A 57671-nucleotide genomic window follows, 5' to 3' on the forward strand; every position below is an offset into this window, starting at 1 on the left:
GCGCAGCACGCGCAGGGCGCCGGAGGCCATGACGTCGGAGGCGGCGAAGACCGCGTCCAGGTCGGGGCGGCGCCGCAGGAGTTCGGCCATCGCGCGGGCGCCGCCCTCGGGGGTGAAATCGCCTTCGGCGATCAGGGCGGGGTCGGTCTCCGGCAGCACGTCACGGAATCCGTCGAGCCGGTCCACCGAGGCCAGTTGGTCCAGCGGGCCGGTGATGTGGGCGATCGTGCGGCGGCCGATCGACAGCAGATGACGTACGGCGTCGCGGGCGCCCCCGCGATTGTCGCAGTCCACGTACAGCGTGCGGCGGCCCGGGTCCTGCTCCGGCCAGGTGGGGCGCCCGCCGATCACGATCGGCACATCACCGGTACGGGAGAGCACCGGCAGCGAGTCGTCGGTGTGCAGCGAGAAGATCAGCGCGCCGTCCACATGGCCACCCGCCAGATACCGCCCGACCCGCTCGTAGTCCGCCGTCCCCTCGGTGAGCAGCAGCACCAACTGATTGTCGTGTGCGGTGAGTTCCTTGCTGATCCCGCGCACCTGCTGGGCGAAGAACGGATCGGTGAAGAACCGCGTCTCCGGCTCCGCCACCACCACCGCGATCGCGTCATTACGCCGCGTCACCAGCGTACGAGCGGCCTGATTCGGCACGTACCCCAGCTCGTCGACCGCCTGACGGACCCGCTCCACCAGCGGTCCCCGGACACCCACTCCCCCGTTCACCACGCGCGAGGCGGTGGCACGCGACACCCCGGCCCGCGCGGCGACGGCCTCCAACGTGGGACGCGGCGCGAAGCTCGGGTCGGACAAGGGGGGCTCCTCGGTGCGGGGCGGGCCGGAAGAGACACGAGGGGGCGGCGGGGCGCGGACAGGCACAGCGTAACGGGTTACACCGCCGGATGAGAGCGCTCTCCCGACCGGGCGGTGAAAGCTTCCCGAATCGGTGAGTTTGGCGGGCCGGGCCCCGGGCAGCCGCCCTCTTGAGGCACCCCCCCCCCGCCTCACAGAGCCGATACGGCCGGCGGCATCCCCCCCGTCGTCCGGCCGTATCGGCTGGCGCGCGCCCGGCCTCCGGCCCGGGGCGCCGCATCGCGAGCCCCGCGCTCGGCGGGCATTCCCCGGGAGCGTGCCGGGGCGCCGGCTCCCGGCAGGCCGCAGCGGTCGGCGGACGTTACGGTGGACGAAGGCCGCCCTGTCGGGACCGCGACCATCGCCGCAGGTCACACACGTACGCGCCGATGGGTCACCCGATCGCGGGGCCGCACCGACCAGCCGACTCACGATCAAGGAAGTCGCGCACATGTCCCCTGTGCCCAACGTCATCCTCAACAATGGCGTCACCATCCCGCAGCTCGGCTTCGGGACGTATCAGATCGAGCCGAAGGACACCCGGGAAGCGGTCCGCACCGCCCTGGAGATCGGTTACCGCCATATCGACACGGCCCAGATGTACGGCAACGAGAAGGAAGTCGGCCAGGCCGTCGCCGACGCAGGCCTGCCCCGCGAGGAGGTCTTCCTCACCAGCAAGCTCAACAACGACTCGCACGCGTACGGCGACGCCCTCACCGCCTTCGCGCGCTCGCTCGACGAGCTGGACGTGGAGTATCTGGACCTGTTCCTGATCCACTGGCCGCTGGCCATGGTCGGTGACTTCACCGAGACCTGGCAGGCCCTGGAGGAGGTCTACGCGTCCGGCCGCGCCAAGGCGATCGGGGTGTCCAACTTCCAGCCGGCGCACCTCAGCAGGCTGCTGCAGAAGGGCACGGTCGTGCCCGCGGTCAACCAGATCGAGGTGCACCCGTATCTCGTGCAGGACGACGTCCGCGCCTTCGGCGCCGAGCACGAGATCGCGACCGAGGCGTGGTCGCCGATCGCTCAGGGCAAGGTGCTCTCCGATCCGGTGCTGGTCGCGATCGCCGAGCGGCTCGGCCGCAGCACCGCGCAGGTGACCTTGCGCTGGCACCTCCAGCGCGGCGACATCATCTTCCCGAAGTCGGTGACGCGGGCCCGGGTGGAGGAGAATTTCCGGCTCTTCGACTTCGAGCTGACCGAGGCCGACATGGCCGACATCACCGCGCTCGACCGCGGCGAGCGCACCGGACCCGACCCGGACGTCTTCGACTACGTGCCCTGATTCGGCTCCGCGCCCCGACCCGGAGTCGGGGAGCCGGCCGCAGGGCCGGTCAGAGGGCGAGGGCCACCGGCGCGGCCGGGACGCCGTCGGCGATCAGGGCCGCCAGCGGTGCGGCCAGGTCGCGCGGCGAGAACAGTTCGGGGCCGCGGTGGGCCGCGATGTCCGCGGGCCGCCACCAGCGGAAGCTCTCGATGTTCTCCGCGGCCAGCTCGTCGTCCGGCAGCGAGCCGCGCGGGACGAAGGACGCGGTGCGGACGAGGAAGTAGTCGTTGACCACGCCGTCGCGCCCCGGGACGAGACCGGCGGCGACGACTTCCTGGTGCCATACGTGCGGCGGGTCGCCGCCGAGCGTGAGACCGGTCTCCTCCGCGAGTTCCCTGCGCAGCGCCGCGAGCGGGGTCTCGCCCGTCTCGACGCCCCCGCCCGGGGCGGCCCAGACCGTGACCGCCGCCCCTTCGGGCTCCGCGATGACGTGCCGGCAGAGCAGGATGCGGTCCTCCTCGTCGAGGACGACCGCGCGGACCGACCGCCGCAGATGAGGGACGGGCACGCGGTCACGTTATCCGGACCGGCGCCCCAGCGCCTTGCTCAGCTCCGACTTGGTCATCGAGGACCGGCCTTCGATGCCGCGCTGCCTGGCCTCGTTGTAGAGCTGCTCCTTGGTCGGACCCTGCGCTCCGGAGTGCGAGCGACGGCCGCCGCGGTGGCCGGACGACTGGTCGTGGGTGGACGACCGGCTGGCCGTACGGGACTCGCCCGCGCGGGCCCGCTCCTTGTTGACGGTGCGCGCGGCGATCTCCTCGGCGCGCTTGCCGGACTCGCCGCGCTTCTTGGCGCTCTCCTTGATGTGCTCGTACTGGCGCTCGCGCTTGGCGCTCGATCCGCTGGGCATGAGCGGCACCTTTCGTCATGGCCGGGGGGACGGGGACCGGGGCCGGTGTCCGTGCCGCTGCCCGTACCGGACGGCGGCCTTCCGTGCCCCGCGCCCGCGTCCCATCGTCGCCCGTACGCCTGCCCGCCGCATGCGGACCCACACTCTGGACTCCACAGTCCAGAGTCGTGTTACGGTTTTTCTGAACCACACGGTCCAATCTGAAGAGCAGGGCGGAGAGCGGCATGACGGCACGGCTGCGGGACAAGACGGCACTCGTCACCGGATCGACGAGCAATATCGGGCGGGCCATCGCGGTGGCGTTCGCGGCCGAGGGGGCGCATGTCGTGGTCTCCGGGCGGAGCGCGGAGCGCGGCGCCGAGGTGGTGGCGGGGATCCGCGCGGCCGGCGGGCGGGCCGACTTCGTGGCGGCCGACCTCGACGGCAGCGCGGCGGCCAGTACGGCCCTGGCCGACGAGGCCGCGCGGGTGCTGGGCGGCCGGATCGACGTCCTGGTCAACAACGCGGGCATCTACCCGGGCTCGGTCACACCGGCCACCGACGAGGCCACCTTCGACCGGGTCTACGCGGTGAACGTCAAGGCGCCGTATTTCCTCACCGCGGTGGTCGCGCCCCGGATGGCGGACCAGGGCGGCGGCGCGATCATCAATCTCGGCTCGTGGATCGCCCGGCTCGGCGTCCCGGTCGGCGCGCTCTACAGCTCGACCAAGGGCGCGATGGAGACGCTGACCAGGGCATGGGCCAGCGAATTCGGCCCGTCGGGCGTCCGGGTGAACGCGATCTCGCCCGGCGTGGTCCGGGAGTCGGTGCCCGGTGAGAGCGGGCCGCGGCCGGGCGACTCGATGATGATCGGCACCCCCGCGGGGTCCTTCGGCGCGCCCGAGGCGATCGCGCACGCCGCGGTCTATCTGGCGGCGGACGAGTCCGCCTTCACGCACGGCGCGGTGATCGACGTGGACGGCGGGCGGACGGGCGTCGCGGTGATCGCGGCCTGAGGGCGCACCGACCGGGAGGCGGGGAACGTACGGCCGCGGCGGCGCCCTTCTGACGGCCGCCGTGGCCGTATCCTTGGCCTTCAGGAGAATCCTGGACCGCCGGGTCCAGTCGGAGAGGTCGGAGAGTGGCGACGTGCCGCAGGGGCTGACGAGCAAGGGTGCCGCCACCCGGGACCGCATCATCGAGGGCGCGGCCGTCCTGATGCGGCAGTCGGGCGCGGGGGTGTCGCTGGACGAGATCCGCGAGGCGACCAGGACGAGCAAGAGCCAGCTCTTCCACTACTTCCCGCAGGGCCGCGAGCAACTGCTGCTCGCGGTCGCCCGGCACGAGGCCGATCAGATCCTCGCCGACCAGCAGCCGCATCTGGACGACCTCACCAGCTGGCGGTCCTGGCACGCCTGGCGCAACACCGTCGTGGCCCGCTACCGCCGCCAGGGCAGGCACTGCCCGCTCAGCGTGCTGCTCGGTCAGCTCGCGCCGGACGACGAGGGTGCCCGTACGGTCACCGTCGACCTGCTGGAGCGCTGGCAGGCGAAGCTGGCCGCCGGGGTGCGGCACATGCAGGACCACGATCTGATGACCCGCGGCATCGACGCGGAGCGCGCCGCAGAGGCGCTGCTGGTCTCGGTGGAGGGCGGCGCCCTCATCCTGATCTCCACCGGCAGCGTCAGCCCGCTGGAGACCTCGCTCGACCTGACGCTGGACCAGTTGCGCGTCCGGCCGTGAGACCCGCCCGCGAGCGGGACCGGTCACCCGCCCGCCCGGCTGGGCATGCGCGCGGCGCCCCGGGCTGCGAGATTCAGGGGCATGACGCACCAACCGATGTGGGCGCGGCCCGAGCCGACCGGGCCGGTGGAGTGGCTGCCGGAACTGGACATGCCGGATCCCGGCCGGCAGCGGCGGCTGACCGTACTGCTGCGCTGGCTGCTGCTGATCCCGCAGTTCATCGCCGTGTTCGTGCTCGGGGTCGGCGCGTTCTTCACGGTGATCGTCGGCTGGTTCGCCGCGCTCTTCACCGGCCGGCTGCCCGCCGGGGTGGCCCGCTACCTCGGCGCCTTCGTGGCGTACGAGACGCGGGTGCACGCCTCCTCGATGCTGCTGGTGGACCGCTATCCGCCGTTCGCGCTGCGGCCGGCCGAGCCGTATCCGGTGCGGATCGAACTGCGGCCGGGGCCGCTCAACCGGCTCGCGGTGTTCTTCCGCATCATCCTGATGATCCCGGCGGCGATCGTGCAGGGCCTGGTCACCTCGGGCTGGTACGCCCTCGGCTTCTTCTTCTGGCTGATCACGCTGGTGCTGGGCCGGATGCCGCGCCCGCTGTTCGAGGCGAGCGCGGCGACGCTGCGCTACAGCATGCGGTTCAGCGCGTACACCTTCATGCTCACCTCGGCGTATCCGAAGCGGCTGTTCGGCGACGGCGACGCACCGCAGCTCCCGTACCGGGAGCCCGTCCCGGGCGGCGCGGCGCCGGTCTCGGCCACCAGGCCGCTGCTGCTGAGCACCGGGGCCAAGGTGCTGGTCGTGGTCTTCCTGCTGGTGGGCCTCGCCGGTGACGTCGTCGGCAACACGGCGCGCGACTGGGACGGCGACCACGACGACAACGCCGCGGCGGCGCCGGCCGCCGCGGCTGTCGTCCCCCGTTCCGCCGGGTAGCGCGGCCGTCAGCGGCCGTCAGTCGAACGGGTCGAGGGTGACCGACGCCTCCTGCGGGTTGTCGTCGTGCACCAGCGACTCGTGGTTGCCGACGTCGTCGAAGGCGAAGGCGTACGCGTTGCCGTCCGCCATCTGCTCGTGCACCGCCTTCGCGTACTGGTTGGTCGTCGCGTCCTGGTAGAAGCCGGACGCGTCGGCGTCGGGCTGGTCGGAGTTGGTGAGCAGCGTCGTGCGGTTGTAACCGGCGCACAGCGTACGGGAGATGGGGCCGCGCACCTGGTCGTTGGGCGCGTCCAGCAGCTTGTAGCAGCCGAAGACGCTGTCGGCGTCGGGCTTGGTGAAGGACGTGACGACGGCGCCGGAGCTGTCGGTGAAGTTCATGACGTCGCCGGAGACCTTGCCGAAGTACTTGGTGTCCGGCTGGTCGCCGAAGGGCGTGACCGTCAGGGTCGAGGAACTGTACTTGTCCCAGACCCGGTTGATGTAGTCGTCCATCACCGAGGCGGGCAGCGCACCGGCCTCGATGCCGTGGCCGGGGGCGAGCGCACGCAGCACACTGCCGTCGGGCGCGGTCTGCACCAGACCGCCCCAGCCGCCGGACTGCGCCTTCAGCTCGTCGAAGAAGCCCTTGTAGCCGCCGGGCTTGAGGTGTCCCGTGGTCTTCGTCGTCCCGTCGCCGCCCTTCACCCCGACCGCGTACGGGGCGGAGAACATGTCCACCTGCGTGCTGTTGATCCACAGGCCCGAGTCGTTGAGCGTGTATTCGCTCCAGTTGAACAGGGTGTTGTGGTTCGGGTCGTCCGGATTCTGCACGGCGGGCTGCACCAGCCCGTCCGGGGTCAGCTTGAAGACCAGCTTCTGGCCGTAGGAGAAATACACCCGGCCGGAGAACTTGGGGAGCTTCACGGTCAGCGACTGGCCGTCCGCGGGGCCCGCGATGGACGCGTCCGGGGCCTCGGTGGGGGGATTGCCGCCGGCCGGCCAGGGGTGGAAGGTGCCGTCGGCGTCCGCCCAGCCCTGCTTTCCGGAGGCGAGGTCGGTGCCGATGTCGTAGACGTAGACCTGGTCGCCGCGGCCGGAGTTGTTGGTGAAGGTGAGCGGAATGGTGTCCGGCACCGAGGCCGAGGCGGTGGACGCGAGGCCGGCGGCGGTCAGACCGCCGCCGATCAACGTGGCCGCGGCCAGCGGTACGAACAGTTTCCGTCGTGTGGTGATGTACACGCGCTGTACTCCTCATCAGTTGGGGCACCGCGGAGGACAGACGTCGCCGACATCGCGGAATCACGTCCTCCGCAGCGGTTCTGAGAGCGCTCTCACCCTGGTGGGGATTGATCGATGTGTCAATGTCCCGGCCGCGGATTTCCGCTGCCGACGGTAATCACCGCTGGTGGCCGGGGTGTTCGGTGGTGGTCTCTGCACGGAATTCACCGGAACCGCGCACAAGCAGACGGGTCAGCAGCACCACCGAGCGGGGCGCGGAGCGGTCGCCGCCGATCCGGGCGAAGAGCAGATTGGCGGCCGTGCCGCCGATCGCCACCGGGTCCTGGCTGACCACGGTCAGCGGCGGGCTCAGCCGTTCGGCCAGCGGCAGGTCGTCGAAGCCGACGATCGCCACCGGCGCCGGGTGGTCGAGACCGTCGAGCACGCCGAGGGTGATCAGGTCGTTGCTGGTGAACAGCGCGGTCGGCGGCCGGTCCAGGGCGCGCAGCCCGGCCAGCGCGGCGCGCGCCTCGCGGTGCGAGCGCAGACCGTGCCGGACCAGGTCGGGGTCCTCGGGCAGGCCGTGGGCGGCGAGCGCGTCCAGGTAGCCGAGGTGGCGCTCGCGCTGGGTCCAGATGTCGTAGCGGTCGCCGAGGTAGGCGATCCGGGTGTGGCCGTGGCCGAGCAGATGGGCGACGGCCCGTTCGGCGCCCGCGCGGTTGTCGACGGTGACGGTGTCCACGGCCAGCCCCTTGGCGGGCCGGTCGACGCAGACCACCTGGGTGCCGCCCTCCATGGGCTGCTTGAGGAAGCCGTGGCCGCCCTTGGTGGGCACGATGATCAGGCCGTCCACCTGGCGTGCGGTGAAGGCGGCGATCACCTCGCGCTCGCGGCGCGGTTCGTCGTTGGTGCTGCCGACGAGCACCACATAGCCGCGGCGGTGCGCCTCGTCCTCGACCGAGCGGGCCATCAGCGCGTAGAAGGGGTTGGCGAGGTCGTCCACGACCAGCGCGATGGTGGAGGTGCCAAGGTTCTTCTGCCGCAGATTGCGGGCGTTGTCGTTGCGCTGGTAGCCGAGCTTCCTGACGGCCTGCTCGACCCGCGCGGCGGTCCCCGGGGAGACACCCGGCTCGCCCGAGACGACGCGGGAGACCGTCATCGGGCTCACCCCCGCGACGCGGGCCACGTCCTTCATCGTCGGGCGCCTCACGGTCCTCCTCCTCGCGCGCCGCCGCACTCCGCCGGCTCCCGGCGCAGCAGGGTGACTTGGTAACGTTCCCAGCCCATCCACCGCGTGGACAAGGGATATCCGGGGCCGGTTCACACTCTTGACAGCACGTCAGGGACACCTCAAGAATGCGGTCCTGCTTGGTAACGTTCACATGCACTTCGCGCAGCCCCCCGTGCCCCGAGGCGGCCCGCAAGGACGACGGCGTGCCGCCTCCGCGAGAAGGTGGTTCCCTCCGTGCCCCCCACTTCGTTCCGCAAGAGAACCGTCGGCGCCGCGAGCGCCCTGTTACTGGCCGCCTTCGGTGTCGGCGGACTGGCCGCGGTCCCCGCGCACGCCGCGACGCAGGCCCTGACGCAGTACGCCGACCCCTTCGTCGGCACCGACGACAGCTCGGCCCCCAACCCCGTGCCGGGCGGCGCGGGCGGCAGTACGTATCCGGGCGCCGTGGTGCCCTTCGGCGGTGTGCAGTTCAGCCCGGACACCCCGACGGCCTCGCCGTCGGGCTACCGCTACTCCGACACCTCGATCGAGGACTTCAGCCTCACGCACTTCGACGGCGCGGGCTGCCCCAACAACGAGGACCTGCCGCTGCTGCCGGTGACGGGCTCGCTCGGCACCTCGCCGGGCAGCAACTGGACGAGTTACGCGTCCGGTTACACCAAGTCCAACGAGTCGGCGGCGCCCGGCTACTACAAGAACCGGCTCGACAAGTACTCCACCAATGTCGAGCTGACCGCCACCACCCGTACCGGCATGGGCAAGCTGACGTATCCGTCGTCCACGTCGTCACGGCTGCTGATCAACACCAGCCGCAGCGCGACCGGCAACCGCAACGGCACGGTCAACGTCAACGGCTCCGAGGTCACCGGCAGCGTCACCGCGGGCGGCTTCTGCGGCTCCTCCAAGACCTTCCAGATCTACTTCGACATCCGCTTCGACCGCGCCCCCAGCGGCCACGGCACCTGGTCCGGCGGCTCGGTCAGCGACGGCTCGTCGAGCGCGAGCGGCACCAACACCGGCGCGTACGTCACCTTCGACACCACCAGCAACGCCACCGTGCAGTTCAAGGTCGGGCTGAGCTATGTGAGCGTGGCGAACGCGCAGGCCAATGTGACCGCGGAGAACAACGGCTGGGACTTCGGGGCGGTGCGCACCGCCGCCGACACCTCGTGGAACCAGATACTCAACCGGGCGCAGGTCACCGGCGGCGCCACCGCGGATCTGAAGAAGTTCTACACCGCGCTCTACCACGTCTTCCAGAGCCCCAATGTCGCCAGCGACGTCAACGGCGACTACCGGGGCTTCGACGGCGCGGTGCACAATTCGTCCCGGCCGGTCTACCAGAACTACTCGGGCTGGGACATCTACCGCTCCTGGGCGGCGCTGGTGGCACTGATCGCGCCGACCGAGGCGAGCGACATCGCCAAGTCGATGGTGCTGGACGGCCAGCAGGGCGGTCTGCTGCCCAAGTGGTCGCAGCAGACCAACGAGGACTTCGTGATGACCGGCGACCCGGGCCCGATCATCGTCAGCAGCCTCTACGCCTTCGGGGCCCGGGACTTCGACACCGCCACCGCGCTGTCGCTGATGGAGAAGGCGTCCAACGGCGGCACGATGCAGGGCTCGCCGATCCGCGGCAACCAGGGCACGTACACCAATCTGCACTATCTGCCCGGCGCGCCCTCGGACTCGCTCGAATACTCCGCCTCGGACTTCGCGGTCGCGCAGTTCGCCAAGGCGCTCGGCAACACCTCCAGCTACAGCACCCACATGACGCGCGCCCAGTGGTGGCGGAACACGTACAGCACGGAGTCCGGCTACACCCAGCCGCGCAACTCCGACGGGAGCTGGTCGTGGCCGCTCAATCCGGCCAGCCAGACCAACTTCACCGAGGGCAACGCGGCGCAGTACACCTGGATGGTGCCGTACGACTTCGCCGACCTGATCAACGACATGGGCGGCCGGCAGACCGCGGTGCAGCGGCTCGACCACCACTTCACACAGGTCAACGCCGGCCAGAGCCTGCCGTACTACTACATCGGCAATGAGCCGGAGCACGGCGTGCCGTGGGCGTACAACTACGCGCGCGACCCCGCGGGTGCCTCGGACGCGGTGCGCAAGGTGATGACGGAGTCGTACACGACGGGTCCCGGCGGGCTGCCGGGCAATGACGACCTGGGCGCGACCTCGGCCTGGTACGTGTGGGCGGCGCTGGGGATGTACCCGGCGACGCCGGGCGCGGACACCCTGGCCGTGCACGGACCGCAGTTCCCGTCGGTGCTGCTCCAGCGGCCCGGCGGCAACATCACCATCAACAGCTCGGGCAGCGGCAATTACGTCCAGGCGCTGAGCGTCAACGGCGCGTCCACCAGCCACAATTACCTGCGCTACCCGGACGTGGCGGGCGGTGCGACGCTGAACTTCACCATGGGCGGCTCGCCGAGCGCGAGCTGGGGCACGGGCGCGAACGACGTCCCGCCGTCCTTCACCGACGGTGCCACCCCGGTGCCGGCCGCGCCCGAACTGGGCACCAACCTCGCCCAGGGCAAGCCGGTGACGGCCTCGGCGGCGTGCGCGACCGCGGAGTCCGCCGACAAGGCGGTGGACGGGTCGCTGAAGAACAACAGCAAGTGGTGCTCCACGGCCGCCAATCCGTCGCTCCAGGTGGATCTGGGCTCGACGCAGACCGTCTCGTCCTTCGTGCTCAAGCACGCCGGGCTCGGCGGCGAGAACACCGGCTGGAACACCAAGGACTTCACGATCCAGACCAGCACCGACGGCAGCAACTGGAGCACGGCCGTCACCGTGACCGGCTCCCGCTCCAGCCGTACCTACCACCCGATCGCGCCGCGCCAGGCCCGCTACGTCAAGGTCGCCATCACCTCCCCCGTCAACGACGCGGGCGGCGCGACCGTGACGGCGGCCCGGCTGTACGAGCTGGAGGTGTACGGCGGCGGCCAGGCCGATCTGGCCATCGGCCGCACCGCGACCGGCTCCGACGCCTGCGCCACCACCGAGGGCCCGGACAAGGCCGTCAACGGCAGCTACACCGGCGGCAACAGCGACAAGTGGTGCTCGAAGGCGTCCGGCACCAAGACCCTCCAGGTCGACCTGGGCGCGGCGCACGCGCTGACCTCGCTGACCGTCCGGCACGCCGGGGCGGGCGGCGAGGACGCGAGCTGGAACACCAAGGACTTCGACCTGGCCGTCTCCACTGACGGCAGCACCTGGTCCACGGTCGCCCAGGTCCGCGGCAACACCGCGAACTCCACCACCAACGCGGTGAGCACGACCGCGCGTTACGTCCGGCTCAGTGTGATCACACCGACGCAGAACACCGATCCGGCCGCGCGCATCTACGAGTTGGAGGTCTACGGCAGCTGACGGGCCGGCCGCACGACAGCGGCGGCCGTCCCCCGCACCATCGGGGGACGGGCCGCCGCCCTCTTGCCGCTCGCGCGGCTCAGAGCACCAATTGCGCCTTGCCCAGGGCGATCACGCCCGCCGCCGACACGGTGTACAGCTCCCGGTCGCGGTCCGGGTTGACGCCGATGGTGGCGCCCGGCGGCACATCGACGTTCTTGTCCAGCACCGCGCCCCTGACGATGGCGCCGCGCCCGACCCGTACGTTGTCGTGCAGGACGGACCCCTGGACGACGGCGCCCGCGTCCACGATCACCCCGGGCGAGAGCACCGAGCGGGTGACCTGGCCGCGGATCACGCACCCGGGGCTGATCACCGACTCCCCCACGATGCCGCCGGCCGCGATCTTGGCGGGCGGCAGCTGGCCGGAGTGGGTGTAGATCGGCCAGCTGCGGTTGAACAGGCTGAAGGCGGGCTGGTCGGAGATCAGGTCCATGTGCGCGTCGTAATAGGCGTCAAGAGTGCCGACGTCCCGCCAGTAGCCGTGGTCGCGGGCGGTCTCGCCCGGCACGTGGTTGGCGTCGAAGTCGTAGACCTGGGCGACGCCCTGGGCGGTGAGCCGCGGCAGGATGCTGCCGCCCATGTCGTGCACGGACTGCGGGTCCTCGGCGTCCTCGTGCAGCGCGTCGATCAGCGTCTTGGTGCTGAACAGGTAGTTGCCCATCGAGGCGAACACATGCTGCGGGTCGCCCGGCAGCCCCGGCGGGTCGGTCGGCTTTTCGAGGAAACGTTCCACCTGGATGCCGTCGGCCGCGGGCGTGATCACCCCGAAGCCGGCCGCCTCCGACTTGGGCACCTTGATGCCCGCCACGGTGACGCCCGCGCCGTGCTCGACGTGCTGCGCCAGCATCTGCCGCGGGTCCATCCGGTAGACGTGGTCCGCGCCGAACACCGCGATGTAGTCCGGCTGTTCGTCGTGCACCAGATTGAGCGACTGGAGGATCGCGTCGGCGCTGCCCAGGAACCAGCGCGGGCCGAGCCGCTGCTGGGCGGGGACCGGCGTCACATAGTTGCCCAGCAGACTGGACATCCGCCAGGTGGTGCTGACGTGCCGGTCGAGGGAGTGCGACTTGTACTGGGTCAGCACGCAGACCCGCAGGATGCCCCCGTTCACCAGGTTCGACAGCACGAAGTCGACCAATCGGTACGTACCTCCGAAGGTCACCGCAGGCTTGGCCCGGTCGGCGGTGAGCGGCATGAGCCGCTTTCCCGCACCGCCGGCCAGCACTATGCCGAGTACCGAAGGTCCACCGCGCATCGAGACCCCCCTTGTCGTTTCAGCCGCTCGTGTCCATTCCCGTGCCTGTCTTCGTGCCCCGTGATCATGAGGTACGAACGCGGTGATCGGAACTCCCTCGACCGGGTTTCGTCAGCGGGGCGACCCGAGGACGGTCTCATAGAGGCCGACCGTGCGGCGGGCGACGGTGTCCCAGCCGAATTCGCGCACGGCGCGGTCGCGTCCCGCGGCGCCCATCCGTTCGGCCTCGGCGCGGTCGCCGAGCACCCGGTTGAGCGCCTGGGCGAGACCGGCCTCGAAGGCGGCCGGGTCCTGCTCGTCGTAGGGGACGAGCAGGCCGGTGACGCCGTCCTCGACGACCTCGGGGATGCCGCCGACGGCGGAGGCGACCACGGGGGTGCCGCAGCCCATCGCCTCCAGATTGACGATGCCCAGCGGCTCGTAGACCGACGGGCAGGCGAAGACGGCCGCGTGGGTGAGCAGTTGGACGACCGCCGGGCGGGGCAGCATCGCCGGGATCCAGTGCACCCCGTCCCGTACGGCGTTCAACTCGTCGAACAGTGCGCGGAACTCGCGGTCGAGCGCGGGGGTGTCGGGGGCACCGGCACACAGCACGAGCTGGGCGTCCGGGTCAAGGTCGCGGGCGGCCCGCAGCAGATGGGGGACGCCCTTCTGGCGGGTGATCCGGCCGACGAAGAGCACATACGGCCGCTGCGGGTCGATGCCGATCCGGCTGAGGACGTCGGTGCGCGGGTCGGGGCGGTAGGTGGCGGTGTCGATGCCGTTGCGGATGACGTGCACCCGGTCCGGGTCGAGTGCCGGGTAACAGCCGAGGATGTCGGCGCGCATGCCGTCGGAGACCGCGACGACCGCGTCGGCCGACTCCATCGCGGTGCGCTCGGCCCAGCTGGACAGGGCGTAGCCGCCGCCGAGCTGCTCGGCCTTCCAGGGGCGCAGGGGTTCCAGCGAGTGGGCGGTCAGCACGTGGGGTATGCCGTACAGCAGCTTGCCGAGATGGCCCGCGAGGTTGGCGTACCAGGTGTGCGAGTGCGCCAGGTCCCGGCCCTGGAGCGCGGCGGCCATCGCCAGGTCGACGGCGAAGGTGCGCAGCGCGTCGTTGGCGTCCTTCAGGGCCGCCGGTGCCTGGTGCCGGGTCACCCCCGCGTCCGGGGCGTCCGCCCCCTCGCCCCAGCAGTGCACCGCGACGTCCACCAGGGAGCGCAGTTCGCGGGCGAGGAATTCGACGTGGACCCCGGCACCGCCGTAGACATCCGGCGGATACTCCCGGGTCAGCAGCCCCACCTTCACCGAGACCTCCCTGTCGTGGACAATCGTGTGCCCCCTTGCCTTCCCCGGTTGGGCGCGGCCTATCGCACGCGGGCGCGACGTAATTCGGCGCGCCGCAACCGGGGCGGGGGCACGCCGTCAGCGGCGGGTGAGGGCGATCACCGGGATGACCCGGCTGGTCTTCTTCTCGTACTCGGCGAAGCCCGGGTAGAGGGTGGCCTGCTTCGCGTACTTCTCGTCCCGCTCGGCGCCCTTCAGCTCCTCGGCGTGCACCGCGAACCGCTCGTCGCCGATCTCCACCTCGATGTCGGGGTGGGCGACGATGTTGCGGTACCACGCCGGGTGCTCGTCGGCGCCGCCCTTGGAGGCGAAGATCAGATAGCGGTCGCCGTCGGGCAGGTACATCAGGGGGTTGACGCGCTCGGCACCGGTCCTGGCGCCGATGGTGTGCAGCAGCACCATCGGGGCGCCCTCGAAGTTGCCGCCCACCTTTCCCGCGTTGGCACGGAACTCCGCGATGACTCGCGCGTTCATGTCGTCGAACTCACTCATTGACCCGCTCCAGACTGACGTGTTCGGCACGTGTTCTGCACGTGATCGACCGGAAAGCCGCCTCACGGTAACGACACGGACGACCCCGTTCCGTACCCGATCTGTGATGCCTATTGGGTATCAGAGGCGATCCCACCGGCCGGGGACCGACACGGGTGCCCCGGCAGGTCCCCGGCCGGGCGCCGGGCCGGTTGTGGGGCCGGTTGTGGGGCCGGTTGTGGGCCGGGGGACACGGCGCCGGGAAATCGTCTCGATCGCACTGGACCACGGGTCACACCGGTCACCCGTACCGCGTTCGGCACAGCAGCACTGGCAGGCGGGCCCCTTCGGCAAGGGTGCAGCGCTTTCCCGCCAAATCCGGCGGACGTCCCCGCGGGCCCCGGCCGGCGGCCGCCGGGCCGCTCGGGGGTACCGCGCGCATGCACACGGGCGACGGCCCGGTGGCCAATACGACGGATCTGCCCAGGTGACGCGGAAAGTGGAATGACGCTTTACGGACGGCTGCCCCGAGCCGGACCGGGCACACGGAGGAGAGACCGCACGTGATGACCAACAGCCGCTCCACCGGACCCGTGCCGCTCCGCAGCGGGACACGGTTGGCACTGGCGCTGGCGAGGGAAGAGATGATGCAGGACTACCACCGGTGGGAGACGGACCCGGCGACCGTCGTCGGATTCGGGGCCCGCTGGCCCGTGTCCTGGGAAGTCTTCCAGAGCCGCTTCCGTACCAGTCACACCTCCACCCACTACCAACTCTTCGAAGTGATCACCGCGGAGGGCGGTACCCCGGTCGGGACCACCGCGCTGAGCGTCGACCAGTCGGCCAACAGTGCCGAGTTCACCCTCGTCATCGCCCCGGAGCACCGCGGCCGGGGCTACGCCACCGAAGCCACCGCACTCACCCTCGACTGGGCGTTCTCGATCGCGTCGCTGAGCGCCGTGTGGCTGGAGGTGCTCGCCCCCCACACCGCGGCGGTGCACGCCTACCGCAAGGCCGGATTCCGTGACGCAGGTCGGCTCCGCGGCGCCGCCCTGTGGCACGGCAGGCGCGTCGACAAACTCCTGCTGGACTGCCTCCCCGGGGACCTGCCGGGGACAGAGCCGGAGGAGAGGAGGTGATCCACGATGTCTTGCCCCGACGTGAACTGCCGTAAAGGCGGATGCACCACCGACCCGGAGGGTGCCGGCAGCGGCAACGGCCAGAAGCGCTCATGAGCGGTGATCGAGCGGGCGCCGCGGACCACGATCCGCCGCGGCGCCCGACACCGGAAAAACCCTTCGTGAGAAAGTGTGCATACGTCGTCCGGGAGCGGGCAATCGGGTGATGGACAGTCTTACTGATGCGAGGCGATGACGTGACCACACAGGTTCAGCAGTCGGAGAACGCGTACGAGACGGCGGCCACCGAGGTGCTGCCCCGATCGCAGGGCGGCATGATTGGTGAACTCCCGTGGATCGACGACGCGACCAACGTCGCGCCGAAGGACGCACGGGCGTTGTCGAAGCTCTTCTTCGACCGGCTCCAGACCGTCGAGGAGGGCACCCGCGAGTACCAGTACGCGCGGAACACCCTGATCGAGATGAATCTCTCCCTGGTGCACTTCGCGGCCGGGCGGTACCGCAACCGGCCCGCCACCGACATGGAGGAGATCGTCCAGGTCGGCACGATCGGCCTGATCAAGGCGATCGACCGGTTCGACCTGTCGCGGGAGAACGAGTTCACCACCTTCGCGATCCCCTACATCGTCGGCGAGATGAAGCGTTTCTTCCGTGACACCTCCTGGGCGGTGCACGTGCCGCGCCGGCTCCAGGAGCTGCGGGTGGAGCTGAGCAAGGCCAAGGAGGCGCTGGCGCTGCTGCTGGACCGCGACCCGACGGTGCCGGAGCTGGCCGCGCATCTGGAGCTGACCGAGGACGAGGTCGTCGAGGGCCTGGTGGCCGCCAACGGCTACACCGCGGGCTCGCTGGACACGCCGTACACCGACGGCGAGAGCGGCGGCGACGGCGAGGGCCGTACGCTGGCCGACACCTTCGGCGAGTGCGACCACGCGATGGATCTCGTGGAGGACTTCCACAGCCTGGCGCCGATGATCGCCAAGCTCCCCGAGCGGGACCGGCAGATCCTGCAGATGCGCTTCGGCGAGGAGATGACGCAGGCGCAGATCGGTGAGGCGCTCGGCTACTCGCAGATGCATGTGTCGCGGCTGCTGAGCCGCACCCTGAACGGCCTGCGCGCCGGGCTGCTCAGCCAGAAGTAACGCGAAGCGGCGTACGAGGGGCCTCCCGGCCGGCCGGGAGGCCCCTCGCCATGTCTGCCGACTGCCGGCCGTGCGACCCGCCGGACCGGCTGTCGGTGGGCGCCGAACGGGTCGGTGGCGTCGTAGAAGGCGACGCTGGCCCGTGGTTCGAGCGTCGGGGCCAGGAGCGTGCTCGCGGGCGGTGGTTCCTCGCCCCGGATCCGCCGGGCCAGGCTGCGTACCGCCGCGCGAGACCGCGCATCCCATGCCGGCCAGCCGCTCCATCACCAGCGGCAGCACGCGTTCGTTGTAGACGATCAGCGCGGTCAGGCCCGGCTCCCTGGCGTGCACCGCGTAGGCGATGTCACGGCCGAACGCCTCGGGCGCCTGCCCGAGGTCACCGTCATGACCGACTCCGACTTCCCTGCCTGCCGAACTGCCTGTCCCACTGCCTTGCCGAACCGGCGTCGAACGTGTCGAACCGATTCGATTGGCCGTGAACGTGGCACGGCTGCCGGGCAGCGACAAGGGTTCGGCCGCGCGGGAGTGGATCAGCCGGACATCGGGACCGGGCCGTGCGGGGCCCGGCCCCGGCGGGGTCAGCCGGTCGTGGCAGCCTCGGACCGTGCCGCCGACAGCGGTTCCGCGATGTCCTCCAGGGAGCGCCCCTCGGCCTTGACCGCGAGCAGCGCCGCCACCAGGCCCGCGGCGCACATCAGGGACGCGCCGATCACGAATGCCTCGACGGTGTCGCCGACAACGCCCGACTTGGTGAGGTCGGAGAAGACCAGCGGGCCGCTGATGCCGCCGGCCGCGGTGCCGATCGCGTAGAAGAAGGCGATCGCCATCGCCCGGGTCTCCATCGGGAAGATCTCCGAGACGGTCAGATACGCGCTGCTCGCGCCGGCCGAGGCGAAGAACAGCACCACGCACCAGCACGCGGTCATCGTCGTGGCGTCCAGCGAGCCGCGGTTGAACAGCCAGGCGGTGCCGAACAGCAGCAGACCGGACAGGATGTACGTGGAGGAGATCATGATCCGCCGGCCGACGGTGTCGAAGAGCTTGCCGAGCAGCAGCGGGCCGAGGAAATTGCCCGCCGCGATGACGGCGAAGTAGTAACCGGTCTTGCCGGTCGAGACGTCGAAGAACGTGGTGAGGATGTTGCCGAAGCCGAACGTGATGGCGTTGTAGAGGAACGCCTGGCCGATGAAGAGCGACAGGCCGAGCACCGCGCGCTTGGGATATTTGCGGAAGACGGTCTTGGCGATGATGCCGAAGCCGATGCTCTTGCGCTGGTGGATCGTGATCTCGCCCTTGGCGCGCGGGAGTTCGTGTCCCTTTTCCTGTTCGATCTCGCGCTCGACGTCGCCGACCAGTTGCTTCGCCTCGTCGCCGTGGCCATGGATGAACTGCCAGCGCGGGCTCTCCGGGACATGCCGCCTGACCACCAGGATCACCAGGCCGAGGACGACGCCGAGCGCGAAGGTGAGCCGCCAGCCGACATCCTTGGGAAAGATGTTCGTGTTGAGCGCGACGATCGACAGCAGGGAGCCGCCGACGGCGCCCAGCCAGTAACTGCCGTTGATGATCAGGTCGACCCGGCCGCGGTATTTCGACGGGATCAGCTCGTCGATCGCCGAATTGATCGCCGCGTATTCGCCGCCGATGCCGAAGCCGGTCAGGAAGCGGAAGAGCAGGAACCACCAGAGCTGGAAGGACAGCGCGGTCATCGCCGTCGCGGTCAGATAGACCGCGAGGGTGACCATGAAGAGCTTCTTGCGGCCGAAGCGGTCGGTGAGCCAGCCGAAGAACAGCGCGCCGGCGCAGGAGCCGGCCACGTAGAGCGCGGCGGTGATGCCGGTGATCTGGGCGGCGGTGATGGACAGGCCACTGCCGTCCTCGGACAGCCGTCCGGCGATGTTGCCGACGGTCGTCACCTCGAGACCGTCGAGGATCCATACGGTGCCGAGTCCGATCACGATCATCCAGTGCCAGCGCGACCACGGCAGCCGGTCGAGCCGCGCGGGCACATCGGTGGTGATCGTGTCGCTGGACGCGGCGTCCGGCGCGGACGCGGCCATGGTGCCCTCCTTCGTGAGCCGGAGCTGCGGCTCGACACTTGCGCGGGTGCCCCCTCGACGGGCCGTCATGCCACGTCCGCGGCGGCGCCATTCATGATCGGCCCGCCGTGCGGGCCAGTCTCACACCGGCGCGGCGCGCAGCGGCGGCGACAGCCCGGCCGCCCCTCGGATGCCGTCTTCTTATGACCGGCTTATGACCGGTCCCGGCTGACCGGCTTATGACCGGTCCCGGCGGAAGGTCCCGCGCGCGGCGGGTGCGGGACGCGACGATGGGGCGTCAGGCACGCACGATCGGAGGACGGCCGCTGTGAACCCCACGCTCCGCGAGGCCCGTGACACCCTCGTACCCGACCTGGCGGGACGGCACGGGCCGCTGCCGCCGCTGCTGCTCGCGCTGACCGTCGTCACCGGTCTGGTCGACGCCTTCAGCTATCTGGCGCTGGGCCGGGTCTTCGTCGCGAACATGACGGGAAACGTGGTCTTCATGGCGTTCTCGCTCGCCGGGTCGAGCGGCTTCTCGCTGACCGCGTCCGTCCTGTCGCTGCTGTCCTTCGCGGTCGGCGCGCTGGCCGCCGGTCGGCTCGCGAACCGGGTACCGCTGCACCGGGCGCGGCTGCTGCTGGGGGTGACGGCGGCGCAGGCGCTGCTGGTGCTGGTCTGTTACGCGGTCGGCCTTGCGGTGGACCTGCCGGCGTCCGGGTGGAGCCGGTGGTGCCTGGTGGTCGTGCTCGGCTTCGCCATGGGCGGGCAGAACGCCGTGGTGCGCAAGCTGGCCGTGCCGGACCTCACCACCACGGTGCTGACCCTGACCATCACCGGGGTCGCCGCCGACAGCAGGCTCGCGGGCGGGGCGACCGGCAAGGCGGGGCGCCGCCTGCTGTCGGCCGCCGCGATGTTCCTCGGCGCGCTGCTCGGGGCGGTCCTGGTCGGCCATGGGCATCCGGCGGTCGTGCTGCTCATCGCGGGGGCGGCGCTGGTCGCGGTCGCGGGGGCGCTGCTCCCGCACCGCCGTTCGGCGCTCGGCTGGACGGCGGTCTGAGACCCGTCGGTCCGGTCGCCGGACTTTTTTTCCGCCGCGATGTAGTTCCCGCCCGATCCCGATCGTCGTAGGGGTGACAGCGCGGGAAGACCGCGCGGGATCGACTCGATCAACTCGATCAAGGAGACCGACATGAAGTATCTGCTGCTGATCTGCGGCGAGGGCGACGGCTTCGGCGACGCGACCCCGGAGGAGCTGGACGCCACGGCGTGGGTGGAGGAGACCACCCGCAGGGGCGTACGACTGCTGGGCAACAGGATCCACCCGGCCGAGGACGCCACCACCGTCCGGGTCAAGGACGGCGCGCCGCTGATCACCGACGGCCCGTACGCGGAGACGAAGGAACAGATCTGCGGCTTCGACGTCATCGACTGCGCCGATCTGGACGAGGCGATCGAGATCGCCGCGAAGCACCCCGTGGCGCGCTTCGGGATGGTCGAGGTGCGGCCGTTCTGGACCGAGGAGTGAGCGGGCCGGGCGAAGGCTCCGCGACGAGCGGGGCCCGGGGGCCGGGTGCCGGGGCGGAACGTCCCGCCCCGGCACCCGGGGCCGGGGGTGCCGCAGTCCCGGCGTCGAGTGTCGGGGACGCCGTCGCTGCGGCCTGGTCCCGGGAGTGGGGCCGGGTCGTGGCGGCGGTGATCGCGCTGACCGGTGACTGGGACCTGGCGGAGGAGTGCGCGCAGGACGCCTTCGCGCGGGCGCTGGAGCGCTGGCCCGCCGACGGTGTGCCGCGCTCCCCCGGCGCCTGGCTGACCACGACGGCCCGCAACCGGGCCCTGGACCGGGTGCGCCGCGCGGCCAACGAACGGCGCAAGCTGCGGGAAGTGGCCGTGCTCGCCCCGGTGGAGGCGCCGACTGAGCCGCCCGACGACGGCGCGGTGCCGGACGACCGGCTGCGGCTGATCTTCACCTGCTGCCATCCGGCGCTGCCGCTGCCGTCCCGGGTCGCCCTGACCCTGCGCACGCTGACCGGCCTGAGCACCGCACAGATCGCGCGCGCCTTCCTGGTGCCCGAGGGCACCATGGGCCAGCGGCTCACCCGGGCCAAGAGCAAGATCCGGCACGCGGGCATCCCCTTCCGGGTGCCGCCGCGTGACCAACTGCCGGAGCGAACCTCGGCCGTGCTCGCCGTGCTGTATCTGCTGTTCAACGCCGGATACGCGCCCACGGCGACGGAGCGGCCCGAAGCGGCCGAGCAGGACCCCACGAGCCCGGGCGGCCAAGCCCGAACGGGCCCGATCACGCCGCACGCCACACCCCCCGCATCCGGGCCGGACGCCCCGACCGGCCCGAACCCGACCGCGCCGGCCGGTCCGCGCACCCACGACCGGACCGACGGGACCTACGGCACTAACGGCACCGACGCCGACAGCGGCCGGGAGCAGCGGCGGGTCGCCGCGGAGGCGATCCGGCTGGCCCGGCTGCTGGTCGCGCTGCTGCCGGACGAGCCGGAGGCGCGCGGGCTGCTCGCGCTCATGCTGCTGCACGAGGCGCGGGCCGCGGCCCGTACGGACGCCGCGGGCGACCTGGTGCCGCTGGACGAGCAGGACCGTACGGCCTGGGACCGTGACCTGATCGCCGAGGGGCTGTCCATGGTCGAGGACGCCCTGCTGGCCCGCCGCCCGGGCCCGTACCAGATACAGGCCGCCATCGCGGCCTGCCACGCGGGCGCGGCCACCGCGGACGCCACCGACTGGCGGCAGATCGCGCTGCTGTACCGGGAGTTGGCGCGGATGGCGCCGAGCCCGGTGGTGGAGCTGAACCGGGCGGTCGCGGTCTCCATGGCCGAAGGCCCGGCCGCCGCGTTGCCGCTCGTGGACGCGCTGGCGGCCGGCGGCGAGTTGGCCGGCTACCACCTGCTGCCCGCCACGCGCGCGGATCTGCTGCGCCGGCTGGGCGACCGTACGGGCGCCGCCGCCGCGTACCGGGAGGCGATCGCGCTGGCGCCGACGCCCGCCGAGCGGCGCTTCCTCGGCCGCCGCCTCGCGGAGGTCGGCGGGACGGCGGCCGGCCGCGACCGCTGACCGCCCCGGCCGATGCCGCCGGTCCTGTGACACCGGACCGGCGGCGTCGTTGCTCAGGTGACACCCGGCCCGGGACACCCGACCGGCGGCATCGCCTCGCCCGTCACGTGGGATTCGCCACGCCCCACGCGACATCGGGCGTCCCATGGGTAAGGGTGGTGAAGGAACGGTTCAGCACGATCGAAGATCGTTTACCGTGAAAGCGCTGTTCACTGCGATGAGGTGCGAGGTCTCTCCGTGCGTCTGCCCACTCCCTCCGCTGCCAGCCGACCGTCCGTCGCGCGCCGTCGCGGGGCCGGGCTCGCGCTGGGGCTGATGGTCACGCTCGCCGCCTGTTCCAGCGGTGGCGGTGGCGACAGCTCCGCGTCGGTGGCACCGAGCAGCGCCACCGCCTCGCCGAGCCCGAGCCCGACCACCACCAGCCCGTCCGCGCGGCCCTCCCCCACCCCCACGCGCCCCACCACGACCAAGCCGCCGGTGGCGCCGCCCGCGCCGACCACGACCAAGGCGCAGGCGAGCTGCGTGGACCGTACGGCGGACGCGATGACGACCGCGCAGCGCGTGGGACAGCTGTTCATGGCCGCGGTGACCTCGACCGGGATGACCGGCACCGAGTCGGCCGCGGTCTCGCAGGGCCGGGTCGGCGCGGTGTTCCTGATGGGCCACACCACCGCGGGCACCGCCGCGGTCAAGTCGGTCACCGACCGGGTGCGTACGCTCGCCACGTCGGTCAAGGGCGCGCACCTGGGGCTGCTGATCGCCACCGACCAGGAGGGCGGCCAGGTCCAGGTGCTGGGCGGGCCGGGCTTCTCCGCCATCCCGGACGCCGTCACGCAGGGCCAGTGGCCGGCCTCGCGGCTCCAGCAGGAGGCGACGGGCTGGGCGAAGCAGCTCAGGGCGGCCGGGGTGAACATGAATCTGGCGCCGGTCGCCGACACCGTCCCGCCCGACCTGGTGAAGGTCAACGGGCCGATCGGTGAGCTGAACCGGGAGTACGGAAACGATCCCGCGACCGTGGCCACGCACAGCGACGCCTTTCTGCGCGGCATGCGCGCGGCCGGCGTCGTCCCCACCGTCAAGCACTTCCCCGGGCTCGGCCGGGTGCGCGGCAACACCGACTTCACCGCCGGTGTCACGGACACGGTGACCACCACCACCGACCCGTACCTCCAGCCCTTCCGCAGCGCGGTCCAGGCGGGCACGCCCTTCGTGATGGTGTCCTCGGCGACCTATTCGCGGATCGACGGCAGCCGTCAGGCGGTGTTCTCGCCGGTGGTGCTGCGCGATCTGCTGCGCGGCAGGCTCGGCTTCCAGGGCGCGGTGATCTCCGACGACATCGGCGCGGCCGTCGCCGTCAGCGACCGCTCCCCCGCCCAGCGCGCGCTGGACTTCCTCGCCGCGGGCGGCAACATGGTGCTCACCGTCCGGCCGGGCGACATCGCGCCGATGACCTCCGCCGTCATCAATCGGCTGCCGAAGGACGCGGCGCTGCGCAAGGACGTGGACGACAGCCTGCACCGCGTCCTGACCGCCAAGCGGAACGCGGGCCTGCTGACCTGTTGACCTGCCTCCTGGCCTGCTCACCTGTTGGCCTGCCTCCTGACCCGCTGGCCGGCTGACCGACTGACCGGCTGAGCACCTTCGCCGTCTGCCCGCGTATCCGGCCGCCCCGTACGGGAGTTCACGCCTCCGGCGGGGCCGTCCGACGCGCGGCCTCGCGGAAGGCGTCGATCAGCGGGGACGGCCGGTCGGCGGCGTGGGCGAGCGCGACCTCGTCGGGCGGCAGATCGGTGACCGGCAGACAGCGGACGTCGGCGCGCCGGTAGAGGTCGGTGGCGGACCGCGGCAGGTAGCAGACGCCGCGGCCGGCGGCGACGTACTCCAGTTTCTCCTCGACGGTCCGGATCGCGGAGACCGGCCGCGGGCCGCCGGGGTTCGGGTCGGGGTTGACGCACAAGTGCAGGATCTCGGTCTGCCGGGCCAGCTCGGCGCTGGTCAGCGCGTCCTTGGCGGCCAGCGGGTGGCCCGCGGGGAGCGCGGCCATCCGCGGTTCGCTGTACAGCGGGGTCAGCGCCAGCCCGTCCGCGAGGACGGGCAGCCGGACGTAGGCGACGTCAACCCGGCCGTCGAGCAGGGCCTCGGCCTGGTCGTCCCACTCCACGCTGCGGACCTCGACGGTTACTTCGGGGTGCGCGGCGGTGAAGTCGCGTACGGCGTCGGTGACACGGATACCGGTCCTGAAGCCGACGACGAGGGTGCGGTCGGCGCGTGCCGCCCGGTCGACGCGGCGCCTGGCGGCATCGGCGGCGGCCAGCAGCGGCCGGGCGTCGTCCAGCAACTGCCGTCCGGTGTCGGTGAGTTCGACGCCGTGGCTGTCGCGGACGAACAGCTCGGTCCGCAGCTCCTTCTCCAGCGCGCGGATCTGCCGGCTCAACGCGGGCTGCGCGATGAGCAGTTCCTCGGCGGCGCGGCTGAAGTGCAGCCGCTCGGCCACCGCCACGAAGTAACGCAGTCTGCGCAGGTCCAGATCGGCCATGCGCCGAGGGTATCGCCGACGACACAACCGGTCTTGGACCGGGCCGCGCGCCTCCGCGCAGACTGGATCACGTCCCCGCCGGTCGGGTGGGACATCGCACAGCGGGACCGTTCACGAGGGAGCACCATGAGCACAGCGCCGCCGCATCCGCCTCCGGATCCGCCTCCGTATCCGATCGTCACCGGCCGGGTCCGTATCGCGGTCGACGATCCGGACGCCACGGGCGCGGGCGGCTTCATGGACGCCTATACGGCACGGCCGGCCGAGCCCGGCGTACGGCCCGCGGTGATCGTCGGTTTCGAGATGTTCGGTGTGACCGCGTACATCCGCCGGGTCGCCGACCGGCTGGCGGCGATGGGCTGCCTGGCGGTCGTACCGGACTTCCACCACCGCACCGCGCCCGGCTTCGAGGGCGCCGCGGACGACGCGGGCCGCGCGGCGGGCTTCGCGCTGCTGCAACGGCTCACCAGGGACGAGGTGCTGCGGGACGTGCGCGCGACCGTCGACCACCTGCGGGGCCTGCCGGACGCGGGCGAGCGGATCGGCATGGTCGGCTTCAGCCTGGGCGGCCATCTGGCCTTCTACGCGGCCACCCGAATCGACCTGGCCGCGACCGCCGTGGTCTACCCGGGCTGGCTGGACGTGACGGGCACCGCGCTCGGCACTCCGCAGCCGCTGCTCGACCTGGTCCCGGGGATGGCCGGGCACCGCGGCAAGCTGCTGTATCTGATGGGCGGGAAGGACCATGTAGTCACCCCGGAGCAGAACCGGCTCGCCGGGGAGCGGCTGACGGCCACGGGCGTACGGCACGAGATCGTGGTCTACCCGGACGGGCCGCACGGCTTCCTCGCCGACGAGCGGGACAGCTACCGGCCGGATCTGGCGGCCGACGCCTGGCGGCGGATCACCGATCTGCTGGCCACCGAGTTGGATCCGTCCGTCCGCCGGATTCCGGACTCGCCGACCGGACGTACGGCGGAACCGGAGGCGGAACCGGAGGCGGCGCCCGCCGAGGCGCTTTCCGGGCCGGAAAACCCCGGTAAGGGTGCCCTTACGTGACTCGCGGGTGAACTGCCGGGGAATTGTGGATTCCTGGCCTTGGAGCAGGTGGGTGCGGTGCCACGAGGTGCTTAGCATGAGCGGCACCCGATCCACTGCACCGAAATCTGGAGGTCCGGTGTGTCCGCCGAACCCGACGGTATAGCCCCGCCGCCCCCCGGGACAGGACCGAGCCGCTCGCGCCGACCGCCGATGTGGCAGGTGGCGGCGGCCGGGCTCGCCGTCGCCGGCGCCGTCACCGCGGCCGTGCTGCTGTCCGGCTCCGGCGGCGGCACCGTCGAGCACAGCGCTCCGGCGACCGCCGCCGACGGCCTGCGGCACACCGCGGTGGACGCCTCCACCGGCAGCTGCGGCCGCGGCTGGATCAGGCCGAAGACCGGCACCCAGGTCTTCGACCTGCGCAACACCGGCGCGAACGCCACCGAGGTCTATCTGACCGACCCGCACAGCGGCAAGGTCTACGGCGAGGTCGAGGGCCTGGCGCCGGGCATCACCCGGCCGATGGTAGTGGACCTGGGCAGCGGTTCGTACGCCTTCAAGTGCCTCCAGGAGGACACCGACGCGGTGACCGGGCCGACCGTCGTCGTCCCCGGCACCGTCCCGCGGGGCCCGGCCGCGGTGCCCGTCACGCAGCACGACCTGATCCCGCCGACGCTGGCCTACCAGAAGTGGGTCGGCGACCGCATCGGCGATCTCGGGCGCGGCGTCAAGGCGCTCGAGGCCGACATCGACGGCGGCGATCTGGCCGCCGCCCGCCGCGACTGGCTGAGCGCACACCTGGTCTACGAACGGATGGGCGCCGCCTACGGCACCTTCGGGGACGCCGACGGCGCGATCAACGGCACGGCGGCGCGCACGCCCGGCGCGGTCCAGGACCCGGACTTCACCGGCTTCCACCGGATCGAGTACGGCCTGTGGCACGGCGCCTCAGCCGCCTCGCTGCGGACGCCGGCCGCCAAGCTGGTCGGCGATGTGAAGGCGCTGGACGACGACTGGTCGCAGGAGCGGATGGACCCGGCCGACATGGGGCTGCGGGCGCACGAGATCGTGGAGAACGCCGAGCAGTTCGAGCTGACCGGCCGCACCGACTACGGCAGCGGGACGAATCTGGCGACCGCGCGCGCCAATCTCGACGGCACCAAGGAGCTGCTGGACCGGCTGAACAGCCTGCTCGTACCGCGTGATCCGGGTGCCGCGAAGCTCACCGCGACCCTGAAGCGCGCCGAGGCCGACCTCGACGCGGCGCACCACGGCGACACGTGGACGCCGCTCGACAGGCTCGCCCACGACCAGCGCCAGCGGATCAACGCCGACTTCGGCGATCTGCTCGAACAACTCGCCCCGGTGGCGGCGATCTTCGATGTACGGAGGACGGCATGACGGACACCCACGAGCCGGTGACGGGCGCGGGCGACCTGCGGCGGCGCGGCTTCCTGCGCGGCGCGGCGATCGGCGTGGGGGCGGTCGGCGCGGTCGCCGGCGGGGCCGCGGCGCTGACCGGTACGGCGGCCTCCGCCGCGACGCCCGCCCCGACGAGGAGCACGCGGTCCGCCTTCCACGGCGCGCACCAGGCGGGCATCACCGATCCGGTGCAGCAGTCCACCGCCTTCGTCTCCTTCGACGTGACCGCCGCCGACAAGCGCGAGCTGACCGAGCTGCTGCACGCCGTCACCGACCGGGCGCGCTTCCTCGCCACCGGCGGTACGCCCGCGGCGCTCGGCATCACCGACTCGCCCTCGGACAGCGGCACGCTGGGCCCGCGGGTGCCCGGCGACGGCCTGACCGTCACCGTCGGGGTGGGCGCCTCGCTGTTCGACCACCGCTTCGGGCTGGCCGACCGCAAACCGGCCCGGCTCACCGCGATGCCCGCCTTCGATGACGACGACCTCGACCCGGCGTGGTGCCACGGCGATCTGAGCCTGCAACTGAGCGCGCCGCACGCGGACACGGTGCTGCACGCGCTGCGCGACATCGCCCGGCACACCCGGGGCGGGATGCAGGTGCGCTGGCGGATGGACGGATTCACCAGCCCGCCGCGGCCGAGCGGCACCCCGCGCAATCACCTCGGCTTCAAGGACGGCACCGCCAATCCCGATGTCGCCGATCCGGCCACCGTGAACCGACTGCTGTGGGTCGGCGGCGGTACCAACGGCGAGCCCGCCTGGACGACCGGCGGCAGCTACCAGGTGGTGCGCACCATCCGGATGCTGGTGGAGTTCTGGGACCGGGTCTCGATCACCGAGCAGGAGCGGATGTTCGGCCGCAGCCGGGACACCGGCGCGCCGCTGGACGGCACCAAGGAGTTCGACACGCCGAGGTTCGCACAGGACCCGGCGGGCGATGTGATCCCGCTGGACAGCCACATCAGGATGGCCAATCCACGGACCGCGCAGACCGACAACTCCCGCATCCTGCGCCGTGGTTACAACTACGACCGGGGCATGGACAGCGACGGCAACCTCGACATGGGGCTGATCTTCGTCTGCTACCAGCAGGACATCGAGCGGCAGTTCGCCGCGGTGCAGAAGCGGCTCGCGGGTGAACCCCTGGTGGACTACATCACGCCGTTCGGTGGCGGCTATTTCTTCGCCCTTCCGGGGGTGCGCGACCGGTCCGACTGGTTCGGCCGCGCGTTGCTGGCCTGAAACCGACGGTCACGTAGTAAAAGCGGGGTCAAGACTTCCTAAGAATTTACTGACCCGCTGTTCACCGCCCCGCCACCGTCGTGCCTTTGTCATGTCGCGGTCCCCCGTGACGATCGCGTTCGACACCGTGCGCGAACAGACGGCGACACGCGTAGAACGCCACTTAGCGGAGGCTGGGAGAGCATGAGCACCACGAGCGGTTCTGGCAGGGGTAGAAGGGCGGTGCCGCGCGTGCGGGCCGCCCGGTGGGGGGCGTTCGCCGGAGCCGCGGCGCTCGTACTGATGGGCGGCACCGCGGCGCCGGCCATGGCCGATTCCCCGGCCCACAACGGCGGTGGCAGCACCTCCACGCCGATCAAGCACCTGGTGGTCATCTTCCAGGAGAACGTCTCCTTCGACCACTACTTCGGCAGCTACCCGGTGGCCGCCAACACCGACGGCACGACGTTCAAGGCGGCGAAGAACACGCCGAAGAACATCGACACCCTCGCCCACGCGGGCCTGCTCAAGAAGAACCCGAACCAGTACGCGCCCAAGCGGCTCTCGCCGGACCAGGCCGTCACCTGCGACCAGAACCACAACTACGGCCCCGAGCAGTACGCGGCCAACGGCGGCAAGGCCGACCAGTACGTCCAGAACACCGAGACCAGCAAGTGCTCGGGCGGCCTGTTCGGCGAGCCCGGTCTGGTGATGGACTACTACGACGGCAACACCGTCACGGGTCTGTGGAACTACGCGCAGCACTACTCGCTGGGCGACAACTCCTACAGCTCCACCTACGGGCCGTCCACGCCGGGTGCGCTCAACCTGATCTCCGGCCAGACGCACGGCGTGATCTCGGTCGACCCCAAGACCGGCACCGAGCACCCGAAGCAGACGGCGACGCCCGACGCGTACACGGTGGTCTCGCCCGATGCCAAGGGCGTCGGCACGGTCATCAACGACCCCGACCCGGCGTTCGACGACTGCTCGGACAACAGCCACACCAGCACCAACGCGCTGGCGGTCATGCAGGGCAAGAACGTCGGCGACCTGCTCAACACCAAGAAGGTCAGCTGGGGCTGGTTCCAGGGCGGCTTCCGGCCCTCCACCGCGTGGGACGGCAAGAGCGGTGACTACGCGAGCTGCGCCGGCAGCACGCACGCCAACGTCGCCGGTGCGGCGTCGGTCGACTACAGCCCGCACCACTCGCCGTTCCAGTACTACAAGTCCACGTCGAACCCGCACCACCTCGCGCCGAAGAACACGGCCGAGATCGGGCACAACGGGCGGGCGAACCACAACTACGACCTGACGGACTTCGACTCGGCGCTCAAGGCGGGCAGCCTGCCGGCCGTGAGCTTCCTCAAGGCCGCCGAGTACCAGGACGGCCACGCCGCGTACTCCGACCCGACCGACGAGCAGAACTTCCTCGTCAAGGAGATCAACGCGATCCAGTCCTCGTCCTCCTGGAAGGACACCGCGGTCGTCGTGGCGTACGACGACTCCGACGGCTGGTACGACCACGCGTACAGCAAGCCGCAGAACGGCTCGAAGGACACCACGGTCGGCTCCAACGGCAAGGCCACCGACAGCCCGGCCTGCCAGGCGGGTCCGAGGTCCGCGGGCGACTATGCCGACCGCTGCGGCCCGGGCACCCGGCAGCCGCTGCTGGTCATCTCCCCGTACAGCAAGGTGAACTCGATCGACCACACCCGCACCGAGCAGGCGTCGATCACCAGGTTCATCGAGGACAACTGGCACGTCGGCCGGGTCGGTGACGCGTCCTTCGACGCCCGCGCCAACTCGCTCGACGGCGCCTTCGACTTCAGGCACCCGAACAACAAGCAGGTGCTGCTCAACACCGACGGTTCGGTGAAGTCGGTCAAGGACATCGGCACCCACGGCGGCGGCCACGGCACCACCGGTGGCCAGAACGGCGGCAGCCAGAACGGCGGCGGTCAGAACGGCGGCCAGAACTCCGGCGGTTCGTCCGGCGGCCACCACAACGACTCCTCCACCCAGCTCGCCGAGACCGGCGGCACCTCGCCGGCCCTGCCGCTGGGCATCACCGCCGGCGTGCTGCTCGTCGGTGGCGGGGCGCTCTACTACGCCCGTCGGCACCGCAGCCGCACGGCGGCCTGACACCCGCTGGTCCCAGGGCCGTTCCCGGCGCGCGAGGCGCGCCGGGAACGGCCCTTTCGGCGTTCCGCCGCCCATACCACCGCAGTCCACTGCGACTTCAGGCCGTGAAGGTATACGGAAGCGTTTCCGGCTTGTACGGGCGCGCGGACGAGGTGCGGCGGCATGCGAACCGACGCGCCACGCGGAACGGGTCCCGCATACCCGCTGGTCACCGGGGTGCGTTCAACTTCTGTCATCAACTACGCCGCTTTTGCCCGGGATTCGGGAGCTTCTTCGTTTCGGGTCACGCACTCTGTGCACAACTCTTGACATGGATGAAACACAGGGAGAAACATCACGGTGTGCATCCAGGGAGAGCGCTCTCACCTCAACAGGTGTGCGCTCGAACGGACTTCACCCTGCCCAGCAGCACCCTGCCGGCCGTCCGTCGTACGTCGATCAGCCGGCCGGCCGATCACCGACCCCTGCCCCCCCCCACGTGTGGATTCAGGAGAGTTGCTCATGCTCGCTCCCCCCACCGGCCCGACGGCGCTGAGACCTTCAGCGCCGGTGAGCCGGCGTCACGCCGCCGCCGCGGTCATCACGGCCCTGATCGCCTCATTGCTTCTGTTCGTGCCCTCGCACTCCGCCCGCGCGGCGGACACTCTGCTCTCGCAGGGCAAGACCGCGACGGCCTCGTCGACCGAGAACGGGGGCACGCCCGCCTCGGCCGCGGTCGACGGCAACACCGGCACCCGCTGGTCAAGCGCCGCCGCCGACCCGCAGTGGCTCCAGGTCGACCTCGGCGCGACGGCCACCATCAGCTCCGTCACCCTCAACTGGGAGACGGCGTACGCCAAGTCCTTCAAGATCCAGACCTCCGCCAACGGCACCACCTGGACCGACGCCTACTCGACCACCACGGGTACCGGTGGCAATCAGACGCTCGCCGTAAACGCTTCCGGGCGCTATGTCCGGATGTACGGCACCGTCCGCGCCACGCAGTACGGCTACTCGCTGTGGGAGTTCCAGGTCTACGGCAGCACCGGCGGCACCACTCCGCCGGCCGCGGGCACCCTGCTGTCGCAGGGCAAGACCGCCACCGCCTCCTCGACCGAGAACGGGGGCACGCCCGCCTCGGCCGCGGTCGACGGCAACACCGGCACCCGCTGGTCGAGCGCGGCCTCGGACCCGCAGTGGCTCCAGGTCGACCTCGGCAGCACCGCGACCATCAGCTCCGTCGTCCTCAACTGGGAGGCGGCATACGGCAAGGCGTTCAAGATCCAGACGTCCGCCAACGGCACGTCCTGGACCGACATCTACTCGACCACCACGGGCACGGGCGGCAACCAGACGCTCAACGTGTCCGGCACCGGCCGCTACGTTCGGGTGTACGGCACCGCGCGCGGCACCGGCTACGGCTACTCGCTGTGGGAGTTCCAGGTGTTCGGCACCGCCGGTGACGGCGGCGACCCGGGCAACCCGGGCGGCCCGATCCAGGGCGGCGGCGACCTCGGCCCGAACGTCAAGGTCTTCGACCCCTCCACGCCCAACATCCAGGGCCAGCTGGACCAGATCTTCGCCCAGCAGGAGTCCAACCAGTTCGGTGACGCCCGCTACCAGGTGTTCTTCAAACCCGGTACGTACAACGGCCTCAACGACCAGGTCGGCTTCTACACCTCGGTCTCGGGCCTGGGCAAGAACCCGGACGACGTCCAGATCAACGGTGACATCACCGTGGACGCCGGCTGGTTCAACGGCAACGCCACCCAGAACTTCTGGCGCTCGGTGGAGAACCTGGCCATCAAGCCGGTGTCGGGCGACGACCGCTGGGCCGTCGCGCAGGCCGCGCCCTTCCGCCGCATCCACGTGCAGGGCGGCCTGAACCTGGCGCCCAACGGCTACGGCTGGGCGTCCGGCGGCTACATCGCCGACAGCAAGATCGACGGCACGGTCGGCCCGTACTCGCAGCAGCAGTGGTACACCCGCGACAGCTCGATCGGCGGCTGGACCAACGGCGTGTGGAACATGGTGTTCTCGGGTGTCCAGGGCGCTCCGGCGCAGGGCTTCCCGAACCCGGTCTACACGACGCTGGCCACCACGCCGGAGTCGCGGGAGAAGCCGTACATGTACCTGGACGGCAACAGCTACTCGGTGTTCGTGCCGAGCCTGCGGCAGAACGCGAGCGGGGTCTCCTGGCCGAACACGCCGGGCACCTCGATCCCGCTGACCCAGTTCTACGTGGCGCACCCCGGTGACTCCGCGGCGACCATCAACGCGGCGCTCGCCCAGGGCCTGAACCTGGTGTTCACCCCGGGCATCTACCACGTGGACCAGCCGATCAACGTCACGCGCGCCAACACCGTGGTCCTGGGCCTGGGTTACGCCACCCTCGTCCCGGACAACGGCGTGGACGCGATGAAGGTCGCGGACGTGGACGGCGTTCGCCTGGCCGGCTTCCTGATCGACGCCGGCGCCGGCAACTCGCCGCAGCTCCTCCAGGTCGGCACGCCCGGCTCGTCCGCGAGCCACTCGGCCAACCCGACCACGATCCAGGACGTGTTCGCCCGGGTCGGCGGCGCCCGCGCCGCGCAGGCCCAGACCGCGTTCGAGATCAACAGCAATGACGTGATCATCGACCACACCTGGATCTGGCGGGCCGACCACGGCAGCGCGCCGACGGGCTGGAACGTCAACCCGGCGGACATCGGCCTGAAGGTCAACGGCAACAACGTGCTGGCGACCGGCCTGTTCGTGGAGCACTTCAAGAAGTACGACGTGGAGTGGTCCGGCCAGAACGGCAGGACGATCTTCTTCCAGAACGAGAAGGCGTACGACGCGCCGAACCAGGCGGCCGTGCAGAACGGCAGCATCCGCGGCTTCGCGGCCTACAAGGTGGACGACAACGTCACCACCCACGAGGGCTGGGGGCTCGGCAGCTACTGCAACTACACGGCCGATCCGTCGATCATCCAGGACCACGGATTCGAGGCACCGACCACGGCGGGCGTGAAGTTCCACGACCTGTTGGTCGTCTCGCTCGGCGGCATGGGCCAATACGCCCACGTCATCAACAACACCGGTCCTGGCACCTCGGGCACCTCGACCGTCCCGTCGACGGTGACGTCGTACCCGTAGTCCGTCCGCGGGTCCCTCCGACCCCGTAGGCGCGTCGCCCCACAGGCGCGCTCTCGGGCAGCAATGAGAACACCGGGGCCGTCGCCTCCCCCAGGGCGACGGCCCCTCCGTCGTGTTCGTCACCCGGCGCCCGCGTGCGACGGATGGCAGCGGCCCGTGACGGCCCGTCAGGAACCGTCGGCCGGAAGGGCGTACAGACCCGGGAGATTCACCACGATCGCCTCCTGCGTGCTGCGGGCGATGACGACGACGGCCTCCTCGGAGTCGTCCGGATTCTCCTCGCGGTGCGGCACGTACGGCGGTACGAAGATGTAGTCGCCGGGCGCGGCGCGCAGCCGCACCTCCTCGGGCTCGCCGCCGGAGTCGTCCACGAAGACGAACTCCGGCCGTCCGCTGACGACATAGATCGCCGTCTCCGACTCGCCGTGGTGGTGGTCGGAGGAGGACGTCGCCGGCGCGACATGGGTCTGGCCCATCCACATCCGCTCCGAGCCCACCGTCCTGCCGCTGATCGCCGCGAAGCGCCGCATGCCGCCGGTCTGGGCGGTGTCGCCGTCCAGGGCGTCGGCCCTGATGTGGTGCAGCCGGGTGTGCAGCGGGGCGTGCGCGGTATCGGGGCCGGCCGGGAGATGCGGATGGAAACCCTCACCGGCGACGGTCGGCTGCTCGCTCATGACAGACGACGCTAGAGCGCGCCCGGAAAGGATGTCAAGAGGTGTCCAATACCGCCCACCTGCGCAGACGTCGCTTCCCTCGGCGCGGGACTGGGATGTGGGTGGTGCCAGCGCCCGCCCCCGGCGCCATACTGGGCGCATGCATATCTCCGCGAAGGCGGACTACGCCGCACGCGCCCTCGTCGAGCTGGCCTGCGACATCGACCGCCCGCTGACCTGTGAGGCCATCGCCTCCTCGCAGGAGATCCCGTTCAGATTCCTCAAGTCCGTGGTCGGCGAACTGCGGCGGGCGGGCCTGGTGCGCAGCCAGCGCGGCTGCGAGGGCGGCTACTGGCTGACCAGGCCCGCCGCCGAGATCACCCTGCTCGACGTGGTGCGCGCGGTGGACGGCGAGGTGATCACGCTGCGCGGCGAGCCGCTGTCCGGGCTGGCCTATCCGGCGCCGGCGGCGGGCCTGCCCGATGTGTGGCGCACCGTCGAGGAGGGCGCCGCCGCGGTGCTCGCCGGGGTGACGATCGCCGCGCTGCTGCCCGCCGGGGCCGTACGGCCGGCGGCTGAGGGGCCGGAGTCCGGGGACAGGCTGGCGGGCGTGGCATGACCGGAGCCCCGCCCGGCGAGGACCCGGCCCCCGAGAGCACGCCCGCCGAAGCCGTTGCCGAACGCGTGTCCGCCGAGGGGCAGTTGGCCTCCTCCGGACTCCGGGTCACCGAGTACACCGACCCGCTGTGTCCGTGGGCGTGGGGTTCTGAGCCGGTGTTCCGGGCGCTGCGCGCGGCACTCGGCGGGCAGGCGGCCTGGCGGCGGGTCTACGGCATCCTCTTCGACACCGACGACGACCCGGCGCCCGATCCGGCGGCCGAGACGCGTTGGTACGAGGAGTTCGTCCGCGGGATCAGCGCGCACACCGGAGCGCCGCACGCGGCGCGGCTGAGCAGGGTGGCGGCGACGAGCTGGCCCGCCTCGCTGGTCGCCAAGGCCGCGGAACGGCAGGGCGAGCCGGTGGCCGAGCGGGTGCTGCGGCGGCTGCGCGAGACGATGTTCGTCCTGGGCGAGCCCGCCGACACGCTGGAGGGCGCGCTCGCCGCGGCCCGCGGTATGCCGGGCCTGGACGCCGTACGGCTGGCCGCCGACGCCGGGTCGCCGCGGGTGCTCGCGGCCGTACGGGCGGACCACCGCGAGACCCGCGATCCGCTGCCCGAGGTGCTGACCGTCACAGGCCCCGGCCCGCATCCCGGCACGGCCAAGGAGACCGGCGCCGGCGACCTGCGTTACGCGCTGCCCACGCTGGTGCTGTCCGGGCCGCGCGGGCGTCGCGTGGTGCCCGGCAGGCAGTCACTGGAGAGCTGTCTCGCGGCGGCGCTCGCGGTCGCGCCCGGCGTCTCCCCGCGCCCCCAACACCGGTCGGCGGAGGAGCTGTTGGCGTACCACCGCAGCCTCACCGGGCCGGAGTGGGAGGCGCTGGGCCCGGGCCTGCGGGCGCCCGCGTCGGCGGTCGTGGTGGCGACGGGAAACGGCCCGCTGTGGCTGCACCCGGCGGAGGCCGCGGCATACCCGGCCCCCGTATCCGGGCCGCCGTCGCCGCGTTGACCAGCGGCTCCGTCATGGGAGGCCGCCGTTCCACCGAATGAGACACCTTTTGGTGTCCATTGACAGGGGCTCACCCCCGACGTCAGGATGGGCACATGTTGACGACGCACCCCGGTGTGGTGTGCCGCTACGTGGACTTCCTGCGTACCAGCAGCGCTCTCTGTCGCTGACCGTACGCCCGGGGGCCGCGCGCGGCGCCTGACCGCCCCGCGCATCCCGGACCCGGGCCGCGCCCTCCCACGCGCCTGATCGCCGTGGCCGGGCGGTCGTGATCCCCGCCGGTCCCGCCCGAGGTCCCACGCCCCGGCCCGGCGCTTCCCCGATCGCCCGTCCGGCTCCCCTGCCGTAGTCCTGTCCTGCCACCGTCCTGCCCCTGTCCTGCCCGCCCGTCGCAGAGCACAGCGCAGTGCCGCCGCCATGCCCGCCGCCGTACGGCGGTCCGCCGCCGCGCGGACGGCGGCACGGTCCGGCGTGAGCGGCACGCCGTACGCCGCTCCCCCGTCGCGCCGCCCTCACCGTCGAGGGCACCCACACCCCACGCATCGCACCTCGAAAGGTGACGCATCGTCATGAACCGTGCCACCGTGAGCAGTTCACTTCCCTCCTCGCCGAGCAGACGGTCCTTCCTCGGGCTCGGCCTCGGGGCCGGCGCCGCCCTGGCGCTCGCGGCCTGCGGCAGCAGCAAGGGCGCCTCCGGCGGTACGGGCACCGGTTCGTCGGTCCTCAAATGGGGCTGGGCGCTGCCTACTTCGTGGGACCCGGTCTTCTCCTCCGCCGGCTGGGACGTGCACACGCTCTCGCTGGTCTACGCGGGCCTGACCAAGCTCGACCCGCACGGCGCGGCCGTACCGGCGCTGGCCAGCGCGTGGAAGTACAACGCCGACGGCACCCGGGTGACCTTCACCCTCCGTCCGGGCCTGAAGTTCTCCGACGGCGCCGCGCTGGACGCCACCGCCGTCAAGAAGAGCCTCGACCGCGGGCGTACCGACCCCAAGTCGCTGGTCGCACCGCAGCTCACCTCGGTCAAGGCGGTCTCCGCGCCGGACCCGACGACCGTCGTCATCGACCTGACGCACGCCGACTACCAGCTGCCGAACCTGCTGGCGGGCAAGACCGGCATGGTCGTCAATCCGGCCGCCTTCACCACGAACGCCGCGGGCCTGGCGTCCAAGCCGGCCGGTTCGGGGCCGTTCACGCTCACCTCGTACACGCAGAACGCCAAGGCGGTACTGCGGCGCAATCCGACGTATTGGGACGCGGCCGCGATCAAGCTGAGCGGCGTCGAGGTGTATCCGCTGCCCGACGCGTCCACGGTCGTCGCCGCGCTCCAGTCCGGGCAGTACAACGTGGCGCAGATTCCCGGCAGTCAGGTCGAGGCCGCCAAGGCGGCCGGCCTCGAGGTGCAGGTCATCCCGTCGATGGTGGTCGCCACCCTCGATGTGAACAGCTCCAAGGCGCCCTTCGACAACCCCAAGGTGGTCGAGGCGCTCAAGTACGCGATCGACCGCGAAGCGCTGCTCAAGACCCAGGCGTTCGGGCACGGCGAGGTCAGCTACCAGCCGTTCCCGAAGGGCTACGCGGGCTACGACCCGAACAGCGCGAATCTCTTCCCGTACGACCCGGACAAGGCCAAGGAGCTGCTCGCGCAGGCCGGGCACGCGGGCGGCCTCGACGTCACCTTGACCACCGCGGTCGCGCAGGGCGAGCCGGAGCAGATCCAGGCCCAGCTGAAGAAGGTCGGGATCAACGCGAAGATCGAGGTCATCCCGCAGGCGCAGTTCACCCAGATCATCTACATCCAGCACGACCGGCAGGTGGCCGTCGACCAGTTCGCCGGACGGGACTCCGCCGTCCAGGCGTTCCAAGTCCTCTTCGGCGAGGAGGGGTTGATGAATCCGGGCCGTACCACCCCGCCCGAGCTGACCGCGGCCGTCGACAAGGTGACCAGGACCCCGCTGGACTCGCCCGACTACCCCACGGTCCTCCAGGCGGCGACGGCCACGGCGGTGCGCAGCACCCCGAACGTCTTCCTGTACACGGTGCCGCGCATCCTGGCCCGTACCAAGAGCGTGTCGGCGCTGCCCGAATTCACCGTGGTGCAGCGGTTCGAAGGGGTGAGCGTCGGATGACCGCGCTCGCCGCGGCGCTGCCCCGGCGACGGTCGGCCCGGGCGCGGCGGTCGCTGCTCGCGCCGCGCCCGATCGGGGCGGCGGTGCTCACCACCGTCACCGTCTTCCTGCTGTCGTCGCTGCTGACCTTCGCGCTGGGCGCGCTGTCCGACGCCAATCCGGGCGCGGCGGTGCTCGGTGAGACCGCCACGCCCGCCGACATCGCCCGGATGAACCACGCCTTCGGCCTGGACCGGCCGCTGGTCGTGCAGTACGTGACCTGGCTCGGGCACGCGCTCACCGGTGATCTGGGGCGTTCCTGGTTCACCACGCTGCCGGTCGCGGACAGTGTCTTCCAGGCGCTGCCGGTGGACCTGTCGATCGCGGGGCTCGCCCTGCTGATCGCCGTGCTGCTCGGCGCCGTGGGCGGGATCGCCGCCGCGTACAGCAACGGCGGACGGCTGGACCGGGCGATCACGGCGGTCTGCTCGGTGCTCGGGACGCTGCCGGCGTTCGTGGTCGCGATCGGTCTGATCGCCGTGGTGTCGGTGAAGCTGGGCTGGCTGCCGTCCGGCGGCTACACCGCCTTCGGCGACGATCCGGTGCAGTGGCTGCGCTTCGCGGCCCTGCCCGCCTTCGCGCTCAGCCTGGACGCCGCCGCGAATGTCGCGCGGCAGCTGCGTGCCTCGCTGGTCGGCGAACTGCGTGCCAACTATGTGACGGGCGCGGCGATGCGCGGGCTGTCCGCGCGGCGGGTGCTGTTCGGGCACGTGCTGCGCAATGCGGCGGGTCCCGCGCTGACCGTCCTCGGGATGAGCGTGCCGATGCTGATCGGCGGCGCGGTCGTCACAGAGCGGATCTTCAATCTGCCCGGCATCGCGCAGCTCTCCCTCCAAGCGGCGCAGCAGCACGACGTGCCGGTCATCCAGGGCACCCTGCTGGTCACGGTGGCCGTGGTGCTGCTGGCCAACATCGCGATCAACGCGGGGCTGCTGGCCCTCAACCCGGCTGCCCGCAGGGGCCGTTCGCAGCGGGCCGGGGCGCAGGACGCGACTCCCGGTCTCGCGGCGGACGCAACCCCCAGTCCGGTCCCGGGCTCGATACCGGGTTCGGTACCGGGAGGTGCGGCATGAGGACGCTGCGCCGTACCGGACGGATGCCCGCGGCCCGGGTCGCGCTCGCCGTGCTCGCCGTCGTCGCGCTGCTGGCGGTGCTCGGCGGGGTGCTCGCCCCGCAGGACCCGCTCGCGCAGGACACCACCCGGGTGCTCCAAGGACCCAGCGGCGCCCACCTGTTGGGCACGGACTACCTCGGCAGGGACGTGCTGAGCCGGCTGCTGGCGGGCACCGGGCGTTCGGTGTTCGGCGCGGTCGAGTCGGTGGGCGCGGCCATGGTGCTGGGCGTCGTCCCCGGGCTCGCGTCGCTGTGGCTCGGCCGGTCCTTCGAGTGGTCCGCGCTGCGGGTGGTGGACGCGCTGATGACGCTGCCCTTCACGCTCTTCGCCATCGCGGCGGTCGGCGTCTTCGGCAACGGCCTGCACCAGGCGATGCTCGCCCTCGGCGTGCTGCTCGCCCCGCTGTTCTTCCGGGTCTCGCGGGCCGCCGCGCTGGGTCTGAAGCAGGCGCAGTACGTGGAGGCCGCCGAGCTGATGGGCGCCTCGCGCGGGCGCATCCTGCGGACCCACATCGCGGCCAAGGTGCTGCCCACCATCGCGGTGACCACGGCGCACGCGCTGGCGACCGCGCTGCTGACGGTGGCGTCGCTGACCTTCCTCGGCGTCGGGGTGCAGCCCCCCGCCCCGACCTGGGGCGGCATGCTCGCCAGCGATCTGGGCTATCTGGCCCAGCAGCCGTGGGCACCGGCGCTGCCCGGCGTCCTGATCATGATCACCGTCGGGGCACTCAATCTGCTCGCGGACGCGGTACGGGACAGCGGCGCCGCGCAGGCCGCGGAGCCGGCCGCCGGAGGGTCCGCGGGCGGTACGTCCACGGGCGCGCCGGACGACGTACCGGCGGCGCGGGACGCGCGGGAGAGGAAGGCCGATGAGCGTGTCGTCACCGTCTGAGGCGGTCGAAGCCGTCGAAGCCGTGCACTCGGGTCCGGGCGGCGAGCCCGTGCTCACCGTCGACGGGCTGCACATCACCGTCGCCGGCGGCCGCGCGGAGGCCGTCCGGGACGTGGCCTTCACCGTGCACGCGGGCGAGGCGGTCGGAGTGGTCGGCGAGTCGGGCAGCGGCAAGACGCTGACCTGCCGCTCGCTGCTCGGTGTGCTGCCGCCCGGCTGCGAGGTGTCGGCGGGCAGCGCCGTGCTGGCCGGTGACGGCGGGGCCGTCACGGAGCTGACCGCGCTCGACCGGCGGCAGTGGGAACGGCTGCGCGGCGCGGAGCTGGGGGCCGTTTTCCAGGACCCGGCGTCGTATCTCAATCCGGCGCTGACCGTCGGCCGCCAGCTGGCGGAACCGCTACGGGTCCGGCTCGGCATGACGCGGGCGCGGGCGCGTGAGCGGGCGGTGGAACTCTTCGCCTCCGTCGGGCTGCGCGAACCCGCGCAGGTCTACCACCGCTATCCGCACGAGCTGTCCGGCGGCATGCTCCAGCGCGTCCTCATCGCGATCGCCGTCGCCTGCGACCCGCGGCTGCTGGTCGCCGACGAGGCGACGACCGCGCTGGACACGGTGGTGCAGGCCGAGGTCCTGGACCTGCTGGCCCGGCTCCGCGACGAGCGCGGCCTCGCGCTGCTGCTGGTCACCCACGACCTGGCGGTGGTCGCCGAGGTCACCGACCGGGTGCTGGTCTTCTACGCGGGCGAGATCGTCGAGGACGGCCCCACCCAGGACGTGGTGCACCGGCCGGCGCACCCGTACACCGCCGCGCTGCTGCGGGTGGCCTCGCTCGGCGACTGGAACCGCCGTGAGCTGGCCGTCATCCCCGGCCGGCCGCCCGAGGCGGGCCAGGCACCGCCCGGCTGCCGCTTCGCCGACCGCTGCGACTTCGCCGAGGACCGCTGCCGTACGGCCCCGATACCCCTCACCCGCACCCCCGGGGGCCGCCGCGTCCGCTGTGTCCGCGCCGCCGAACTCACCCCGATCCTCACCGCCCCTCCCGAGGAGGTGCCCGCATGACCACCACCACCGGCCGGCTCATCGACCCCGCCCCGCCCGCACCCGAGAAGACCGCGCCGCCCACGGACCGGCGGGCGCTGAGCGTCAGCGGTCTGAGCGTCGCCTATCCGCGACGGCACGGCCGCGGCGCCGGCGAATCCGTACTGCGCGGCGTGGACCTGGAGGTGACGCCCGGTCAGATCCTGGGCGTGATCGGGGAGACCGGGTCGGGGAAGACGACGCTGGCACGGGCCGTGGTGGGTCTGGCGCCCGTGGTGGGCGGGCGGATCGAGGTCGCGGGAATCGACGTCGGGGGCCTGCGGAAACGGGAGTTGCGGGACCACCGCAGGTCCGGCGTGGTGCAGTACATGTTCCAGGACCCGCTGCGGTCGCTGGACCCGGACCTGACGGTGGCAGACCTGGTCGGCGAACCGCTGGCCGTCGCGGGCGTGGAGCGGGCCGAGCGGCGCGCGCGGGTGGCCGAGGCGCTGGGGCGGGTCGGCCTGGACGCCGACGCGCTCGGCGGCCGGATCCCCGCCCAGTTGTCCGGCGGTCAGCGCCAGCGTGTGTCGCTGGCGCGCGCGATCGTCACCCGGCCCGCGCTGCTGCTGGCCGACGAGCCGGTCAGCGCCCTGGACGCGTCCAACCGCAATCATGTGCTGCGGCTGCTGGACGAGCTGCGCCGTGACCTCGGCGTGGCCGTCGTCGTGATCTCGCACGACCTCAGTTCACTGGCCGGGATCGCCGACCGGATCGCGGTGCTGTACCGCGGCCGGCTGGTCGAACAGGGCCCGACGGCCGAGGTCCTGGCCCGTCCGCTGCACCCGTACACCGCGCTGCTCACCGCGTCCGCGCCGCGCTTGGACCGCGATCCGGCCGTACGGCGGGACCGGCCGGGGCGTTCCGGCCCGGTGTCCGGCGAGGCCCCCGCGTGGGCTGGTGAGCCCGGCGCCTGCGTGTTCGCCCACCGCTGCCCGCTGGCCGAGGCCGACTGCCGTACGCAGCCGGGTGGTTCACCGCACCCCGGTGAGCGGTCCGCCGCCTGTCACCACCCGGTCACCACCTCCGCCGACCGTCTCGCGCGAGCCCCGCGCGCCACCACCTGACCCCGGGAGAGACCCCGTGCCCATCGAATTCATCGGCATCGCGAGCACCCAGCAGTTCAGTGAGACCGGCACCGCCTCGGGACCCGTCGTCGACCCCGGCTATCTGGCCGAACTGGCCCTCGCCCATGAGGAGTCCGGCTTCGACCGGGTCCTGGTCGCGCACTCCTCGGCCAGCCCCGACGGCTTCACCGTCGCCGACCAGATCCTGACGCGTACGACCCGGCTCGGCGTGCTCCTCGCCCACCGGCCCGGCTTCGTCGCGCCGACGCTGACCGCCCGCAAGTACGCGACGCTCGACGCCTTCCACCCCGGCCGGGTCGCGCTGCACGTGATCACCGGCGGCGACGACGCCGACCAGGCGCGGGACGGCGACATCAGCGACAAGCCGACCCGCTACCGGCGCACCGACGAATTCCTCCAGGTGCTGCGCAGCGAATGGGAGTCGGCCGAACCCTTCGACTTCGAGGGCGAGTTCTACACGGTGCGCGGCGGCTATTCGTCGGTGCGCCCCGCCGTCCCGATCCCGGTGTACTTCGGTGGCGCGTCCGCCGACGCGGTGCGGGTCGGCGGCAGGCACGCCGATGTGTACGCCTTCTGGGGCGAGCCGCTCGCGGGCATCGCGGAGCGGATCCGGCAGGTGCGGGAGGCGGCGGCGCCGTACGGCCGCGACCCGCGCTTCAGCGTCAGCCTGCGGCCGATCCCGGCGGCCACCGAGGCCGAGGCGTGGCGGCGCGCCGAGGACGTCCTGCGCCTGACCAAGGAGAAGGCGGGCGAGGTCCGCAAGGCGTTCAATCTCGACCACAGCGCCCAGGAGGGCTCGCGCAGGCTGCTGGAGTACGCCGCGAAGGGCGACGTGCACGACAAGCGGCTGTGGACGGCCGTCGCGAAGGTCACCGGCGCCGCGGGCAACTCCACGGCGCTGGTGGGCAGTTACGAGCAGGTCGCCGAGTCCCTGCTGGATTACGTGGGGCTCGGGGTCTCGACGCTGCTGATCCGCGGCTTCAGCCCGCTGGAGGACGCCCGCGACTACGGTTCGCTCGTCCGGCTGGTCCGCGAGCAGGCGGACGGCGCGGCACTGGCCGGGGCGTCCGCGGTATGACCACCGGGACCGGGGCCGCCACCGCGGCGGCGCGGGCGCCGGGGGCCGGCACGCCGACCACCTCGCACTGGGGTGCGTTCGGGGTGCGGCGGGAGCCGGACGGTACGGTCACGGCCGTCCCGCACCCGGCCGACCCGTCGCCGTCGCCGCTGCTGCGCGGGGTGCCGGGGGCGCTGCGCCACGGCACCCGGATCCGCCGGCCCGCCGCGCGGCGCGGCTGGCTGGAGCACGGCCCCGGTCCTTCGGAGCGCCGCGGCGCCGAGCCCTTCGTGGAACTCGACTGGGACGAGGCGCTGGACCTGGCCGCCGCCGAACTGGCCAGGGTCCGGGCCGACTTCGGCAACACGGCCGTCTTCGGCGGCTCGTACGGCTGGGCGAGCGCGGGCCGCTTCCATCACGCGCAGAGCCAACTCCACCGTTTCCTCGCACAGTTCGGCGGCTACACCGGCTCCCGTAACTCCTACAGCCTGGGTACGTCGCTGGTGCTGCTGCCCCATCTGGTGGGTGACGCGGAGTCGGTGCTGCGGTCCTCGTCCACCTGGCCGACGATCACCGGGCACACCGAACTGGTCCTCGCCTTCGGCGGTATCCCCGCCAAGAATGTGCACGTCACCCCGGGCGGGGTGACCCGGCACGGCACACCGGGCCATCTGGCGGCGCTGGCCGCCGCGGGCGCCCGGGTGGCGCTGGTCAGCCCGCTGCGCGACGACCTGCCGGACGGCGTGACCGCCGACTGGTACCCGATCCGCCCGGCCACCGACACCGCGCTGATGCTGGCGCTCGCCCACACGCTGGTCGAAGAGGGCCTGTACGACCGGGAGTTCGTGGCCCGCTACTGCGCGGGCGCCGATGTGCTGCTGCGGTATCTGCGCGGCTCCGACGACGGTACGCCCAAGGACGCCCGGTGGGCGGCGGCGCTCACCGGCATCCCGGCCGGCCGGATCCGCGACCTCGCCCGGCAGGCGGCGGCGCGCCGCACACTGGTCACCGTCACCTGGTCGCTGCAGCGCATCCAGCACGGCGAGCAGCCGGTGTGGGCGGCGCTCGCGCTGGCCGCGCTGCTCGGCCAGATCGGACTGCCGGGCGGCGGCTTCGGCCACGGCTACGGTTCGATGGGCGACGTCGGCGACACCGGGCCGCAGCTCCGGCTGCCGTATCTGCCGCAAGGACCCAACCCCGTCGAGGAGTTCATCCCGTGCGCGCGGATCGCGGACCTGCTGCTGCACCCCGGCCGGGAGTACGACTACGACGGGACGCGCCGCCGCTACCCCGACATCCGGCTGGTGCACTGGGCGGGCGGCAATCCGTTCCACCACCATCAGGACCTGGGCAGGCTGCGCCGCGCCTTCGCCCGTCCCGACACCGTGCTGGTGCACGAGACGCACTGGACGGCGACGGCCCGGCACGCCGATCTGGTGTTCCCCGCGACGACCTCGCTGGAGCGCGACGACATCGGCGGCGGGCGCCGTGACACCCATCTGATCGCCATGCACCGCGCGGTGGAGCCGGTGGGCGAGGCGCGCGACGACCATACGATCCTGGCCGGGCTCGCCGAACGCCTCGGTTTCGGCGAGGCGTTCACCGAGGGGCGCGACGCGCGGCAGTGGCTCGAACACCTCTACACGCGGTGGGCCGACGAACTGGCCGCCGACGGGGTCGGCAAGCCGCCGGCCTTCGCGGACTTCTGGGCGGCGGGCGAGTGGGAGCTGCCGGAACAGCCAGCGCAGCGCACCCTCTTCGCGGACTTCCGCGCCGACCCGCTGGGCGCGCCGCTGGCCACGCCCAGTGGCCGGATCGAACTGGCCAGCGAGGCGATCGCCGCGCTCGGCCTGCCCGACTGCCCCGGGCATCCGGCGTGGCTCGAACCGGACGAGTGGCCGGGCGCCCCGGCCGCCGAGCGGCTGCCGCTGCTGCTGATCGCCAATCAGCCCGCCACCCGGCTGCACAGCCAGTTGGACACGGGCGCGCCGAGCCTGGACGCGAAGGTCGCCGGGCGCGAGGCCGTCCAGCTCCACCCGGCGGACGCGGCGGCGCGCTCGATCCGTGACGGCGACCTCGTGCGGATCTTCAACGACCGGGGCGCGTGCCTGGCGGGGGCGGTGCTCACCGACCGGGTACGGCCGGGAGTCCTGCGGCTGCCGACCGGCGCGTGGTTCGACCCGGTGCCGGGCCACGAGCCGCCGCTGTGCGCGCACGGCAATCCCAACGTCCTGACCGCCGACGTCCCCAGCTCGCGCCTCTCCCAGGGCTGCACCGGCCAACACGCCCTGGTCGAGGCCGAATTGTGGACCGGCGCCCCACCCCCGCCCGTGACGGTCCGTCAACCCCCGGCATTCGCTCCGGATCCGCGCCTGCACCGTAACGCCCCCGTGCCGGACGACGGAGCGTTGGCGGGCGGCGCCCGTACGGCCGCGGCCGGGAGCGGCGCGGAACTCCCCGGCGGCGCACGCACCGACACCGGCGCCGACCGGCCCGACGCGGGTCGCGCGGCCAGCGTCACCGGTACGGACGGTGTCACCGGTACGGACGGCCGTACCGCCGCTCGTGTCCGGCGTCATGAAAGGAAGGCCACATCGTGACCACCGACCTCGCCTCCACGCCCGCCGCGGACGTCCTGGTGCCCGACTACGGGCGGCTGCCCGAGGTGGCGGCGCTGCTCGCCGCCGGGGCGGCCGGGCACGACCGTGACGCGAGCTTCCCGCACGAAGGGGTGGCCGCCGTGCACGCGGCCGGGCTGCTCACCGCCACCGTCGACCGCCGCTACGGCGGCCCCGGCGGCGGCCTCGCCGACACCGTACGCATCTTGGGCGCGCTCGGCGGCGGCGATCCCGCGGTCGCCCTGGTCACCTCGATGACACTGTTCGCGCACGCCGCCCAGGCCCGCGCGCCGCACTGGCCGCAGGAGACGTACGCCGAACTGCTGGCGGAGTCCGCGCGGGGGCCCGCGCTGGTCAACGCGCTGCGGGTGGAGCCGGATCTGGGCAGCCCGGTACGCGGCGGGCTGCCCGCCACCACCGCGCGCCGCCGCGCCGACCACTGGGAGCTGACCGGGCACAAGATCTTCTCGACCGGCGCGGTCGCGCTGCGCTGGATGATGGTGTGGGCCCGCACCGACGAGGAGCCGGTCCGCACCGGTTCGTTCCTGGTCCGCGCGGACACGCCCGGCATCGAGGTGCGGCCCACCTGGAACCATCTGGGCCTGCGCGCCAGCCGCAGCGACGACGTGCTCCTCGACGCGGTACGGGTGCCGCTCGGCCGGACGGCGGGGCTCGCGGAACCCGGCGCCGACGGCGGCCGGGACGTCATCGGCGGCGCCTGGAATTCGCTCGGCCTGACCGCGCTCTACCTCGGTGTGGCGCGCACTGCCCAGCGGTGGCTGACCGGCTTCCTGCACGAGCGCGTGCCCAGCGCCCTCGGCGCGCCGCTTGCCACCTTGCCGCGCTTCCAGAGCGCGGTCGGCGAGATCGACGTCCGACTCGCGGGCGCGGAACGGCTGGTAGCGGCGCTGGCCGCCGCCGTGGACGACGGCGACCCGGTCGCCGCGGCCGAGGCGGGCGGCGCGAAGGTGCTCGGCACCCGGGCGGCGATCAGCTCGGTCGAGGAGGCCGTCGCGCTGATCGGCAACAACGGCCTCACCCAGGACAACCCGCTCCAGCGTCATCTGCGGGACGTGCTCTGTGCCCGCGTCCACACCCCGCAGGACGACACCGTGCTGCTCGGCACCGGGCGCGCCGCGCTCGACCGCGGCCGGCCCGCGCGCTGAACGGCTCTTCCCCGTCTCATCCCTTCTCTTCCCCGCGCATCTTCTTCCAGGCGTCTCCTCTCACGAAAGGCCCCAGCAGCCATGCCCGTTGAGTTCATCGGCATGATCGGCACCCGCGACGTCTCCGAGGTCCGGCCGCCGTCAGGACCGGTCGTCGACCCCGACTACACGCGGCGGTTCGCCCGTGCCCACGAGGAGGCGGGCTTCGACCGCGTCCTGATCGGCTACGGTTCCGGCAGCCCGGACGGTACGCAGGTCGCCGCGCATGTCGCCGCGCACACCGAACGGCTCGGGCTGCTGGTGGCGCACCGCCCCGGCTTCGTCGCACCGACGCTCGCCGCGCGGACCTTCGCCACGCTCGACCAGTTCTCCGGCGGCCGTACCGCGGTGCACATCATCACCGGCGGCCACGACGCCGAACAGCGCCGCGACGGCGACCACTTGGGCAAGGACGACCGTTACGCGCGCACCGACGAGTACCTCGACATCCTCAAGTCCGCCTGGACCAGCGAGGAGCCGATCGACCACGAGGGCCGCTTCTACCGCTTCGCGGATTTCCTGTCCGAGGTGCGGCCGGTGACGAAGCCGCGCATCCCGTTGTACTTCGGCGGCTCGTCGGCCGCCGCGTACCGCGTCGGCGGCAAGCACGCGGATGTCTTCGCGCTGTGGGGCGAGCCGCTGGCCGAGACCGCAGAGCAGATCGCGTCGGTCCGGGCGGCGGCCCAGGCCGCGGGCCGCGCCGAGCCGCCGCGGATCAGCGTCTCCTTCCGCCCGATCCTCGGCCGTACGGAGGAGGAGGCGTGGGACCGCGCGCACCGCATCCTCGACACCATCAACTCCCGTGGCGCGGCGGGCTCCTTCGTCGGCAGCCGGCGCGCGACACTGCCGGTCGGACCCGGCGCCCAGCCGCAGAACACCGGCTCCCAGCGGCTGCTCGCCGCCGCGGCCAAGGGCGAGCTGCACGACCGCGCACTGTGGACCCCGACGGCCAAGGCGACGGGTGCCGCGGGCAATTCGACCGCCCTGGTCGGCACCCCCGAGACCGTCGCGCAGGCGCTGCTCGACTACGTGGACATCGGCGTCACCACCCTCCTGATCCGCGGCTACGACCCGCTGGACGACGTGATCGGCTACGGCCGCGACCTCCTCCCCCTGGTCCGCGCCGAGGTCGCCCGCCGCGACGCGGGCGCGGCGGTCGCGACCGCGGGCAGCGCCCGATGAGCGCCGTCGCGGCGGGCGCCCCGGAGACCACGGGCGATCCCGCGCGCGCGAGCGTCGCCGGGATCACCGGCGATCCCGTGCACTCGCTGGTGTCGGCGCAGCCGGACGGGGTCGGGACGCCTGGGAGTTGGTATCCGGCGGCGGGGCTCGCGCATCGCGGGACGGTTGTGCTGTTGCCCGGTCGGGGTGAACACCCCGGCGTCTACGAGCGGTTCGGACGCCGCCTGGCGGCCGACGCGTATGTGGTGCACGTACTCGACGTGCCGGAGGACCGGGACGCAGGGGCGGTCGCGGCGGCCGTGGACGTGGTTGGCGTCGGCGCCGCGGAGCCGCTGGTGCTCGCCGGATCGGACACCGGCGCGCTGCGCGCGCTGGCCGCGGCCGGGCGTACGGCCGTACCGCCCGCCGGGCTGCTGCTCGCGGGGGTGCCGCAGCCCGAGGCGGCCGGCGGCTGGGACGACGAGCTGTCCGTCAGGACGGCGTGCCCGACGCACCGGGGACGCCTCGACGGTGACCCGCTGTTCGTCCCCGGCGCGCTCTCCTCCCCGATCCCCGCCGCGCTCTCGGACGCCGCCGAGGCGGCACTCGCGGCCGGGCCCGCCCTGCCCGCACTGGTCCTGCACGGGGCCGCCGACCCGGTCTCCGCCCCGGCCACCGGCCGCGCCCTGGCCTCGCGGCTGCCCGCCGCGACGCTCGCCACCGTCACCGACGGCCGCCATGACGTCCTCAACGACATCCAGCACCGCAGCGTCGCCGCGCTGGTCGTCCAGTGGCTCGAACGCCTCCGCCTGTCCCCGTCGCTCCCACCGGTCCTCACGGTGGAACCGCCCCGGCCGGAGTGAGGCCCGGGCCCCGGCCGGGTGCCGGTCCCCGCACCCGGCCAGGGCCCACGCGGGCACCGCCCGTCGCCCCGTACGACTTCTCACCGCGTCACCGGCCGAAGCGCCGGCGCCAGAATTGGAAGGACCGCCTGCCATGACTGCGACACCGTCGCTCGCCGCCGCCAACTCCCACCAGAATCACGACCGTTCGGCCGACCGTCGGCCGTACGACGGCTCGGCCGCCGAGCCGGTGCGTCCCGCCGATCTGCTGCGCCGCACTCTGCGGCGGCAGGCGACCGCCGTGACAGTGGTGACCGTACCCGGCCCCGCGGGCTTCACCGCGACCTCCTTCACCTCGGCGTCGCTCGAACCGGCCCTGGTGTCCTTCTACTTGTCCTCGACGGCGTCGACCGCGGCCACGGTCCGGGCGGCCGACCGCTTCGCGGTGCATCTGCTGGGCTCCGAACAGGAGGAACTGGCACGCGGATTCGCCCGCAGCGGCGTTGACCGGTTCGCCGGAGTGGCGTGGACGCCGTCCACGGGCGGACTGCCGCTGCTGTCGGGCGTGCCGGCCTGGCTGACCGCACGGACCGTCCATGTCCACGACGTGGGCGACCACTTCCTCGTGGTCGGCGAGGTCGAGGACGCGGGCGGACCGGGCGCGGAGGCGCCCCTGGTGCACCACGACGGCGCGTTCGGCACCTTCCGCACGGACCCGCCGCGCGGGTAGGCGGCCCGTACGGACGAGCGGTCAGGGCAGGCCGGGCGGGGACCCGGACCGGCCGGGCCGCTCGGCCGGCGAGTTCACGCGGGCGATAGTGCGGGCCGGCGGCGGATGCGTCGGGGCGCGCCGCAAGACATACCCGCCAGCCGCTCGGACAGGGGGCTCACGCGGCGAGACGGATCGGGAAAGCGGCGGACGGGCCGGGGCCCGTGGGCACCCGGGCCGCTCCCCGTTCAGTGCGCGTGCGGGACTCCGGACATCTCCAGCCTGCCGCGCGGAACGACCAGCGGGCACACCGCGGCGCTCGCCGCGGCAGCGACCGCGGTGACGGTGAAGGCATGGGCGAAGCCGGGGACAGCGCCGCGGGCGATGCCGGTGGTGACCGGCGGCGTCGACATGTTCCTCACGCACTACGCGCCGCGCGGGCCGTAGCGGCCGGGCGGTCAGCCCGCCTTGCGCGCCTCGATCAGGAAGCGCGTGACGGTGGCGGTGAACGACCCCTCGGTCTCGATGAGTCGATGCATCGCCAGCAGCCGGTCGCGGTACGGCTCGACGGTGAAGCCGGGGACCATCCAGATCACCTTGCGCAGGTAGTAGACAACCGCGCCGATGTCGCGGAATTCCATCCGCAGATCGGCGGTCCGCAGGCCGAGCACATCAAGTCCGGCCGCGGCGGCCGCCGTTCGCGCCCGGTCGGGATGGCGCGCGTTCCGCACCGCGTCCGGCTGCTCGCCGAGGAAGAACTCGACGAGTTCGAACGCGCTGGCGGGGCCCACCTGTTGGGAGAAGTAGGTGCCGCCGGGCCGCAGGACCCGGGCGATCTCCTCCCACCACACCGTCACCGGGTGACGGCTCGTCACGAGGTCGAACGCCGCGTCGGCGAAGGGCAGCGGCGGCTCGTCCTCGTCGGCGACGACCACGGCGCCGCGCGGATGCAGCAGCGCCGTGGCCTTGGCGAGGTTCGGCGGCCAGGACTCGGTCGCGGCCATCAGCGGTGGCAGCTTCGGCACGCCCGCGAGCACTTCGCCGCCGCCGGTCTGGATGTCGAGCGCGGCCCCGGCCCGTGCCAGCCGCTCCCCCATCGCCCGCTGATAGCCCCACGGGGGCCGCTCCTCGGTGGCCCGTCCGTCCAGCCAGGAGAAGTCCCAGCCGTCGACCGACACGGAGTCGGCCTCCGCCACCAGTGCCTCGAAGTCGCGTCCCATCCCGGCATCATGACGTCCGGGCGACAGCCCGGCCAAACCCATTTCCGGGTCACGACCAGGCGATCTCGCCCGTACGGTCGACGAAGCGGCCGGAGCCGGAGCCGGGCAGTTCGGTGGCGAGGGCGACGATCGCGTCGGTGCCCTCGGTGACGGTCTGCGGGCCGCTGTGGCCGTTGAGGTCGGTCGCGGTGTAGCCGGGGTCGGCGGCATTGACGCGGATGCCGGGGAACGCCTTGGCGTACTGCGTGGTCAGCATCGTCAGGGCCGCCTTGGACGCGGTGTAGAGCGGCGCGACGACCGTGGACTCGGGCCGGGCGGGGTCGTGGGTGCGGTCGAGCGAGCCCATGCCGCTGCTGACGTTGATGATCACCGGGTCGGCCGAGCGGCGCAGCAGCGGCAGGAAGGCCGTGGTCGTACGGATCACGCCGGCGACATTGACGTCCAGGACCGCGAGTGCGTCGGCGCCGGTCAGACGGTCGTGGCCGGTGACCGGGCCGTGGATGCCGGCGTTGTTGATCAGCACGTCGACCGTGCCTTCGCGTGCGGCGACGTCCACCGCCGCCGCGGCCACGGACGCGTCGTCCGTCACGTCGACGGGTACGTAGCGGGCGCCGACCGCGGCGGCGGCCTCCCGGCCGCGCTCGGGGTCGCGCGCACCGACCAGGACGGTGTGGCCGAGTCCGGTGAGCCGGCGGGCGGCCTCGCGGCCGAGGCCCTTGTTCGCTCCGGTGATGAAGATGATTGCCATGCGGTCAGTGTTCGTCCGGCGCGGGGCCGCGGCCAGGGACGCTTCGACGGTAGGACCGGCCGTACCACCTTCACGGGCGGCGCCGCCGGGCGTCCGTGCGCGAGGATGGGGGCATGAGCACTGCGTCCGGCACCGGTCTCGGGGCGACCCTCCGCACCTGGCGGGACCGGCTGCCGCCGTCCGCCGCCGCGCTGCCGGTGGGTCCCGCGCGCCGGGCGACCGGGCTGCGCCGTGAGGAGCTGGCGGACCTCGCCGGTGTGTCGGTCGACTACGTCGTCCGGCTCGAACAGGGGCGGGCGACCGCGCCCTCGGCGCCGGTCGTGGCCTCCCTGGCCCGCGCCCTCCAGCTCTCGCCCGCCGAGCGGGACCATCTGTACCGGCTGGCCCGGCTCCTTCCGCCCGGCGACGGCGCCGTCGGCGACACGATCCCGCCCGGGGTGCGGCGCGTGCTGGACAGGCTCGGGGACGCCGCGGTCGCCGTCTTCGCGGCGGACTGGCGGCTGATCCGCTGGAACCCCTGCTGGGCCGGTCTGCTCGGTGATCCCTCGGCCGTGCCGTCCGGCCTGCGCAATTTCGCCCGTGACCGTTTCCCGGTCGACGCCGCCTCGCCGCGTCTGGCGCGCTGGCCGGTCACGGAGTCCGACCCGGGCGCCGTCGACGCCGCCGTGGTCTCCGATCTGCGCCGTGCCACCGGCCGCTTCCCGCGCGACCCGCGGCTGTCCGCCCTGATCGACGAACTGGCCGCGGGCAACGCGCACTTCGCCGCCCCGTGGGCGGCGGGCACGGTCGCCGCCCACCGCGAGGACGACAAGACCGTCCACCACCCGGCCGCGGGCCCGCTCACCGTCAACTGCGACGTCCTCACCGAAGGCGACACCGAACTGAAGGTTGTCATCATGACGGCCGCCCCGGGCGACGAGGCCCGGCTCCGGCAGGTGTCGGCCACCGCGGCCGCTACGGCGTCCACCGCGGACCCGTCCCGCGCCGAGCCGTAGCCCGCCCCGCGGTGGCCGGACCGGAATTCGGACGACACCACCGCGTCAACTCTGCCCATGCGCAAGCCAGTTGATTGGCGACCCAGCCGGAGTGAATCCCGGGCCCGGCCGCCGTAGCGCCACGGCCCCTCGTACGCCGGTCAGTTGGCCGGAGGCCCCGCGTACTCCTGGACGATGGGGCGCCAGGGCGGGTCGAACTGCGGGAGCGTAGAGCCGACGGACCAGGCGGTCCGGGTGCCGGGGACGGCGGCGACGGAGAAGAGCGAGGCGCCCCGGCCCGCGGGGTCGGTCGCGGCGGGTTCCGTGTGCCAGGCGGCGCCGTCCCAGCGCATGGTGAACGCCGGTGTGGCGGCGCCCTGTTGCTCGCCGACGACGAGCAGGCCGTCCCGGCCGTAGGCGGTGACCGAGTGCAGGTCCGCGCGCACGTCGGGAACGGCTGCGGCCCGCCACGTACGGCCGTCCCAGTGCAGGGCCAGCGGGCCGACGACCCCGTCCGGGGTGGCGGTCGCGCCGACCGCCCAGACCTCGTCGGGGCCGAGTACGGCGACGCTCTCCAGTGTCTCGCCGCGTCCCGTGGTGTGCGGTGCGGGTACGATCCGCCAGGCCGTGCCGTCCCAGTGCTCGGTGAGCGGGTGGCCCTCGCCCTTCGCGTCGTAGCCGACGCCGACCGCCCAGACACCGCCCCTGCGGTCGGCCGCGGCACCGAGCAGCAGCGCGTCGCCGCCGGTGTCCGGCGTGTCCACCGCCGACCAGGCGCTGCCGTTCCAGTGGTACGCCAGCGGGCGCGGCGCGCTGATCCGGTCCTGCGCGGTGCCGCCGACCGCCCAGAGGTCGTCCGCCCGGCTGCCCGCGAGTGCCGTCGGGTACGCCGACCGGTCGGCGGCCTCTGCGGGCAGCGGGACCTCGCGCCAGCGGCGGCCGTCGAAGTGTTCCGCGAGGGAGCGGTCCTGGAAGGCGGCCGCGTCGTTCCAGCTGCCGACCGCCCAGACGTCGCGGGCGGACAGCGGCAGCACCGACGTCAGCTGGCCGGTCGGCTCGGCGGTGCCGGGCGGCCGGTGCGCGGGGACGGCGGTGGCGCGCCAGACGGCGCCGTCGAAGTGCTCGGCCACGGGCACATCGGTGCCGGAAGGCTGCTCACGGTAGCCGACCGACCAGGCGTCGCGGGAACCGAGGGCCGCCACGGCCCGGAGGTCCTCGTCCCGCTCGGGCCCGGCGGCGCGGCTGCTGTGCCAGCCGGTTCTGTCGGGCCCGGCCGCCGGGCCGGCGCCGGGCGCGGCCGTCGCCGTGTCCGCGACCGTGCCCGTGAGCGCCGCCGCCGTCAGTACCGTGACGGCGAGCGCCGCCCCACCGCGCCGCCGCACGTCGGAGCCCCACGCCCGCTGTCGTCCCCGTAGCCTCTGCATCCCGCTGCCGCCTCCGCCGTCGTGTCCCGGTTACGGTCACGACACTGCCGTACACGGCGGCGCGGGCCCGGCCGCCCACGCCGGGCGTTACGGTGACGCGCCGTCAGCGTGCGGCGGCGGACGCACCGTCAGAACTGCACGTCGGCGCAGGCGTAGAAGGCGTTGCCGGTGTCGGCGATGGTCCAGACCCCGACGATGAGCTGCTTCCCGGTCCGCCCGGTGGGGATGGTGCCCTGGTGGGTGACCGTGGCGGGCGGCTGGGCGCCGTTGTACGGGATCTTCAGGAAGGGCGTGGTGTTCAGCTCGGAGCGGGTGAGCGGCTTGGTCGGGTCGTAGCCGTTCTTGGTGAGGTAGTAGGAGAAGTCGGTGGTGGAGTGCTGTGCGGTCAACTTCCAGGTGAAGGTGTAGCTCTGACCACCGGTCAGGTGCGTGGCGGGCCAGCCGCCGCCGCGCGGGTCGTCGAGCTGGGCGAAGCGGCTGTTGCCGCCGCTGCAGATCGTGCCGTCGGCGGGCCCGGCGGCCGGGAAGCCCTTGGGGCCCTCGACGCTCTGCGGCTCGTACTGGATGCCGCCGCAGTTGGTGACGGTGCCGGCGGCGCACAGCGCCTGCCTGCTGGGCGGTGTGCTGATGTAGCCGTGGCTGCTGGCGCTTCCGGTGGCGAGCACGAAGGAGCCGGCGACGCCGAGCCCGATCACTGCCGCGCTGATCTTCTTGCGCATGGCGTACTCCTGGTGACGGTGGGGGGAGTCCCACGGGGGTCCGCGGGTGAGGTGCGGCCGGAACCTGTCCGCGCGGCACGAGACCGTCGGCGTTCAGGTCTAGACCAAACGGCCACCGTAGCCCCATGAAATAGTCATGTCCACACCAAGTTTCGGCCGTCTCTCCCGCACCACCCGCCCCACCTCGCGCACACCGCGGCCCGGTGAACGGGTCTCCCCCGCCCACCGGGCCGCCGAATCATCGCCGAGCGCGGTCCGTCACGTCGCCGCGGGTCAGACGCGGTCCTCCGGTCCGCTGCGGTGCCTGGCCCACATCGGCAGCACGAACCAGCACAGCGCGAACCATACGACCATGCCGGCCACCAGCCAGGCGGCCGCGCCGTCGACGACCGCCACCCGCAGCACGAGCAGCAGCGAGGACGCCATCGTGCACAGCAGCAGCACCAGACCGAGCACGGTCAGCCGGGACGCCCAGATCACCGTCTCCGGCTTGAGCCGCCGGCCGGTGAGCAGCCGGTGCATCGAGACCGGGCCGATCAGCGCGCCGGTCGTCGCGGCGCCGAGCACGACGGTCACGACGTAGATGTGCCGGTCGGTGTCGGACAGGTCGGTGAAGCGGTTCTGGAACACCACGGTCAGCAGGAATCCGAAGAGGATCTGCACGCCGGTCTGGGCGACCCGCAGTTCCTGGAGCAGATCGCCCCAGCGGCGGTCGGCGCGCTCCTCCGGGGTCTCGTTCCGCCCGGTCCCGGCCGGGCGCGGGGAGCCGCCGCCGTCACCGTCGGGGGCGGCGCCGTCGTCGTATCGCTCGCGCTGCGCCATCGTCCGCCCGTCCCTTTCGCCGCCGCCCGGCCATCCTGCGCCTTGCCGGGCGGAAACGGCGCAAACCCGCCGCAGGTCAGCGCGCCGCGCCCGCCTGCCGTACGACGGCGGCCCCCGTACGGCGCATCCGGCTCACGCCACCCCGCGCGGCCGGAACTGGACGCTGATCCGGCCGCCCACCGCGCCGCGCGTCTTCGGCACCGCGTGGTCCCAGGTGCGCTGGCAGGAGCCGCCCATCACGATCAGGTCGCCGTGCCCCAGGAGTTGGCGGACGGTAGTGCCGGGCCCTCCGCCACCGCGCGGCCTGAGCAGAAGCGGGCGCGGCGCGCCGAGCGAGACGATGGCGACCATCGTGTCGTGGGTGCCGCCGCGCCCGAACCGGTCGCCGTGCCAGGCCACGCTGTCGCGGCCGTCGCGGTAGAAGCACAGCCCGGCGCTGACGAAGGGCTCGCCGAGCTCTGCCGCGTAATGCGCGCTGAGCCGCGCCCTGGCCTCGGTGAGCACATCGGCGGGCAGCGGTTCGCCCTGGCGGTAGTGGGCGAGGAGCCGGGGCACCGCGACCACGTTGTCGTACATACGGCGGTGCTCCTCGCGCCAGGGGACGCGCGCGGCCAGCTCCTCGTACAGCTCGTCCGCGCCGGTCAGCCAGCCCGGGAGCGTGTCGATCCAGGCGCCGTCGCCCAGCCGGGTGCGGCGCATCCCGTCGAGGTCGCCGAGGCCGGGCGCGCCGCCGCCGAAGATGGACGGCTGCTGATGGGACGGATGGGACATACGTCGAGCGTACCGCGGTTGTCGTACGTGTGTTCTATTGCGTCGGGGGCGAGATCGCACACCCCGCGCGTTCGGGCGCGGTTCGCCGCAGGATGGGGAGCATGCTGTTCGCCGAGGTCGCCCGTGTCTCGTACGAGGTCGCGCACACATCCGCGCGGACCCGCAAGACGGCGCTGCTCGCGGAGTTCTTCCGCGCCATGGAGCCGGACGACGTGCCGGTTGCCATCGCCTACCTGGCCGGCCGGCTGCCGCAGGGGCGGCTCGGTGTCGGCTGGGCGGCGCTCAAGGACCGCGCGGCGCCCGCCGCGCAGGCGTCGCTGACGGTACGGGCGGTGGACGAGGCGCTGACCGCCGTGGGCGCGGTCGCGGGCGCCGGTTCCCAGAACCGCCGGCGCGAGCTGCTCCAGGCGCTGCTCGGCGCGGCCACCGAGCGCGAGCAGGAGTTCCTGGTCGGGCTGCTCACCGGCGAGGTGCGGCAGGGCGCACTCGACGCCGCGGCGGCCGAGGGGCTGGCCGCCGCCACCCAGGCGCCGCCCGCGGACGTACGGCGCGCGGTGATGCTCGCGGGCGCCCTCGAACCGGTGGCGCGGGCGCTACTGGCGCGCGGCCCCGACGCGCTGCCGGAGTTCACGCTCGGCGTCGGGCGCCCGCTGCTGCCGATGCTCGCCTCGTCCGCCAAGTCCGTCGCGGAGGCGATCGCCAAGGCGGGCCCGTGCGCGATCGAGGAGAAGATCGACGGCATCCGCGTCCAGGTGCACCGCGACGGCGGATCGGTACGGATCCACACCCGCACCCTGGACGACATCACCGACCGGCTGCCCGAGGTCGTACACGCCGCGCTCGCGCTGGACGCCGACCGTTTCATCCTGGACGGCGAGGTGCTGGCGCTCGGCGCGGACGGGCGGCCCCGCCCGTTCCAGGAGACCGCGGGCCGGGTGGGCTCCCGCGTCGACGTGTCGGCCGCCGCCGAGGCGCTGCCCGTCTCCGTGGTCTTCTTCGACGTGCTCGCCGTCGGCGACCGCGACCTGCTCGACCTCGCCTACGAGGAACGGCACACCGTGCTGGCCGGGCTGCTCCCCGAGGAGCTGCGCGTACGGCGCGCTGTCGTCACCGACCCGGCCGACGAGGCACAGCTGCGGGCCGCCGAGGACTTCTGGCGGGCCACGCTCGCGCGCGGGCACGAGGGTGTGGTGGTGAAGTCGGCCGACAGCGCGTACGCGGCCGGGCGGCGCGGCGCGTCCTGGATCAAGGTCAAGCCCGTGCACACCCTCGATCTGGTGGTGCTGGCCGCCGAGTGGGGGCACGGCCGGCGCACCGGCAAGCTCTCCAACCTCCATC

At 72.6% G+C, this 57671-nt stretch carries 49 protein-coding genes (1 of these 49 running past the window's edge); 31 read left to right on the forward strand and 18 right to left on the reverse strand.

What is annotated here, in order from left to right; translation table 11 throughout:
- The coding region (locus BM076_RS37320; protein WP_093712709.1) for a LacI family DNA-binding transcriptional regulator at positions 1-810 on the reverse strand (810 nt) is incomplete at its 3' end.
- Positions 811-1300: 490 nt separating this feature from the next.
- Between BM076_RS37320 and BM076_RS07935 the strand changes: the two genes are divergently transcribed.
- Complete coding sequence (locus BM076_RS07935; RefSeq protein WP_093712710.1) at positions 1301-2134, forward strand: aldo/keto reductase; 834 nt, start codon at positions 1301-1303, stop codon at positions 2132-2134.
- A gap of 49 nt (positions 2135-2183) precedes the next feature.
- Here BM076_RS07935 and BM076_RS07940 read toward each other — a convergent pair whose 3' ends face one another.
- Together BM076_RS07940 and BM076_RS07945 are read right to left on the reverse strand one after the other, a co-directional pair.
- Positions 2184-2684, reverse strand: coding sequence for an NUDIX domain-containing protein (locus tag BM076_RS07940; RefSeq protein ID WP_093712711.1), 501 nt, complete (start codon positions 2682-2684; stop codon positions 2184-2186).
- Positions 2685-2693: 9 nt separating this feature from the next.
- Positions 2694-3026, reverse strand: a complete 333-nt coding sequence (locus BM076_RS07945; protein WP_093712712.1) for a plasmid stabilization protein — start codon at positions 3024-3026, stop codon at positions 2694-2696.
- A 224-nt stretch (positions 3027-3250) separates the two neighbouring features.
- Between BM076_RS07945 and BM076_RS07950 the strand changes: the two genes are divergently transcribed.
- The 3 genes from BM076_RS07950 (at position 3251) to BM076_RS07960 (ending at position 5675) form a co-directional block, all read left to right on the forward strand.
- Positions 3251-4021, forward strand: coding sequence for an SDR family NAD(P)-dependent oxidoreductase (locus BM076_RS07950; RefSeq protein ID WP_093712713.1), 771 nt, complete (start codon positions 3251-3253; stop codon positions 4019-4021).
- A gap of 133 nt (positions 4022-4154) precedes the next feature.
- A complete protein-coding gene (locus BM076_RS07955) occupies positions 4155-4748 on the forward strand; it encodes a TetR/AcrR family transcriptional regulator (RefSeq protein WP_093712714.1) in 594 nt (197 codons plus the stop codon).
- Between the two features lie 81 nt (positions 4749-4829).
- Positions 4830-5675: a DUF4389 domain-containing protein gene (locus BM076_RS07960; protein WP_093712715.1), complete on the forward strand. Its 846-nt coding sequence runs from the start codon at positions 4830-4832 to the stop codon at positions 5673-5675.
- Between the two features lie 18 nt (positions 5676-5693).
- On the opposite strand, the gene BM076_RS07965 is transcribed toward BM076_RS07960, so the two are convergent.
- Positions 5694-6890, reverse strand: coding sequence for a glycoside hydrolase family 64 protein (locus BM076_RS07965; protein ID WP_245795903.1), 1197 nt, complete (start codon positions 6888-6890; stop codon positions 5694-5696).
- A gap of 163 nt (positions 6891-7053) precedes the next feature.
- Entirely contained in the window at positions 7054-8085 is a 1032-nt protein-coding gene (locus BM076_RS07970; protein ID WP_245795852.1) for a LacI family DNA-binding transcriptional regulator, read from the reverse strand.
- 255 nt (positions 8086-8340) lie between these two features.
- Between BM076_RS07970 and BM076_RS07975 the strand changes: the two genes are divergently transcribed.
- Positions 8341-11490 (forward strand): GH92 family glycosyl hydrolase, encoded by a 3150-nt coding sequence (locus tag BM076_RS07975; protein WP_093712718.1) that lies wholly within the window; start codon positions 8341-8343, stop codon positions 11488-11490.
- A 79-nt stretch (positions 11491-11569) separates the two neighbouring features.
- On the opposite strand, the gene glgC is transcribed toward BM076_RS07975, so the two are convergent.
- The 3 genes from glgC to BM076_RS07990 form a co-directional block, all read right to left on the reverse strand.
- Positions 11570-12787 (reverse strand): glucose-1-phosphate adenylyltransferase, encoded by a 1218-nt coding sequence (glgC, locus tag BM076_RS07980; RefSeq protein ID WP_093712719.1) that lies wholly within the window; start codon positions 12785-12787, stop codon positions 11570-11572.
- Between the two features lie 111 nt (positions 12788-12898).
- Entirely contained in the window at positions 12899-14074 is a 1176-nt protein-coding gene (gene glgA / locus BM076_RS07985; RefSeq protein WP_093712720.1) for a glycogen synthase, read from the reverse strand.
- A gap of 117 nt (positions 14075-14191) precedes the next feature.
- Positions 14192-14605: a nitroreductase family deazaflavin-dependent oxidoreductase gene (locus tag BM076_RS07990; RefSeq protein WP_093712721.1), complete on the reverse strand. Its 414-nt coding sequence runs from the start codon at positions 14603-14605 to the stop codon at positions 14192-14194.
- A gap of 545 nt (positions 14606-15150) precedes the next feature.
- Between BM076_RS07990 and BM076_RS07995 the strand changes: the two genes are divergently transcribed.
- Both BM076_RS07995 and BM076_RS08000 read left to right on the forward strand, forming a co-directional pair.
- Entirely contained in the window at positions 15151-15723 is a 573-nt protein-coding gene (locus BM076_RS07995; RefSeq protein WP_093712722.1) for a GNAT family N-acetyltransferase, read from the forward strand.
- A 221-nt stretch (positions 15724-15944) separates the two neighbouring features.
- The gene (locus BM076_RS08000) at positions 15945-16862 is read left to right on the forward strand and encodes a SigB/SigF/SigG family RNA polymerase sigma factor (protein WP_407640633.1); all 918 of its coding nucleotides are present in this window, start codon (positions 15945-15947) and stop codon (positions 16860-16862) included.
- A 578-nt stretch (positions 16863-17440) separates the two neighbouring features.
- On the opposite strand, the gene BM076_RS08005 is transcribed toward BM076_RS08000, so the two are convergent.
- Positions 17441-18922: an MFS transporter gene (locus tag BM076_RS08005; RefSeq protein WP_093712723.1), complete on the reverse strand. Its 1482-nt coding sequence runs from the start codon at positions 18920-18922 to the stop codon at positions 17441-17443.
- A 307-nt stretch (positions 18923-19229) separates the two neighbouring features.
- Here BM076_RS08005 and BM076_RS08010 point away from each other — a divergent pair, with 307 nt between their 5' ends.
- The 4 genes from BM076_RS08010 to BM076_RS08025 all read left to right on the forward strand — a co-directional run bounded on the left by BM076_RS08010 (position 19230) and on the right by BM076_RS08025 (position 23548).
- The gene (locus tag BM076_RS08010) at positions 19230-19961 is read left to right on the forward strand and encodes a YoaK family protein (protein WP_093712724.1); all 732 of its coding nucleotides are present in this window, start codon (positions 19230-19232) and stop codon (positions 19959-19961) included.
- Positions 19962-20093: 132 nt separating this feature from the next.
- Positions 20094-20429, forward strand: coding sequence for a YciI family protein (locus BM076_RS08015; protein WP_093712725.1), 336 nt, complete (start codon positions 20094-20096; stop codon positions 20427-20429).
- Between the two features lie 158 nt (positions 20430-20587).
- Complete coding sequence (locus BM076_RS37325; protein WP_093712726.1) at positions 20588-21985, forward strand: RNA polymerase sigma factor; 1398 nt, start codon at positions 20588-20590, stop codon at positions 21983-21985.
- Positions 21986-22222: 237 nt separating this feature from the next.
- Positions 22223-23548 (forward strand): glycoside hydrolase family 3 N-terminal domain-containing protein, encoded by a 1326-nt coding sequence (locus BM076_RS08025; protein ID WP_245795853.1) that lies wholly within the window; start codon positions 22223-22225, stop codon positions 23546-23548.
- Between the two features lie 118 nt (positions 23549-23666).
- Here BM076_RS08025 and BM076_RS08030 read toward each other — a convergent pair whose 3' ends face one another.
- Positions 23667-24521 (reverse strand): LysR family transcriptional regulator, encoded by an 855-nt coding sequence (locus BM076_RS08030; protein WP_093712728.1) that lies wholly within the window; start codon positions 24519-24521, stop codon positions 23667-23669.
- A 126-nt stretch (positions 24522-24647) separates the two neighbouring features.
- Here BM076_RS08030 and BM076_RS08035 point away from each other — a divergent pair, with 126 nt between their 5' ends.
- The 5 genes from BM076_RS08035 (at position 24648) to BM076_RS08055 (ending at position 33466) form a co-directional block, all read left to right on the forward strand.
- A complete protein-coding gene (locus BM076_RS08035; protein ID WP_093712729.1) occupies positions 24648-25580 on the forward strand; it encodes a dienelactone hydrolase family protein in 933 nt (310 codons plus the stop codon).
- A gap of 120 nt (positions 25581-25700) precedes the next feature.
- On the forward strand, positions 25701-26960 hold the full coding sequence (locus BM076_RS08040; RefSeq protein ID WP_407640634.1) for an EfeM/EfeO family lipoprotein: 1260 nt from the start codon (positions 25701-25703) through the stop codon (positions 26958-26960).
- Entirely contained in the window at positions 26957-28225 is a 1269-nt protein-coding gene (gene efeB / locus BM076_RS08045) for an iron uptake transporter deferrochelatase/peroxidase subunit (RefSeq protein ID WP_093712731.1), read from the forward strand. The genes BM076_RS08040 and efeB overlap by 4 nt, the downstream gene beginning before the upstream one ends.
- Before the next feature lie 183 nt (positions 28226-28408).
- Positions 28409-30349 (forward strand): alkaline phosphatase family protein, encoded by a 1941-nt coding sequence (locus tag BM076_RS08050; protein WP_093712732.1) that lies wholly within the window; start codon positions 28409-28411, stop codon positions 30347-30349.
- Positions 30350-30850: 501 nt separating this feature from the next.
- On the forward strand, positions 30851-33466 hold the full coding sequence (locus BM076_RS08055; RefSeq protein ID WP_093712733.1) for a discoidin domain-containing protein: 2616 nt from the start codon (positions 30851-30853) through the stop codon (positions 33464-33466).
- Between the two features lie 167 nt (positions 33467-33633).
- Here the strand turns inward: BM076_RS08055 and BM076_RS08060 are convergent, their stop codons facing one another.
- Positions 33634-34140 (reverse strand): cupin domain-containing protein, encoded by a 507-nt coding sequence (locus BM076_RS08060; protein ID WP_093712734.1) that lies wholly within the window; start codon positions 34138-34140, stop codon positions 33634-33636.
- 139 nt (positions 34141-34279) lie between these two features.
- Here BM076_RS08060 and BM076_RS08065 point away from each other — a divergent pair, with 139 nt between their 5' ends.
- The 13 genes from BM076_RS08065 to BM076_RS08125 all read left to right on the forward strand — a co-directional run bounded on the left by BM076_RS08065 (position 34280) and on the right by BM076_RS08125 (position 49676).
- A complete protein-coding gene (locus BM076_RS08065; RefSeq protein ID WP_093712735.1) occupies positions 34280-34738 on the forward strand; it encodes an RrF2 family transcriptional regulator in 459 nt (152 codons plus the stop codon).
- Positions 34735-35727 carry a DsbA family oxidoreductase gene (locus BM076_RS08070; RefSeq protein WP_093712736.1) on the forward strand — a complete coding sequence of 331 codons (993 nt, stop codon included), beginning with the start codon at positions 34735-34737 and terminating at the stop codon, positions 35725-35727. The genes BM076_RS08065 and BM076_RS08070 overlap by 4 nt, the downstream gene beginning before the upstream one ends.
- A 569-nt stretch (positions 35728-36296) precedes the next feature.
- Positions 36297-37856 (forward strand): ABC transporter substrate-binding protein, encoded by a 1560-nt coding sequence (locus BM076_RS08075; protein WP_093712737.1) that lies wholly within the window; start codon positions 36297-36299, stop codon positions 37854-37856.
- On the forward strand, positions 37853-38968 hold the full coding sequence (locus BM076_RS08080; protein WP_093712738.1) for an ABC transporter permease: 1116 nt from the start codon (positions 37853-37855) through the stop codon (positions 38966-38968). The genes BM076_RS08075 and BM076_RS08080 overlap by 4 nt, the downstream gene beginning before the upstream one ends.
- Positions 38965-39900, forward strand: coding sequence for an ABC transporter permease (locus BM076_RS08085; protein WP_093712739.1), 936 nt, complete (start codon positions 38965-38967; stop codon positions 39898-39900). The genes BM076_RS08080 and BM076_RS08085 overlap by 4 nt, the downstream gene beginning before the upstream one ends.
- Positions 39884-40957 carry an ABC transporter ATP-binding protein gene (locus BM076_RS08090; RefSeq protein ID WP_245795854.1) on the forward strand — a complete coding sequence of 358 codons (1074 nt, stop codon included), beginning with the start codon at positions 39884-39886 and terminating at the stop codon, positions 40955-40957. The genes BM076_RS08085 and BM076_RS08090 overlap by 17 nt, the downstream gene beginning before the upstream one ends.
- The gene (locus tag BM076_RS08095) at positions 40954-42042 is read left to right on the forward strand and encodes an ABC transporter ATP-binding protein (RefSeq protein ID WP_093712741.1); all 1089 of its coding nucleotides are present in this window, start codon (positions 40954-40956) and stop codon (positions 42040-42042) included. Before BM076_RS08090 ends, BM076_RS08095 begins: the two co-directional genes overlap by 4 nt.
- Before the next feature lie 16 nt (positions 42043-42058).
- The gene (locus BM076_RS08100; RefSeq protein ID WP_093712742.1) at positions 42059-43141 is read left to right on the forward strand and encodes an LLM class flavin-dependent oxidoreductase; all 1083 of its coding nucleotides are present in this window, start codon (positions 42059-42061) and stop codon (positions 43139-43141) included.
- A complete protein-coding gene (locus BM076_RS08105) occupies positions 43138-45720 on the forward strand; it encodes a molybdopterin-dependent oxidoreductase (RefSeq protein ID WP_093712743.1) in 2583 nt (860 codons plus the stop codon). Before BM076_RS08100 ends, BM076_RS08105 begins: the two co-directional genes overlap by 4 nt.
- Positions 45717-46904 (forward strand): acyl-CoA dehydrogenase family protein, encoded by a 1188-nt coding sequence (locus BM076_RS08110; RefSeq protein WP_093712744.1) that lies wholly within the window; start codon positions 45717-45719, stop codon positions 46902-46904. The genes BM076_RS08105 and BM076_RS08110 overlap by 4 nt, the downstream gene beginning before the upstream one ends.
- Positions 46905-46985: 81 nt before the next feature.
- Positions 46986-48125, forward strand: a complete 1140-nt coding sequence (locus BM076_RS08115) for an LLM class flavin-dependent oxidoreductase (protein ID WP_093712745.1) — start codon at positions 46986-46988, stop codon at positions 48123-48125.
- Positions 48122-48967 (forward strand): alpha/beta hydrolase, encoded by an 846-nt coding sequence (locus tag BM076_RS08120; protein WP_107416944.1) that lies wholly within the window; start codon positions 48122-48124, stop codon positions 48965-48967. The genes BM076_RS08115 and BM076_RS08120 overlap by 4 nt, the downstream gene beginning before the upstream one ends.
- Before the next feature lie 133 nt (positions 48968-49100).
- Positions 49101-49676, forward strand: a complete 576-nt coding sequence (locus BM076_RS08125; protein WP_093712746.1) for a flavin reductase family protein — start codon at positions 49101-49103, stop codon at positions 49674-49676.
- 227 nt (positions 49677-49903) lie between these two features.
- On the opposite strand, the gene BM076_RS36510 is transcribed toward BM076_RS08125, so the two are convergent.
- The 3 genes from BM076_RS36510 to BM076_RS08135 are packed head-to-tail and all read right to left on the reverse strand — an operon-like array spanning position 49904 to position 51623.
- A complete protein-coding gene (locus BM076_RS36510; protein WP_177246375.1) occupies positions 49904-50068 on the reverse strand; it encodes a hypothetical protein in 165 nt (54 codons plus the stop codon).
- 45 nt (positions 50069-50113) lie between these two features.
- Positions 50114-50917 (reverse strand): class I SAM-dependent methyltransferase, encoded by an 804-nt coding sequence (locus tag BM076_RS08130; protein ID WP_093712747.1) that lies wholly within the window; start codon positions 50915-50917, stop codon positions 50114-50116.
- 7 nt (positions 50918-50924) lie between these two features.
- On the reverse strand, positions 50925-51623 hold the full coding sequence (locus BM076_RS08135) for an SDR family NAD(P)-dependent oxidoreductase (protein ID WP_093712748.1): 699 nt from the start codon (positions 51621-51623) through the stop codon (positions 50925-50927).
- 113 nt (positions 51624-51736) lie between these two features.
- On the opposite strand from BM076_RS08135, the gene BM076_RS08140 reads away from it, so the two are divergent.
- Entirely contained in the window at positions 51737-52618 is an 882-nt protein-coding gene (locus tag BM076_RS08140; RefSeq protein ID WP_093712749.1) for a helix-turn-helix transcriptional regulator, read from the forward strand.
- Positions 52619-52758: 140 nt separating this feature from the next.
- Here the strand turns inward: BM076_RS08140 and BM076_RS08145 are convergent, their stop codons facing one another.
- From BM076_RS08145 to BM076_RS08160, 4 genes are all read right to left on the reverse strand, one after another.
- Positions 52759-54021 (reverse strand): hypothetical protein, encoded by a 1263-nt coding sequence (locus BM076_RS08145; protein WP_143120540.1) that lies wholly within the window; start codon positions 54019-54021, stop codon positions 52759-52761.
- A 128-nt stretch (positions 54022-54149) separates the two neighbouring features.
- Positions 54150-54740, reverse strand: a complete 591-nt coding sequence (locus BM076_RS08150; RefSeq protein WP_093712751.1) for a lytic polysaccharide monooxygenase auxiliary activity family 9 protein — start codon at positions 54738-54740, stop codon at positions 54150-54152.
- 273 nt (positions 54741-55013) lie between these two features.
- Positions 55014-55562, reverse strand: coding sequence for a DUF6328 family protein (locus BM076_RS08155; protein WP_093712752.1), 549 nt, complete (start codon positions 55560-55562; stop codon positions 55014-55016).
- Between the two features lie 132 nt (positions 55563-55694).
- Positions 55695-56333, reverse strand: coding sequence for an alpha-ketoglutarate-dependent dioxygenase AlkB (locus BM076_RS08160; RefSeq protein WP_093712753.1), 639 nt, complete (start codon positions 56331-56333; stop codon positions 55695-55697).
- 101 nt (positions 56334-56434) lie between these two features.
- Between BM076_RS08160 and BM076_RS08165 the strand changes: the two genes are divergently transcribed.
- Positions 56435-57671, forward strand: partial view of an ATP-dependent DNA ligase gene (locus tag BM076_RS08165; protein WP_093712754.1) — the 5' portion only. It continues 305 nt past the right edge of the window; only the first 1237 of its 1542 coding nucleotides appear in the window; the start codon lies at positions 56435-56437; its stop codon lies off the right edge, out of view.

It is taken from the genome of Actinacidiphila alni (genome assembly GCF_900112845.1).
Classification (GTDB): domain Bacteria; phylum Actinomycetota; class Actinomycetes; order Streptomycetales; family Streptomycetaceae; genus Actinacidiphila; species Actinacidiphila alni.

Excerpts from the sequence above, each read along its gene's own strand:
- BM076_RS08135 (WP_093712748.1), bottom strand. The coding sequence starts at position 51,623 with ATGGCAATCATCTTCATCACCGGAGCGAACAAGGGCCTCGGCCGCGAG.
- BM076_RS08050 (WP_093712732.1), top strand. The coding sequence starts at position 28,409 with ATGAGCACCACGAGCGGTTCTGGCAGGGGTAGAAGGGCGGTGCCGCGC.
- BM076_RS08130 (WP_093712747.1), bottom strand. The coding sequence starts at position 50,917 with ATGGGTTTGGCCGGGCTGTCGCCCGGACGTCATGATGCCGGGATGGGA.
- BM076_RS08125 (WP_093712746.1), top strand. The coding sequence starts at position 49,101 with ATGACTGCGACACCGTCGCTCGCCGCCGCCAACTCCCACCAGAATCAC.
- BM076_RS08120 (WP_107416944.1), top strand. The coding sequence starts at position 48,122 with ATGAGCGCCGTCGCGGCGGGCGCCCCGGAGACCACGGGCGATCCCGCG.
- BM076_RS07960 (WP_093712715.1), top strand. The coding sequence starts at position 4,830 with ATGACGCACCAACCGATGTGGGCGCGGCCCGAGCCGACCGGGCCGGTG.
- glgC (WP_093712719.1), bottom strand. The coding sequence starts at position 12,787 with ATGCGCGGTGGACCTTCGGTACTCGGCATAGTGCTGGCCGGCGGTGCG.
- BM076_RS08075 (WP_093712737.1), top strand. The coding sequence starts at position 36,297 with ATGAACCGTGCCACCGTGAGCAGTTCACTTCCCTCCTCGCCGAGCAGA.
- BM076_RS08080 (WP_093712738.1), top strand. The coding sequence starts at position 37,853 with ATGACCGCGCTCGCCGCGGCGCTGCCCCGGCGACGGTCGGCCCGGGCG.
- BM076_RS08095 (WP_093712741.1), top strand. The coding sequence starts at position 40,954 with ATGACCACCACCACCGGCCGGCTCATCGACCCCGCCCCGCCCGCACCC.
- efeB (WP_093712731.1), top strand. The coding sequence starts at position 26,957 with ATGACGGACACCCACGAGCCGGTGACGGGCGCGGGCGACCTGCGGCGG.
- BM076_RS08150 (WP_093712751.1), bottom strand. The coding sequence starts at position 54,740 with ATGCGCAAGAAGATCAGCGCGGCAGTGATCGGGCTCGGCGTCGCCGGC.
- BM076_RS08055 (WP_093712733.1), top strand. The coding sequence starts at position 30,851 with ATGCTCGCTCCCCCCACCGGCCCGACGGCGCTGAGACCTTCAGCGCCG.
- BM076_RS08115 (WP_093712745.1), top strand. The coding sequence starts at position 46,986 with ATGCCCGTTGAGTTCATCGGCATGATCGGCACCCGCGACGTCTCCGAG.
- BM076_RS08140 (WP_093712749.1), top strand. The coding sequence starts at position 51,737 with ATGAGCACTGCGTCCGGCACCGGTCTCGGGGCGACCCTCCGCACCTGG.
- BM076_RS08085 (WP_093712739.1), top strand. The coding sequence starts at position 38,965 with ATGAGGACGCTGCGCCGTACCGGACGGATGCCCGCGGCCCGGGTCGCG.
- BM076_RS07950 (WP_093712713.1), top strand. The coding sequence starts at position 3,251 with ATGACGGCACGGCTGCGGGACAAGACGGCACTCGTCACCGGATCGACG.
- BM076_RS08070 (WP_093712736.1), top strand. The coding sequence starts at position 34,735 with ATGACCGGAGCCCCGCCCGGCGAGGACCCGGCCCCCGAGAGCACGCCC.
- BM076_RS08005 (WP_093712723.1), bottom strand. The coding sequence starts at position 18,922 with ATGGCCGCGTCCGCGCCGGACGCCGCGTCCAGCGACACGATCACCACC.
- BM076_RS08145 (WP_143120540.1), bottom strand. The coding sequence starts at position 54,021 with ATGCAGAGGCTACGGGGACGACAGCGGGCGTGGGGCTCCGACGTGCGG.
- BM076_RS07935 (WP_093712710.1), top strand. The coding sequence starts at position 1,301 with ATGTCCCCTGTGCCCAACGTCATCCTCAACAATGGCGTCACCATCCCG.
- BM076_RS07945 (WP_093712712.1), bottom strand. The coding sequence starts at position 3,026 with ATGCCCAGCGGATCGAGCGCCAAGCGCGAGCGCCAGTACGAGCACATC.
- BM076_RS08155 (WP_093712752.1), bottom strand. The coding sequence starts at position 55,562 with ATGGCGCAGCGCGAGCGATACGACGACGGCGCCGCCCCCGACGGTGAC.
- BM076_RS08030 (WP_093712728.1), bottom strand. The coding sequence starts at position 24,521 with ATGGCCGATCTGGACCTGCGCAGACTGCGTTACTTCGTGGCGGTGGCC.
- BM076_RS07995 (WP_093712722.1), top strand. The coding sequence starts at position 15,151 with ATGACCAACAGCCGCTCCACCGGACCCGTGCCGCTCCGCAGCGGGACA.
- BM076_RS08035 (WP_093712729.1), top strand. The coding sequence starts at position 24,648 with ATGAGCACAGCGCCGCCGCATCCGCCTCCGGATCCGCCTCCGTATCCG.
- BM076_RS08060 (WP_093712734.1), bottom strand. The coding sequence starts at position 34,140 with ATGAGCGAGCAGCCGACCGTCGCCGGTGAGGGTTTCCATCCGCATCTC.
- BM076_RS08015 (WP_093712725.1), top strand. The coding sequence starts at position 20,094 with ATGAAGTATCTGCTGCTGATCTGCGGCGAGGGCGACGGCTTCGGCGAC.
- BM076_RS07990 (WP_093712721.1), bottom strand. The coding sequence starts at position 14,605 with ATGAGTGAGTTCGACGACATGAACGCGCGAGTCATCGCGGAGTTCCGT.
- BM076_RS08065 (WP_093712735.1), top strand. The coding sequence starts at position 34,280 with ATGCATATCTCCGCGAAGGCGGACTACGCCGCACGCGCCCTCGTCGAG.
- BM076_RS36510 (WP_177246375.1), bottom strand. The coding sequence starts at position 50,068 with ATGTCGACGCCGCCGGTCACCACCGGCATCGCCCGCGGCGCTGTCCCC.
- BM076_RS08105 (WP_093712743.1), top strand. The coding sequence starts at position 43,138 with ATGACCACCGGGACCGGGGCCGCCACCGCGGCGGCGCGGGCGCCGGGG.
- BM076_RS08000 (WP_407640633.1), top strand. The coding sequence starts at position 15,945 with ATGCGAGGCGATGACGTGACCACACAGGTTCAGCAGTCGGAGAACGCG.
- BM076_RS08160 (WP_093712753.1), bottom strand. The coding sequence starts at position 56,333 with ATGTCCCATCCGTCCCATCAGCAGCCGTCCATCTTCGGCGGCGGCGCG.